Source organism: Streptomyces aureoversilis (assembly GCF_042657885.1).
Classification (GTDB): domain Bacteria; phylum Actinomycetota; class Actinomycetes; order Streptomycetales; family Streptomycetaceae; genus Streptomyces; species Streptomyces aureoversilis.
The window spans coordinates 509,009-560,396 of sequence record NZ_JBHSKJ010000002.1 but is presented as its reverse complement, the minus strand read 5'-3'; the positions used below and the strand labels follow the sequence as shown (position 1 = coordinate 560,396).

The 51,388-nt window shown below is 72.9% G+C and carries 51 protein-coding genes (1 of these 51 only partly in view); 34 read left to right on the top strand and 17 right to left on the bottom strand.

Annotated elements, in window-relative coordinates; translation table 11 throughout:
* Positions 1-353 (bottom strand): cbb3-type cytochrome c oxidase subunit I (locus ACFPP6_RS05385; protein WP_382037682.1); only part of this gene is annotated, 353 nt, incomplete at its 3' end.
* The gene (gene ctaC / locus ACFPP6_RS05380) at positions 350-1,321 is read right to left on the bottom strand and encodes an aa3-type cytochrome oxidase subunit II (protein ID WP_382037681.1); all 972 of its coding nucleotides are present in this window, start codon (positions 1,319-1,321) and stop codon (positions 350-352) included. The genes ACFPP6_RS05385 and ctaC, both read right to left, overlap by 4 nt.
* Before the next feature lie 278 nt (positions 1,322-1,599).
* Between ctaC and ACFPP6_RS05375 the strand changes: the two genes are divergently transcribed.
* Entirely contained in the window at positions 1,600-2,982 is a 1,383-nt protein-coding gene (locus tag ACFPP6_RS05375; RefSeq protein ID WP_382037679.1) for a cysteine desulfurase/sulfurtransferase TusA family protein, read from the top strand.
* 45 nt (positions 2,983-3,027) lie between these two features.
* Here the strand turns inward: ACFPP6_RS05375 and ACFPP6_RS05370 are convergent, their stop codons facing one another.
* Positions 3,028-4,002: a carbohydrate kinase family protein gene (locus tag ACFPP6_RS05370; RefSeq protein WP_382037678.1), complete on the bottom strand. Its 975-nt coding sequence runs from the start codon at positions 4,000-4,002 to the stop codon at positions 3,028-3,030.
* 175 nt (positions 4,003-4,177) lie between these two features.
* Between ACFPP6_RS05370 and ACFPP6_RS05365 the strand changes: the two genes are divergently transcribed.
* Both ACFPP6_RS05365 and ACFPP6_RS05360 read left to right on the top strand, forming a co-directional pair.
* A complete protein-coding gene (locus tag ACFPP6_RS05365; protein WP_382037677.1) occupies positions 4,178-4,393 on the top strand; it encodes a hypothetical protein in 216 nt (71 codons plus the stop codon).
* A gap of 138 nt (positions 4,394-4,531) precedes the next feature.
* Positions 4,532-6,052 carry a hypothetical protein gene (locus ACFPP6_RS05360; protein WP_382037676.1) on the top strand — a complete coding sequence of 507 codons (1,521 nt, stop codon included), beginning with the start codon at positions 4,532-4,534 and terminating at the stop codon, positions 6,050-6,052.
* An 80-nt stretch (positions 6,053-6,132) separates the two neighbouring features.
* Here ACFPP6_RS05360 and ACFPP6_RS05355 read toward each other — a convergent pair whose 3' ends face one another.
* Positions 6,133-6,489, bottom strand: a complete 357-nt coding sequence (locus tag ACFPP6_RS05355; protein ID WP_058044766.1) for a HesB/IscA family protein — start codon at positions 6,487-6,489, stop codon at positions 6,133-6,135.
* 246 nt (positions 6,490-6,735) lie between these two features.
* Here ACFPP6_RS05355 and nadA point away from each other — a divergent pair, with 246 nt between their 5' ends.
* Complete coding sequence (nadA, locus tag ACFPP6_RS05350) at positions 6,736-7,923, top strand: quinolinate synthase NadA (protein WP_382037675.1); 1,188 nt, start codon at positions 6,736-6,738, stop codon at positions 7,921-7,923.
* Positions 7,924-8,001: 78 nt separating this feature from the next.
* Here nadA and ACFPP6_RS05345 read toward each other — a convergent pair whose 3' ends face one another.
* Together ACFPP6_RS05345 and ACFPP6_RS05340 are read right to left on the bottom strand one after the other, a co-directional pair.
* A complete protein-coding gene (locus ACFPP6_RS05345) occupies positions 8,002-8,697 on the bottom strand; it encodes a response regulator transcription factor (protein WP_336010133.1) in 696 nt (231 codons plus the stop codon).
* Between the two features lie 21 nt (positions 8,698-8,718).
* Positions 8,719-9,936 carry a bifunctional adenosylcobinamide kinase/adenosylcobinamide-phosphate guanylyltransferase gene (locus tag ACFPP6_RS05340; protein WP_382037672.1) on the bottom strand — a complete coding sequence of 406 codons (1,218 nt, stop codon included), beginning with the start codon at positions 9,934-9,936 and terminating at the stop codon, positions 8,719-8,721.
* 138 nt (positions 9,937-10,074) lie between these two features.
* On the opposite strand from ACFPP6_RS05340, the gene ACFPP6_RS05335 reads away from it, so the two are divergent.
* Positions 10,075-10,284, top strand: a complete 210-nt coding sequence (locus ACFPP6_RS05335; protein ID WP_168095060.1) for a glycosyltransferase family 25 protein — start codon at positions 10,075-10,077, stop codon at positions 10,282-10,284.
* 45 nt (positions 10,285-10,329) lie between these two features.
* Here ACFPP6_RS05335 and ACFPP6_RS05330 read toward each other — a convergent pair whose 3' ends face one another.
* Both ACFPP6_RS05330 and ACFPP6_RS05325 read right to left on the bottom strand, forming a co-directional pair.
* Complete coding sequence (locus tag ACFPP6_RS05330; RefSeq protein ID WP_382037670.1) at positions 10,330-11,418, bottom strand: S1C family serine protease; 1,089 nt, start codon at positions 11,416-11,418, stop codon at positions 10,330-10,332.
* A gap of 268 nt (positions 11,419-11,686) precedes the next feature.
* Positions 11,687-12,340 carry a class I SAM-dependent methyltransferase gene (locus tag ACFPP6_RS05325; protein ID WP_382037733.1) on the bottom strand — a complete coding sequence of 218 codons (654 nt, stop codon included), beginning with the start codon at positions 12,338-12,340 and terminating at the stop codon, positions 11,687-11,689.
* Here ACFPP6_RS05325 and ACFPP6_RS05320 point away from each other — a divergent pair.
* Positions 12,275-12,421 (top strand): hypothetical protein, encoded by a 147-nt coding sequence (locus ACFPP6_RS05320; protein ID WP_382037737.1) that lies wholly within the window; start codon positions 12,275-12,277, stop codon positions 12,419-12,421. The two genes, ACFPP6_RS05325 and ACFPP6_RS05320, sit on opposite strands and share 66 nt — an antisense overlap.
* A gap of 59 nt (positions 12,422-12,480) precedes the next feature.
* Here the strand turns inward: ACFPP6_RS05320 and ACFPP6_RS05315 are convergent, their stop codons facing one another.
* Positions 12,481-13,083, bottom strand: a complete 603-nt coding sequence (locus tag ACFPP6_RS05315) for a DUF3043 domain-containing protein (protein ID WP_382037668.1) — start codon at positions 13,081-13,083, stop codon at positions 12,481-12,483.
* 278 nt (positions 13,084-13,361) lie between these two features.
* On the opposite strand from ACFPP6_RS05315, the gene ACFPP6_RS05310 reads away from it, so the two are divergent.
* From ACFPP6_RS05310 to ACFPP6_RS05285, 6 genes are all read left to right on the top strand, one after another.
* Complete coding sequence (locus ACFPP6_RS05310) at positions 13,362-14,156, top strand: PspA/IM30 family protein (RefSeq protein ID WP_168095057.1); 795 nt, start codon at positions 13,362-13,364, stop codon at positions 14,154-14,156.
* A 45-nt stretch (positions 14,157-14,201) separates the two neighbouring features.
* Entirely contained in the window at positions 14,202-14,480 is a 279-nt protein-coding gene (gene pspAA, locus ACFPP6_RS05305) for a PspA-associated protein PspAA (RefSeq protein ID WP_382037666.1), read from the top strand.
* Between the two features lie 102 nt (positions 14,481-14,582).
* Complete coding sequence (locus ACFPP6_RS05300) at positions 14,583-15,809, top strand: sensor histidine kinase (RefSeq protein WP_382037664.1); 1,227 nt, start codon at positions 14,583-14,585, stop codon at positions 15,807-15,809.
* 247 nt (positions 15,810-16,056) lie between these two features.
* Complete coding sequence (locus ACFPP6_RS05295; RefSeq protein ID WP_382037662.1) at positions 16,057-17,115, top strand: nicotinate-nucleotide--dimethylbenzimidazole phosphoribosyltransferase; 1,059 nt, start codon at positions 16,057-16,059, stop codon at positions 17,113-17,115.
* 66 nt (positions 17,116-17,181) lie between these two features.
* Positions 17,182-18,948 carry a phosphatidylglycerol lysyltransferase domain-containing protein gene (locus ACFPP6_RS05290; protein WP_382037660.1) on the top strand — a complete coding sequence of 589 codons (1,767 nt, stop codon included), beginning with the start codon at positions 17,182-17,184 and terminating at the stop codon, positions 18,946-18,948.
* Positions 18,945-19,667 carry a hypothetical protein gene (locus ACFPP6_RS05285; RefSeq protein WP_382037658.1) on the top strand — a complete coding sequence of 241 codons (723 nt, stop codon included), beginning with the start codon at positions 18,945-18,947 and terminating at the stop codon, positions 19,665-19,667. Before ACFPP6_RS05290 ends, ACFPP6_RS05285 begins: the two co-directional genes overlap by 4 nt.
* Here the strand turns inward: ACFPP6_RS05285 and ACFPP6_RS05280 are convergent.
* Positions 19,634-20,371: a hypothetical protein gene (locus tag ACFPP6_RS05280; protein WP_336011440.1), complete on the bottom strand. Its 738-nt coding sequence runs from the start codon at positions 20,369-20,371 to the stop codon at positions 19,634-19,636. The genes ACFPP6_RS05285 and ACFPP6_RS05280 overlap by 34 nt on opposite strands.
* A 75-nt stretch (positions 20,372-20,446) precedes the next feature.
* Here ACFPP6_RS05280 and ACFPP6_RS05275 point away from each other — a divergent pair, with 75 nt between their 5' ends.
* The 6 genes from ACFPP6_RS05275 to ACFPP6_RS05250 all read left to right on the top strand — a co-directional run bounded on the left by ACFPP6_RS05275 (position 20,447) and on the right by ACFPP6_RS05250 (position 28,375).
* Positions 20,447-21,244, top strand: a complete 798-nt coding sequence (locus ACFPP6_RS05275) for an adenosylcobinamide-GDP ribazoletransferase (protein ID WP_382037656.1) — start codon at positions 20,447-20,449, stop codon at positions 21,242-21,244.
* A 141-nt stretch (positions 21,245-21,385) separates the two neighbouring features.
* On the top strand, positions 21,386-22,918 hold the full coding sequence (locus ACFPP6_RS05270; protein ID WP_382037654.1) for a leucyl aminopeptidase: 1,533 nt from the start codon (positions 21,386-21,388) through the stop codon (positions 22,916-22,918).
* Positions 22,919-23,222: 304 nt separating this feature from the next.
* Positions 23,223-24,611 carry a dihydrolipoyl dehydrogenase gene (gene lpdA / locus ACFPP6_RS05265; protein ID WP_382037652.1) on the top strand — a complete coding sequence of 463 codons (1,389 nt, stop codon included), beginning with the start codon at positions 23,223-23,225 and terminating at the stop codon, positions 24,609-24,611.
* Positions 24,612-24,660: 49 nt separating this feature from the next.
* A complete protein-coding gene (gene sucB / locus ACFPP6_RS05260; protein WP_382037650.1) occupies positions 24,661-26,424 on the top strand; it encodes a 2-oxoglutarate dehydrogenase, E2 component, dihydrolipoamide succinyltransferase in 1,764 nt (587 codons plus the stop codon).
* A 155-nt stretch (positions 26,425-26,579) separates the two neighbouring features.
* On the top strand, positions 26,580-27,203 hold the full coding sequence (locus ACFPP6_RS05255; protein ID WP_382037648.1) for a GntR family transcriptional regulator: 624 nt from the start codon (positions 26,580-26,582) through the stop codon (positions 27,201-27,203).
* 206 nt (positions 27,204-27,409) lie between these two features.
* Complete coding sequence (locus tag ACFPP6_RS05250; protein ID WP_382037647.1) at positions 27,410-28,375, top strand: helix-turn-helix transcriptional regulator; 966 nt, start codon at positions 27,410-27,412, stop codon at positions 28,373-28,375.
* Between the two features lie 90 nt (positions 28,376-28,465).
* On the opposite strand, the gene ACFPP6_RS05245 is transcribed toward ACFPP6_RS05250, so the two are convergent.
* Positions 28,466-29,443 (bottom strand): SDR family oxidoreductase, encoded by a 978-nt coding sequence (locus ACFPP6_RS05245; protein ID WP_382037645.1) that lies wholly within the window; start codon positions 29,441-29,443, stop codon positions 28,466-28,468.
* A 170-nt stretch (positions 29,444-29,613) separates the two neighbouring features.
* Here ACFPP6_RS05245 and ACFPP6_RS05240 point away from each other — a divergent pair, with 170 nt between their 5' ends.
* Complete coding sequence (locus ACFPP6_RS05240) at positions 29,614-30,132, top strand: DUF4240 domain-containing protein (RefSeq protein ID WP_382037643.1); 519 nt, start codon at positions 29,614-29,616, stop codon at positions 30,130-30,132.
* A 53-nt stretch (positions 30,133-30,185) separates the two neighbouring features.
* On the opposite strand, the gene ACFPP6_RS05235 is transcribed toward ACFPP6_RS05240, so the two are convergent.
* A complete protein-coding gene (locus ACFPP6_RS05235; RefSeq protein WP_382037641.1) occupies positions 30,186-30,680 on the bottom strand; it encodes a GNAT family N-acetyltransferase in 495 nt (164 codons plus the stop codon).
* A gap of 63 nt (positions 30,681-30,743) precedes the next feature.
* Here ACFPP6_RS05235 and ACFPP6_RS05230 point away from each other — a divergent pair, with 63 nt between their 5' ends.
* A complete protein-coding gene (locus tag ACFPP6_RS05230; RefSeq protein ID WP_382037639.1) occupies positions 30,744-31,652 on the top strand; it encodes a TIGR01777 family oxidoreductase in 909 nt (302 codons plus the stop codon).
* Positions 31,653-31,825: 173 nt separating this feature from the next.
* Positions 31,826-33,151, top strand: a complete 1,326-nt coding sequence (locus tag ACFPP6_RS05225) for an NAD(P)/FAD-dependent oxidoreductase (protein ID WP_382037637.1) — start codon at positions 31,826-31,828, stop codon at positions 33,149-33,151.
* A 274-nt stretch (positions 33,152-33,425) separates the two neighbouring features.
* On the opposite strand, the gene ACFPP6_RS05220 is transcribed toward ACFPP6_RS05225, so the two are convergent.
* Positions 33,426-34,865, bottom strand: a complete 1,440-nt coding sequence (locus ACFPP6_RS05220; RefSeq protein ID WP_382037636.1) for a regulator — start codon at positions 34,863-34,865, stop codon at positions 33,426-33,428.
* 341 nt (positions 34,866-35,206) lie between these two features.
* On the opposite strand from ACFPP6_RS05220, the gene lipB reads away from it, so the two are divergent.
* The 4 genes from lipB (at position 35,207) to ACFPP6_RS05200 (ending at position 38,348) form a co-directional block, all read left to right on the top strand.
* The gene (lipB, locus tag ACFPP6_RS05215; protein WP_382037635.1) at positions 35,207-36,004 is read left to right on the top strand and encodes a lipoyl(octanoyl) transferase LipB; all 798 of its coding nucleotides are present in this window, start codon (positions 35,207-35,209) and stop codon (positions 36,002-36,004) included.
* A gap of 154 nt (positions 36,005-36,158) precedes the next feature.
* Complete coding sequence (lipA, locus tag ACFPP6_RS05210; RefSeq protein ID WP_382037633.1) at positions 36,159-37,124, top strand: lipoyl synthase; 966 nt, start codon at positions 36,159-36,161, stop codon at positions 37,122-37,124.
* A gap of 269 nt (positions 37,125-37,393) precedes the next feature.
* Positions 37,394-37,654 (top strand): SCO2195 family GlnR-regulated protein, encoded by a 261-nt coding sequence (locus ACFPP6_RS05205; RefSeq protein WP_058044740.1) that lies wholly within the window; start codon positions 37,394-37,396, stop codon positions 37,652-37,654.
* Between the two features lie 10 nt (positions 37,655-37,664).
* Entirely contained in the window at positions 37,665-38,348 is a 684-nt protein-coding gene (locus ACFPP6_RS05200; protein WP_382037631.1) for a DUF4191 domain-containing protein, read from the top strand.
* Between the two features lie 83 nt (positions 38,349-38,431).
* On the opposite strand, the gene ACFPP6_RS05195 is transcribed toward ACFPP6_RS05200, so the two are convergent.
* The gene (locus tag ACFPP6_RS05195; RefSeq protein ID WP_382037629.1) at positions 38,432-38,899 is read right to left on the bottom strand and encodes an RDD family protein; all 468 of its coding nucleotides are present in this window, start codon (positions 38,897-38,899) and stop codon (positions 38,432-38,434) included.
* Between the two features lie 398 nt (positions 38,900-39,297).
* On the opposite strand from ACFPP6_RS05195, the gene glnA reads away from it, so the two are divergent.
* Positions 39,298-40,707, top strand: coding sequence for a type I glutamate--ammonia ligase (glnA, locus tag ACFPP6_RS05190; protein ID WP_382037627.1), 1,410 nt, complete (start codon positions 39,298-39,300; stop codon positions 40,705-40,707).
* A gap of 129 nt (positions 40,708-40,836) precedes the next feature.
* Here the strand turns inward: glnA and ACFPP6_RS05185 are convergent, their stop codons facing one another.
* Together ACFPP6_RS05185 and ACFPP6_RS05180 are read right to left on the bottom strand one after the other, a co-directional pair.
* Positions 40,837-41,592: an SDR family oxidoreductase gene (locus ACFPP6_RS05185; protein WP_382037625.1), complete on the bottom strand. Its 756-nt coding sequence runs from the start codon at positions 41,590-41,592 to the stop codon at positions 40,837-40,839.
* A 136-nt stretch (positions 41,593-41,728) separates the two neighbouring features.
* Positions 41,729-42,028, bottom strand: coding sequence for a hypothetical protein (locus tag ACFPP6_RS05180; RefSeq protein WP_382037624.1), 300 nt, complete (start codon positions 42,026-42,028; stop codon positions 41,729-41,731).
* Positions 42,029-42,147: 119 nt separating this feature from the next.
* Between ACFPP6_RS05180 and ACFPP6_RS05175 the strand changes: the two genes are divergently transcribed.
* Positions 42,148-42,522 carry an arsenate reductase family protein gene (locus ACFPP6_RS05175; protein ID WP_382037622.1) on the top strand — a complete coding sequence of 125 codons (375 nt, stop codon included), beginning with the start codon at positions 42,148-42,150 and terminating at the stop codon, positions 42,520-42,522.
* A 107-nt stretch (positions 42,523-42,629) separates the two neighbouring features.
* Positions 42,630-44,498, top strand: coding sequence for a glycoside hydrolase family 15 protein (locus ACFPP6_RS05170; RefSeq protein ID WP_382037731.1), 1,869 nt, complete (start codon positions 42,630-42,632; stop codon positions 44,496-44,498).
* A gap of 17 nt (positions 44,499-44,515) precedes the next feature.
* Here ACFPP6_RS05170 and ACFPP6_RS05165 read toward each other — a convergent pair whose 3' ends face one another.
* Positions 44,516-45,142: an HAD family hydrolase gene (locus ACFPP6_RS05165; RefSeq protein ID WP_382037620.1), complete on the bottom strand. Its 627-nt coding sequence runs from the start codon at positions 45,140-45,142 to the stop codon at positions 44,516-44,518.
* Between the two features lie 246 nt (positions 45,143-45,388).
* On the opposite strand from ACFPP6_RS05165, the gene sph reads away from it, so the two are divergent.
* From sph to ACFPP6_RS05135, 6 genes are all read left to right on the top strand, one after another.
* A complete protein-coding gene (gene sph, locus ACFPP6_RS05160) occupies positions 45,389-46,381 on the top strand; it encodes a sphingomyelin phosphodiesterase (protein WP_382037619.1) in 993 nt (330 codons plus the stop codon).
* A gap of 33 nt (positions 46,382-46,414) precedes the next feature.
* Positions 46,415-47,458, top strand: coding sequence for a S66 family peptidase (locus ACFPP6_RS05155; RefSeq protein WP_382037617.1), 1,044 nt, complete (start codon positions 46,415-46,417; stop codon positions 47,456-47,458).
* A gap of 441 nt (positions 47,459-47,899) precedes the next feature.
* Entirely contained in the window at positions 47,900-48,499 is a 600-nt protein-coding gene (locus ACFPP6_RS05150; protein WP_382037615.1) for a winged helix-turn-helix domain-containing protein, read from the top strand.
* A gap of 194 nt (positions 48,500-48,693) precedes the next feature.
* Positions 48,694-49,992: a sensor histidine kinase gene (locus ACFPP6_RS05145; protein WP_382037613.1), complete on the top strand. Its 1,299-nt coding sequence runs from the start codon at positions 48,694-48,696 to the stop codon at positions 49,990-49,992.
* Positions 49,993-50,127: 135 nt separating this feature from the next.
* A complete protein-coding gene (locus ACFPP6_RS05140) occupies positions 50,128-50,820 on the top strand; it encodes a response regulator transcription factor (protein WP_382037611.1) in 693 nt (230 codons plus the stop codon).
* Positions 50,821-50,913: 93 nt separating this feature from the next.
* Positions 50,914-51,388, top strand: the beginning of a protein-coding gene (locus tag ACFPP6_RS05135) for an alpha-N-acetylglucosaminidase (RefSeq protein ID WP_382037610.1). Its footprint extends 2,666 nt past the window's final position; the window shows 475 of its 3,141 coding nt (coding positions 1-475); the start codon lies at positions 50,914-50,916; its stop codon lies beyond the right edge, outside the window.

The window sequence follows — 51,388 nt, the reverse complement described above, 5'->3', positions numbered from 1 at the left end:
ACGTCGGGCGCGCCGATCTGCAGCGGCATGATCCAGTTCGCGAAACCGGCGAACAGCGGCGTCGCGAACATCAGCAGCATGATCGTGCCGTGCATCGTGAACGCCTGGTTGAACTGCTCGTTCGACATGATCTGCGTGCCGGGACGGGCGAGTTCGGCGCGCATCAGCAGCGCCATCAGACCGCCGATGCAGAAGAACGCGAACGACGTGACCAGGTAGAGCGTGCCGATCGTCTTGTGGTCGGTGGTGGTGAGCCACTTGACCGCGTTGATACCGGGCTGCTTCTGGCGGACTGGCGGTGCTGCCGTGGCTGTCGCGGCGGCGGCACCCTGGGGTTCGTTGAGGATGCTCACTTGTTCTTGGTCTCCGCGTTCTTCGCGTGATCCGTCTGCGCGATGCCCGCCGGCTGGTAGCCGGTCTGGCCCTTCGCGGCCAGCTCCTTCAGGTGCTGCTTGTAACGCTCAGGAGAGACGACCTTGACGTTGAACAGCATCCGGGAGTGGTCCTGGCCGCAGAGCTCGGCGCACTTGCCCAGGAAGGTGCCCTCCTTGTTCGGGGTCACCGTGAAGCTGTTGGTGTGGCCCGGGATGACGTCCTGCTTCATCAGGAACGGCACCACCCAGAAGGAGTGGATGACGTCCCGCGAGGTGAGCACGAACTGAACCGTCTCGCCCTTGGGCAGCCACAGCGTGGGGCCCGGGTTGTTGGTCTGCTCGTTGCGCGTGCCGGGGATGCCGATGTCGTAGACACCCTCCGCGCCCTTCGGTGCCTTCGTCAGGAACCGGTCCGGGATCGCGTCGAGCTCCTTGTTCTCACGGAGCGGCTTCGCCGGGGTCGCGGCGTTGCCGTCGACGTCCTCCATGTAGTTGAAGGCCCAGCTCCACTGGAAGCCCACCACGTTGATGACGTGCTGCGGCTTCTCAGGGTTGGTAAGAAGCTTGTTCTCGTCGCGAGCGGTGAAGTAGAAGAGCACCGACACGATGATGATCGGGACCGCGGTGTAGAGCGCCTCGATCGGCATGTTGTACCGGGTCTGCTGGGGCACCTCCACCTTCGTCCGGCTGCGCCGGTGGAAGATGACGCTCCAGATGATCAGGCCCCACACCAGGACACCGACCACGAGGGCGGCGGCCCAGGAGCCCTGCCACAGGGAGAGGATCCGCGGCGCCTCTTCCGTGACCGGAGTGGGCATTCCGAGGCGGGGGAAGTCCTTATATGTGCAACCGGAGGCGGTCGCCAGGACAGCGCCCGCGGCCAGCGCCTGCAGCAGCTTCCGCCGCACCGGGCGCCGCGACGAGCGGTCGGAGCCGTTGGGACTCACGTAGCGCCTTCCCGAGAGTCTCGCCCGTGCGGCCGGCTGCGGCCGTCTCGCTGGTCGGTCGCCGGCCCGCTGCGGGCAGGGGTTTGGATGTTTATGCGGACCAAACCCTACTGGACGCTATTTGGGGCCGCGCGGGGAGGGTGCCCAACGCGCCGCGTCACTCCCCGAAGGGATGGAATCCACGGGTCCGGCCGCCGTCTGGGGGACCGTCAGACGGCTGCTTCGCAGGTCGGGCGGTACGCACCGGCAGCGCGCCGGCGGCAGGTTAGTTTCTGGGTGTGCCCTACTTCGACGCCGCCTCCGCCGCACCCCTGCACCCCGTCGCCCGCCAGGCGCTGCTGGCCTCCCTCGACGAGGGCTGGGCCGACCCCGCCCGTCTCTACCGCGAGGGCCGCCGGGCCCGGCTGCTGCTGGACGCCGCCCGCGAGGCCGCCGCGGAAGCCGTCGGCTGCCGCCCGGACGAGCTCGTCTTCACCCCTTCGGGTACCCGCGCCCTGCACGACGGCATTGCCGGCGCCCTCGCCGGGCGCCGCCGCACCGGCCGCCACCTCGTGGTCTCCGCCGTCGAGCACTCGGCCGTGCTGCACTCCGCCGCGGCCCTGGAGGCGGCCGGGGGCAGCTTCACGGAGGTCGCCGTCGACCGCGCGGGCCGCGTGGCCCCCGGAGCGTACGCCGCCGCGCTGCGCCCCGACACCGCGCTGGCCGCCCTGCAGTCCGCCAACCACGAGGTGGGCACCGAGCAGCCGGTGGCCGAAGCGGCCGAGGAGTGCCGGGCGGCGGGCGTGCCGCTGCTGGTGGACGCCGCGCAGTCGCTCGCGTGGGGGCCGGTGGAGGGCGGCTGGTCGCTGCTGACGGCCAGTGCGCACAAGTGGGGCGGTCCGGCGGGCGTGGGCCTGCTGGCCGTGCGCAAGGGGGTGCGGTTCGCGCCCCAGGGGCCCGCGGACGAGCGGGAGTCGGGCCGGGCGCCCGGCTTCCCCGACCTGCCCGCGATCGTGGCGGCGGCCGCGTCGCTGCGGGCGGTGCGGCAGGAGGCGGCGACCGAGGGCGCCCGGCTGCGGGCGCTGGTCGAGCGGATCCGGGAGCGGGTGCCGGCGCTCGTGCCGGACGTGGAGGTGGTGGGCGACCCCGCGCGGCGGCTGCCGCATCTGGTCACCTTCTCGTGTCTGTATGTCGACGGCGAGACGCTGCTGCACGCCCTGGACCGGGCGGGCTTCTCGGTCTCCTCCGGCTCCTCCTGCACCTCCAGCACGCTGGCCCCGAGCCATGTGCTGCAGGCGATGGGCGTGCTGTCGGAGGGGAACGTCCGGGTGTCGCTGCCGGCGGGCACCGCGGAGGAGGACGTCGAGCGCTTCCTCGACGTCCTGCCGGGCGTGGTGGCGTCCGTGCGGCATCAGCTGGGCGCGCCGGCCGCGCCGGAGCCGGTCTCGCGGACGACGTCGGATCTGGTGATCGACTCGCTGGGCAAGCGCTGCCCGATCCCGGTGATCGAGCTGGCCAAGTCCATCGGCGGCGTGCCGGTGGGCGGGCTGGTGACCGTCCTGTCCGACGACGAGGCCGCACGGCTGGACATCCCCGCCTGGTGCGACATGCGGGAGCAGGAGTACGTGGGCGAGCGCCCGGCGGAGCGGGGCACGGCGTACGTGGTGCGGCGCCGCACGTAGGGCGCGTGAAGCCCCTGCCCCCGGGGGGGCAGGGGCTTTGCGGAACTAGGCCAGGTGCGCCTTGACCTCGGCGGCGGCCTCGTCGCCGTAGGCCTTGGTGAAGCGCTCCATGAAGTGGCCGCGGCGCAGCTCGTACTCCTGGGTGCCCAGGGTCTCGATGACGAGGGTGGCGAGCATGCAGCCCAGCTGGGCGGCGCGCTCCAGGGAGAGCTCCCAGGTCAGGCCCGCGAGGAAGCCGGCGCGGAAGGCGTCGCCGACGCCCGTCGGGTCGACCTTGGCCTCTTCCTGGGCGCAGCCGACCTCGACGACGGGCTCGCCCGCGCGCTCGATGCGCACGCCCTGGGCGCCGAGGGTGGTGACGCGGGTGCCGACCTTGGCCAGGATCTCGTCCGCCGACCAGCCGGTCTTGGACTCGATGAGGGCCTTCTCGTACTCGTTGGTGAAGAGGTACGTGGCGCCCTCGACGAGGACGCGGATGTCGTCGCCGTCCATGCGGGCCAGCTGCTGGGAGGGGTCGGCGGCGAAGGGGATGCCCCGCGAGCGGCACTCCTCGGTGTGGCGGATCATCGCCTCGGGGTCGTCGGCGCCGATCAGGACCAGGTCGAGGCCGCCGACGCGGTCGGCGACGGGCTGCAGCTCGATCTGGCGGGCCTCGCTCATCGCGCCGGTGTAGAAGGACGCGATCTGGTTGTGGTCGGTGTCCGTGGTGCAGACGAAGCGCGCGGTGTGCAGGACCTCGGAGATGCGCACCGATCCGGTGTCCACGCCGTGCCGCTCCAGCCAGGCGCGGTACTCGGCGAAGTCGGCGCCGGCGGCGCCGACCAGGATCGGCTGGAGGCCGAGCAGGCCCATGCCGAAGCAGATGTTGGGGGCGACACCGCCGCGGCGGACGTCGAGGTCGTCGACGAGGAAGGAGAGCGAGACGGTGTGCAGCTGGTCCGCCACGAGCTGATCGGCGAAACGGCCGGGGAACGTCATCAGGTGGTCGGTGGCGATGGAGCCGGTGACAGCGATACGCACGGCGGTTCTGCTCCTGCGGGGCGAGGTGGGCGGGCGGAGTGGTGGAAACGAGACGAGCCACACCACGCTACCGGGTCCGGATATCGCACCTGGGTACGGTTTCGGCCACCGTCCGGACAAAATTACCAAATAGTAGCCCTTTCATCGTGCGTCGGGGGCTGCATACGGTGCCGTTATGCCGAACCCTGTGAAGGACGTCACTCTCTCCGACTCCGAGCCCGAATCCCTGGCGGAACTGCGCGGGCTGTGCGCGCGGATGTCCCCGCACTGGACGGGCGGCGCCGGCAAACGGCAGGCCGCCGCGGTCGTGCCGCCCTCGTGGATCAGGGGCGTCTCGGTGCCGGCGGGGACGCCACGGCTGATCGACGGAATGTCGGAGTACGGCGACTGATGCCCGGATACGGCGACTGACAGACCCGGTGTAGACGAATCCCGGTGGAACCACTCGCTCCTGCGCTCCGTCCAAGCGGCGTCCCCCTCGCGGGGGATGCGGCGCTACAGACATTGGGCGGAGTGAAGGAGCGATGTGGTGAGCACCGAGGGCGGCAGCCCCGAAGGCAAGCAGCAGCGGAAGCGGTCCCGGCTCGCGGTCGCGTCGGTCGCGGCGGCGGTGCTGCTGGCCGGTGGCGGCGGGGCGTACTGGGCGGCCACGGCCTCGGAGGGCGACGGCGGCAAGGACAAGGGCTCGGCGGGCGGTGAGAGCTCGCCACCACCCCTCGCGCTGGACGCGCCGTCCACGGGCGGCGGTCCCGCCGGCTCCCCGCACCAGGGCATCGCCGTGGGCGAGCCGGACCCGAACGGCGTGCGCTACCGCGCCGAGGGGAAGCTGCCCGACGGGCCGCGGACGGCCCCGGTGCGGCTGCCGAAGGGCGAGGTGAGCCGCGAGGACGCGGCCCGGCTCGCCGAGGCCCTCCACGTGCCGGGCGCGCCCACCGCGGACGGGGACGTGTGGCGCGTGGGCGGCCCGCCCGGGGCGGACGAGCCGGTTCTGCGGGTGGCCCGCAAGGGGCCGGGCAACTGGTCGTTCGCGCGCTTCGGCGACGCGGGCAAGAGCTGTGTGCACCCGGCCCCGGGGCCGGCCACGGATCCCGCGGCGGACCTCTCCCCCGGCGCCGCCGACCGCTGCCCGCAGCAGGAGGGCAAGGCCTCGGACGGGCAGCCGCCGGTGCCGGAGGACAAGGCGAAGGGCGCCGCGGCGCCCGTGCTGAAGGCGCTCGGCCAGGACGACTCCAAGGTGGACGCCTCGGTGCTCTCCGGCGCCGTGCGGACGGTCAATGCCGATCCCGTGCCGGACGGCCTGCCCTCCTTCGGCTGGCGGACGACCCTCGACGTCGGCTCGGACGCGCAGATCGTGCGCGGCAGCGGCCGGCTGCAGGTCCCGCCGAAGGGCGCGACGTACCCGGTGGTGACGGCGGCCGAGGCGCTGAAGGAGCTGAACAAGGGCGGCGGCACCGGCAGCGGCGGGATCGGCGGCTGCGCCTCGCCCGTCCCGCACGACGGCTCGGACGTGCCGGGCGGCTTCGCACCGCCCTGCCCGCCGAAGCAGCCGCCGCGCGAGCCGGCGACGGTGACCGGGGCGGCGTTCGGCCTGTCGGCGCAGTCGGTGGCCGGGCGGCCGGCGCTGGTGCCGTCGTGGCTGTTCCAGGTGCGCCTGCCGGGCGCGGAGAAGGGGCAGGCGGTCACCGTCGCCCAGCCCGCGGTGGACCCGAAGTTCGTGGCGAAGCCCTCGCCGGCGCCGGACCGCTCCGAGCGCCCCGGCAAGGACGCGCCGGAGTCGTCCCCCGTGCACGTGACGTCGTACAGCGTGGAGGACAAGAAGCTCGTCCTGCACTTCTGGGGCGGGGTGTGCCGGAGCTACGCGGTCTCGGCCGAGCAGTCCTCCGCCGCGGTGACGGTCAAGGTCACCGGCACGGAGAAGCAGCCGGGCCGGCAGTGCGTGCTGATGGCGAAGAAGTTCGACGAGACGGTGACGCTGGACGAGCCCCTGGGCGACCGGAAGGTCGTGGACGCCTCGACCGGGAAGCCGGTGGCGCAGCAGCAGGAGAAGTGAGCGGTTCGCCCGCAGGAAACCGCGAAGGCGGTGGCCCCGGACGGGGCCACCGCCTTCGCGGTGAAGAGGGTGGTGACTGCTTAGCTGAAGGAGTCACCGCAGGCGCAGGAACCCGTGGCGTTCGGGTTGTCGATCGTGAAGCCCTGCTTCTCGATGGTGTCGACGAAGTCGATGGAGGCGCCGCCCAGGTACGGGGCGCTCATGCGGTCGGTGACGACCTTGACACCGTCGAAGTCCTTGACGACGTCACCGTCGAGCGAGCGCTCGTCGAAGAAGAGCTGGTACCGCAGACCGGAGCAGCCGCCGGGCTGGACGGCGACGCGCAGCGCGAGGTCGTCACGGCCTTCCTGCTCCAGCAGGGCCTTGACCTTGGCGGCGGCGGCATCGGACAGGAGGATGCCGTCGCTCACAGTGGTCTTCTCGTCCTGAACGGACATCTGCTTCACTCCCGGGTTTGGTGCGGACTGCTTGCCCTCGGCTGCAACCGCCGGTCTCCCGGATTCATTCCGGGCCTGCTGCGGTGTATTCCGCCTTTCATGCTCGCACACCGTTCGCCGGATCGGGAATGTGTCACATCGACGCGATCACCATCGTCAAAGTGACGCGAAGCGGTTATGATAGATAGCGTCATATTGACGACAAGGCCCTTTCCGGCCGTCCGCAGAACAGAAAGGGTGCGTGACGTGACCACCGCCCAGCCCTTGGACTTCCAGGCCCCCTCCCCTTCGCCCCTCGCGCTCCTGCTGCTCGGCCGCGAGGCCGACCCGAAGAGCGAGCGCGGTGTGGAGTGCCCCGGCGACCTGCCGGCGCCCTCCGACCCGGACCTGGTGGAGCGTGCCCGAGCGGCCAAGGCGAAGCTCGGGGACAAGGTCTTCGTGCTCGGCCACCACTACCAGCGCGACGAGGTCATCGAGTTCGCGGACGTCACCGGTGACTCCTTCAAGCTCGCCCGCGACGCCGCCGCCCGGCCGGACGCGGAGTACATCGTCTTCTGCGGCGTGCACTTCATGGCCGAGTCCGCGGACATCCTCACCACCGAGGACCAGCAGGTCGTCCTGCCGGACCTCGCCGCCGGCTGCTCCATGGCCGACATGGCCACCGCCGAGCAGGTCGCCGAGTGCTGGGACGTGCTGACCGAGGCAGGCGTCGCCGAGGTGACCGTCCCGGTCTCGTACATGAACTCCTCCGCCGACATCAAGGCCTTCACCGGCAAGCACGGCGGCACGATCTGCACCTCGTCCAACGCCGAGCGCGCCCTGACCTGGGCGTTCGAGCAGGGCGAGAAGGTCCTCTTCCTCCCCGACCAGCACCTCGGCCGCAACACGGCCGTCCGCGACCTCGGGATGTCCCTGGAGGACTGCGTCGTCTACAACCCGCACAAGCCGGGCGGCGGCCTGACCGCCGAGGAGCTGCGCGGCGCGAAGATGATCCTGTGGCGCGGGCACTGCTCCGTGCACGGCCGCTTCTCGCTCGACTCGGTCAACGACGTGCGCGAGCGCATCCCGGGCGTCAATGTCCTGGTGCACCCCGAGTGCAAGCACGAGGTCGTGGCCGCGGCGGACTACGTCGGGTCGACGGAGTACATCATCAAGACCCTGGAGGCCGCTCCGGCCGGCTCCAAGTGGGCCATCGGCACGGAGCTGAACCTGGTCCGGCGTCTGGCGAATCGATTCGCCGGCGAGGGCAAGGAGATCGTCTTCCTCGACAAGACGGTCTGCTTCTGCTCGACGATGAACCGGATCGACCTGCCGCACCTGGTGTGGGCGCTGGAGTCCCTCGCGGACGGCAAGGTCGTCAACCGCATCGAGGTCGACCCCGAGGTCGCGGCGTTCTCGAAGCTCGCGCTGGAGCGGATGCTGGCGCTGCCGTAGCCGCCACGGCGCTTCCCGGGGCCCCGCCTTTCGAGGCTCTGCTTCCCGGGGCTCCGCCGTGAGCCCCGGGAGGCGCGGCTAGTCCGTCCTCGGCCGGACCAGGCCCGACTCGTAGGCGATGACCACGAGCTGGGCCCGGTCCCGCGCCCCCAGCTTCGCCATCGCACGGTTGACGTGCGTCTTGACGGTCAGCGGGCTGACCTCCAGCCGCTCGCCGATCTCGTCGTTGGACAGCCCGCCCGCCACCTGGACGAGCACCTCCCGCTCACGGCCGGTGAGCGCGTCGAGCCGCACGGCCCGGCCCGCCGGGCGCTCGGGCTCCCCCGGCTGCGCGAGGAACCTCGCGATCAGCCCCTTCGTCGCCGCGGGCGACAGCAGCGCCTCCCCCGCCCGCGCTATCCGGATCGCCGACAGCAGCTCCTCCGGCTCGGCGCCCTTGCCGAGGAACCCGGAGGCGCCCGCCCGGAGCGACTGCACCACGTACTCGTCGACCTCGAAGGTCGTCAGCATCACCACGCGGACGTCCGCGAGGGCCGGGTCGGAGCAGATCGCGCGGGTGGCGGCGAGGCCGTCCGTGCCCGGCATGCGGATGTCCATCAGGACCACGTCCGGGGCCTGGCTGCGGGCCAGCTCCAGGGCCTCGGCGCCGTCGGCGGCCTCCCCCACGACGGTCATGTCGGGCTCGGAGTTCACCAGGACGCGGAAGGCGCTCCGCAGCAGGGCCTGGTCGTCGGCGAGCAGGACGCGGATGGCGGGGCGGTCGGGTGCAGGCATGGGCCTCAGGGTACGGAGCGCTCAGCGCAGCGCGAGGGCCTGTCCCGCCACCACCAGCAGGACGTGCTCGCACTCCGCGGCCACCGCCGCGTTCAGCCGGCCCAGCTCGTCGCGGAAGCGCCGTCCCGACGCCGTCGCCGGGACGACGCCCGAGCCCACCTCGTTGCTCACCGCCACGACCGTGCGCCGCGTGGCCCGCACGGCCGCCACCAGCTCCGCGACCCGCGCCGCCAGCGCGTCCGCTCCCCCGTCGGCCCACGACCCGTCGTCCCACGCCCCGACCGAGTCCATCGCGTCCGTCAGCCACAGCGACAGGCAGTCCAGCAGCAGCGGCGGGCCCTCCCCGGCCAGCAGGGGCACAAGGTCGCAGGTCTCGGCCGTGCGCCACGAGCCGGGCCGGCGCTCGCGGTGCAGGGCCACCCGCGCCGACCAGTCGGCGTCACCGGGACGGGTGCCGCCCGTGGCCACGTAGAGCACATCGGGGAACGACTCCAGCCGCCGCTCGGCCTCCACGGACTTGCCCGAGCGGGCGCCGCCCAGCACCAGCGTGCGCCGCGGCAGGTCCGGCACCGCGTGGTAGTCGCCGACGGCCAGCGTCGTGCCGTCGGGCACCGTGCGGGCGCCGGCCGCCGCCAGCTGCCGGTGCAGCTCGCGCCCGGGCGGCACGTCGTGGTCGAGGTGCACGGCGAGCACGTCCGTCGTGGCCGTGACGGCGCCCGCGGAGCGCAGCCGGGCGAGCGCGTCCGGCCGGCCGAGGACGTCGAGCAGCACCATGTCGTACGGGCCGCCCGGCCGGTCGGGGCCGGGGCCCGGCCCGTTCAGGCCGGCGGGGGCCGCGCCCGGCGGGAGGTAGAGCAGGCACTCGCCGTCCGCGGCGGTCACCTCGTACCCCGTGCCCGGGGCGTCCAGGGCCACCGCCCGGATCCGGTGGCCGCTGATCACGGCCAGCTCGCGGCCGTCCGGCACCCGCACCGGCGCGGGCAGGCCCGCCGGGAACTCGACGGCCGGCCCGTCGTGCGGGTGCGAGAGCAGGACCTGCCGGACCCCGGCGATCGACCGCCCCGCGCGGGCCGCGGCGAAGGCCGGCCCGGGGGTGAGGTCCAGCAGCAGCGCCCCGTCGACGAGGACCGCGGTCGCGGCCCGCGCCTCGTCGCCCACGGCGGTGGCGCAGGAGGCGCAGGGGCAGTCGGGGCGCGGCAGCCCTTCGGGGGCTCCGGTGCCGAGCAGTGTCAGTTCCACGCACTGATCGTCTCGCGTCCGCGCGCGGCGGGCGCGCGGGGCTCACCCTTTCTCGTCGCCGACGGGCCGTTAGGCTGCGCAGCGCAGCACGTATGCAGGACCTATCCAGCACGTTCCGGTGGGACTCAGGAGGCGGACATGGCGTGGTTGTGGCGGTTCGAGAAGGCCGACGGGACGGAGACCTCCCCGGCGGTCGAGCCGGAGGAGTTCACGACGCAGGGGGACGCCGAGTCCTGGATCGGCGAGGTCTGGAAGGAACTCCTGGACGGCGGCGCGGAGCAGGTGACGCTGTTCGAGGACGACGCGGAGATCTACGTGATGAGCCTGCGCGCGGCGGCCGAGAGCTGATCTGCGCCCCGCCGCCTGCCGCCCCGCGCGGGGCGGCAGGCGGTCTCAGAGCTCACCGAGGGTCACGGTGGTGGTGTGCTCGGCGCCGTCCCGGTCGTAGGTCACCTCGGTGCGATCGCCCGGCTTGAGGCCCGCGAGCACCTCGGACAGGGACTGCATCGTGGAGATGCCGTTGCCGCCCACCGCGGTGATCACGTCCCCGGCGCGCAGGCCCGCCCGGTCGGCGGGACCGCCCTGGTTGACGGCGACGACCGCGACGCCGGCCGGGGTGAAGTCCGGGCCGACGATCGTGCGCCCGGTGATGCCGAGCGCGGCCCGGCCGGATTCGGTGACCCTGCCGCTCTTGACGATCTGGCCCGCGACGGTGCGGACGGTGGCCGCGGGGATCGCGAAGCCGATGCCGGGCGCCGGGCCCCGGCCGAGCTCCGGGTCGGTGGCGGCGAGGGTGGGGATGCCGATCACCTGTCCCGCGAGGTTGACGAGGGCCCCGCCGCTGTTGCCCGGGTTGATGGCCGCGGAGGTCTGCACCATGTTGGCGATGGTGGCGCCGGTGCCGCCGCCGCTGCGGCCGGAGCTCACGGTGCGGCCCACGGCCGAGACGATGCCCTGCGTGACGCTGCTGGACAGGCCCAGCGGATTGCCCATCGCCAGCACGATCTGGCCGACCTCCACCTTCGAGGAGTCCCCGAAGGTGGCGGGCTTGAGGCTCTTGGGGACCTCGTCGAGCCGGACCACCGCAAGGTCCTGCTCGGGATAGCTGGAGACCAGCCGGGCGCCCACGGGGCCCCCGCCGGTCGCCAGGGTGACCTTGAAGGACTGCGCGGAGCCGACGACGTGGGCGTTGGTGACGATGTTGCCCTTGTCGTCGTAGACGACGCCCGAGCCGAGGCTGTCGCCCGCGGTGATCTGCACGACGGACGGCAGGACGTCCTTGACCACCTTCTCGTAGGCGGCCTGGAGGTCCCCGGCGGGCCCCCGGATGGTGGGCGCCCCGGACACGGAGGGCGCCTTCTCCGGCCCCTCCCTCTCCGGGGGACGGGGCGACGTGGCGGAGCAGCCGGCGGTCAGCGCGGCCGCGCAGACGAGGGCGGTCAGCAGGAACGTGGCACGGGCATGGGCGCGTGAGCCATCCATGCTCGGAGTATTGCCCCTGCGGGCGGGCCTGTCCCGGCCGGGCCTACGAACGGGTGGTACGGCCGGGTGGAGCGGCGCGGTGTCCCCCGGGGCCCGGGTGGGCCCGGCACCGCCGGACGCCCCGGTGGGGGTGGCCCGCCCCCGCGGCGGGATGCGCGCAGCGCACGGGCCGAGGGCCTCGGCCCTCGAAGCCGCCGCAGCGGTGATCAGCCCCCACCGCGGTGTCCGGCGGTGCCCGGCCCACGGTCGTCGGGGCGGGCCGTCCGGGTCATCCCCGTACGCCGCACAGGTGCAGCAGCGCCGCCACCGCACGGTACGGATCCGTGCGGCCCGCGCGGTCCTCCGCGAGGAGGAGTCGTTCCAGCTCCGGGCCCGCGGGCGGCTCGCGGCCGTCGAGCGCCTGGTCGGTGAAGACCCGCACGCCGTACCAGGTGTGCAGCGGCGCCCCGATCCCGGCGAGCGTCGCGGTCAGGGTCTCCCGGCGGTCGGCGCGGACTTCCAGGCCGATGCGGTTGGTGTAGGCGGGCGAGTCGAAGGCGGCGAGGGTGGTGTCCCAGTCGCCGGCGAGACCCGGGCGCATGGCCAGGGCGTCGGCGTTGCGCACCAGGAGGGAGAGCAGGCCGCCGGGGGCGAGCACCCGGGCCAGGCCGGCGAGCATCGGGTCCGGCTCGGGCACGTACATCAGGACGCCGTGGCAGAGCACGATGTCGAAGGAGCCCGGGGTGAAGTGGGCGCCGGTCTCGCGGCCGTCGCCCTCGACGAGCCGCACCCGCTCCCGGATGCCCTCCGGCTCGGCGGCCAGCGCCTCGCGCACGGCGCCGAGCATCACGGGGTCGGACTCCAGGCCGGTGACCTCGTGGCCGGCGCGGGCCAGCCGGAGGGCCTGGGTGCCCTGGCCGGGGCCGACGTCGAGGATGCGCAGCCGCCGGCCGACGGGATAGCGGGCGCTTATCTGCTCGTCGAGCTGGCGGGCGACGAGCTCCTGCCGGACGGTGTTCCGTAAGCCTCCGAGGCCCCGGAGCCACCCTTCCGCACCGGCACCGAAGCCGGGCGCGAAGGCGCTCAGGGCTTCTCCCCGCGCTTGACCTTCGGCTTGGGCAGGCGCAGCCGGCGCATCTGGAGCGTACGCATGATGGCGTAGGCCACCGCACCGCGCGTGTTCTCGTCGGGGAAGCGCTGCTTGAGGGCGCGCTTGAGGGAGATGCCGGTGACCGCCGAGTTGATGACGATCAGGCCGATCACGATCATCCACGCGAGGAGCACGTACGTCTGGAACGCGCCCTTGTTGATCATGCTGAGGATCAGGATGAGGACGGCGAGCGGCAGGAAGAACTCCGCCACGGAGTACCGCGAGTCCACGAAGTCGCGCGCGAAGCGGCGGACGGGGCCCTTGTCGCGGACGGGCAGGTAGCGCTCGTCCCCGTTGGCGAGGGCCTCGCGCTGCTTGGCCAGGTCGGCCCGGCGGGTCTCGCGGGCGCGCTTGGCGGCTTCCTTGCGGTTGGCGGGCGTGTGCGCCACGGCGCGGCGCTGGGAGTTCGCCTCGCTGCGCTTGGGGGTCGGGCGGCCCTTGGGGGCCTGCGGGTCACGGGGCTGCTGGGGCTGGTCCGCGGTCACCTTGGCGGCGGCGGCCTGCTCATCCTTGGAAGTGGAACGGCTTCGGAACACGAAACCCAAGGGTACGGGGTAAGGGGAGCGGGCACCCGCCCGTCCGGGGGAACGATCCGGCAACGGCAGCCGTTGCCCTGGATGTTCCCCCGCTCCTCCCCGGACTTCTCCCCGGGTGGACGTCTACTCCCTGCGCCGGAGGACGGCGGCCGCCTGATCGTCCTGGAGGAGGAGCGCATCGGGGCCCGAACAGTGCGGTAATGGAAGCAGGGCCCGTACTGTGGGGTCTGCAAGGTGTGCTGGAGCCGAAGTCCGTCAGAAGGGGGCGCGCGAGGCCCATGAGCGGTGTCATGAAGCGTATGGGGATGATTTTCCGCGCGAAGGCCAACAAGGCCCTGGACCGGGCCGAGGATCCGCGCGAGACCCTCGACTACTCGTACCAGAAGCAGCTCGAACTGCTCCAGAAGGTGCGCCGCGGCGTCGCGGACGTCGCCACCTCCCGCAAGCGCCTGGAGCTGCAGCTCAACCAGCTCCAGGGCCAGTCCTCCAAGCTCGAGGACCAGGGCCGCAAGGCCCTCGCCCTGGGCCGCGAGGACTTGGCCCGCGAGGCCCTCTCCCGCCGCGCGGCGCTGCAGCAGCAGGTCAGCGACCTGGAGACGCAGCACCAGACGCTGCAGGGCGAGGAGGAGAAGCTCACCCTCGCCGCGCAGCGCCTGCAGGCCAAGGTCGACGCCTTCCGTACGAAGAAGGAGACCATCAAGGCCACCTACACCGCGGCCCAGGCCCAGACCCGCATCGGCGAGGCCTTCTCCGGCATCTCGGAGGAGATGGGCGACGTCGGCATGGCCATCCAGCGCGCCGAGGACAAGACGGCCCAGCTGCAGGCCCGCGCCGGCGCCATCGACGAGCTGCTCGCCTCCGGCGCACTCGACGACCCCACGGGCATGGCCAAGGACGACATCACCGCCGAGCTCGACCGTCTCTCGGGCGGCTCGGACGTGGAGCTGGAGCTGCAGCGGATGAAGGCCGAGCTGGCCGGCGGCAGCGCCCCGAAGCAGGCCATCGAGGGCGGCAACGGCGGCCAGGCCGCCTCCCGCGCCGAGCAGGAGCGGCCGCGCTTCGACAAGCAGTAGTCCGCAGGTCCCAGGCACCCGCACCCGACCGAGGGAGAGACCGTCATGATCGTACGGATCATGGGGGAAGGGCAGTGGAAGCTCGACGACGCCCACTTCGTCGAACTCAACAAGCTCGACGACGAACTCCTGGAGGAGATGGAGAGCGGTGATCAGGAGGGCTTCCGCCGCACGCTGGACGCCCTGCTGGAAGCCGTGCGCCGGCTGGGCAGGCCCCTGCCCGACGACGCCCTGGAGCCCTCCGAGCTGATCCTGCCCGCTCCCGACGCGAGCCTCGACGAGGTCCGCGAGATGCTGAGCGACGACGGCCTCATCCCCGGCTGACCGCCCGGGCCCGCTCCGCCCGGTACCGGTACTCCAGCACCCGCCGCGCCCCTGTCCCCGTCCGGGACGGGGGCGCCGCCACGAGACGGGACCCCTCTCGCGATGAGCTCCCTCGCCGTTCCCGGCATGGCCCGCCCGCACCGCTGGCTGCGGGCGCACCCGGTCGCCGCCGACTCGCTGCTGTCCCTGGCCGTCTTCGTGATCGTCCTGATCGGGTCGTTCGCGGGGCGGGGCCGGGCCACGGAGGCGCCGGGGACCGGCTTCCTGGTGCTGAGCGCGCTGGCCTGCGCCGCGCTGGCGGTGCGCCGGACCGCCCCGCGCACGGTCCTCGGCGTGACGTCCGCCCTGACCCTGGCCGAGATCGCCACCGACCGCGCCGGCCCCCCGCGCACCCAGATCGCGATGGCCGTGGTCGTGGCCCTCTACACCGTCGCCGCGCGCACCGAGCGCCCGGCGGCCTGGCGCTTCGCCCTGGCCACCGTCGCGGGCCTGACCGCGGCCGTCATGGTCCTCGGCGCGCCGCCCTGGTACTCCCCCGAGAACCTCGGGCTCTTCGCCTGGACGGCCCTGGCCGGGGCCGTGGGCGACGCCGTCCGCAGCCGCCGGGCCTACGTCGCGGCGATCGAGGAGCGGGCGGTACGGGCCGAGCGCACCCGTGAGGAGGAGGCGCGGCGGCGGGTGGCCGAGGAGCGGCTGCGGATCGCCCGCGAGCTGCACGACGTCGTCGCCCATCACATAGCGCTCGTCAACGTCCAGGCCGGGGTCGCCTCGCACATCATGGACAGCCGCCCCGACCAGGCCAAACAGGCCCTCGCACACGTACGGGAGGCCAGCCGCTCGGCGCTGTCGGAGCTGCGCGCCACGGTCGGGCTGCTGCGGCAGTACGGCGATCCGGAGGCGCCCACCGAGCCGGCGCCCGGCCTCGGCGTGCTCGACCAGCTCGTCGACGGGTTCGCCCGGGCGGGGCTGGACGTGACGGTCACCGGCGGGCCCGAGGCGGTCGCGGCGGTCGGGACGCTGCCGGCCGCGGTCGACCTGACGGCGTACCGCGTCGTCCAGGAAGCCCTGACGAACGTCCACAAGCACGCGGGCCCCGGGGCCCGGGCCGAGATCACGCTGACCCGCGGCCCGGACGCCCTGTCCGTGACCGTCCAGGACGACGGCACGGGGTGCCCTCCCGGCGGGGCCGGGCCCACGGGCGGGCACGGCCTGGTGGGCATGCGGGAACGGGTGGCGGCACTGGGCGGCGAATGCGTGGCCGCCTCCGGCGAGGGGGGCACGACGGGCTTCTGCGTCCGGGCGACACTGCCCTTACGGGGCCGCCCGTAGCCACGTCCTGGCGCCGGCCCTCCCGCCACGGCGGCGCGCAGGCCGTGGCCCTGACCGGCGGTGCCGGACGACCCTTCTTGCGGCCGGTCCGGCACCGCCGGTCGCCTCCGGCGGGGGCTGAGCAGCGCTGCGGCGGATCCAAGGAGCGGGCCCTTGACCCGCTCGTCCCGCCGGCGTGCCGTGTCGAACCGGCAGCAACCCGTACGAGCCAGGTCTAGCCGCCCTCCGGGCGGGTAGGGTTCGGCGGATGAGCGGTCTGAATCTTGATGACTTCGCCACGCTGATCGAGCGCCCCGATCCGGGCGTGCGGCGGGACGCGGAGGAGCGGCGGGAGCGGCTCGGGCTGCGGCCCGGGGCGCTGGGGCGGCTGGACGAGCTGGCCGAGTGGCTCGCCGCCGCGCAGGGGGCGGTACCGGTCAAGCCGGTGGAGCAGGTCACGGCGCTGGTGTTCGCGGGCGACCACGGGGTCGCGAAGCTGGGCGTCTCCGCGGGCCCCGAGGGCGGCGCGGCGGTCCTGGTGAAGGCGGCGCTGGCCGGCGAGAGCGCGGGCGCGGTGCTGGCCCGGCGGGCCGGGGCGCGGCTGCGCGTGGTCGACATGGCGGTCGACTGCGATCCGGCCGAGCTGCCGGAAGAGGTGACCCGGCACCGCGTCAGGCGCGGATCCGGCCGGATCGACATCGAGGACGCGCTGACGCCCGAGGAGGCGGAGGCGGCGTTCCGTGCCGGCATGGCGATCGCCGACGAGGAGGCGGACTCGGGCACCGACCTGGTGGTTCTGGGCGATCTGAGCGTCGGCGGCACCACGGCGGCCGGCACCCTGATCGGCGCGCTGTGCGGCACGGACGCCTCCGTGGTGACGGGCCGCGGCGGCTTCGGCATCGACGACCTGGCCTGGATGCGCAAGTGCGCGGCGATCCGGGACGGTCTGCGCCGGGCCCGCCCGGTCCTGGGCGACCAGCTGGAGCTGCTGGCGGCGACGGGCGGCGCCGATCTGGCCGCTGCCACGGGTTTCCTGCTGCAGAGCGCGGTGCGCCGCACCCCGGTGATCCTCGACGGAGTCGTCTCCGCGGCGTGCGCGCTGGTCGCTCAGCGGGTCGCGTTCCGGGCGCCGGACTGGTGGCTGGCGGGCCAGGCCGGAGGCGATCCGGCGCAGGCGAAGGCCCTTGACCGGATGGCGCTCAACCCTCTGCTCGATCACGGCGTCACTGTGGGCGAGGGGACAGGGGCGCTGCTCGCTCTGCCACTGGTGCAGGCGGCCGCGGCCCTGGCGGCGGACCTTCCCGAGCGACTTCCGGATCGCGACTGACCTCCAGGCAGCCGGTGTGAAGAGCGCGGAGCCCGCCGCAGACAGTGCCCCGAATGCTGATCTTTCATGGGAGAAGTCCGCTTGACTCCGGATGAGGGCGCACCTGTGGGCCTCAGGTCACGGCGCGCCGCCGCTTTCGCCGTGTGGTACCTGCGCTTGGTCACCTTCGTCAATCTGCTGAGCGCGGTATGGGTGTCGTTCGGCGCGGACATCCGGCGGCACAACGACGCCGAGTTCTTCACTCCGTACCTGCTGACGGCGGGCTTCGCGTCGGCGCTGTGGTCGTTCGTCATGGCGGTCACGCTGCGCCGGCGCAAGCGCGCGTCGTGGATCCTGAACCTGGTGCTGGCCGGGCTGTTCCTGGTGTTCATGGCGACGCTCATGTTCTCCCGGGAGTTCAACCGGCACGCGCTGAACTGGTTCTCGCTGGTGGCCACGGGCCTCTTCGTGGGGGCCCTGCTGGCCGGCCGCAAGGAGTTCTACGCCAAGGGCGACCGCTCCAACCCGAAGCTGGCGGCGATCGTCGCCGCCGTCGGTCTGCTGGTCACCTCGCTGACGGCGGCGCTGCTGGTGCGGGCCGCGAACGACGCCCCGGACGAGTACCGGGCGACGTTCCTCGACCGCTGGCACTACGGCTTCATGCGGCTGATCTCGCTGCAGGTCGACGAGAGCGCCTACCCGGGGCTGTCCGTCCCCGGGTGGGTGGACGTCACCATCAACGTGATGAGCTCGGTGCTGCTGCTGGTCGTGGTGTACGCGGCCTTCCGGGCCCGCCGCGCCACCGACCCGCTCACCGCCGAGGACGAGGAGAAGCTGCGTGCCCTGCTCGACCGGCACGGCGACCGCGACTCCCTCGGCTACTTCGCGCTGCGCCGCGAGAAGAGCGTCATCTGGTCCCCCAGCGGCAAGGCCGCGGTCACCTACCGCGTCGTGGGCGGGGTCTCGCTGGCCTCCGGCGACCCCATCGGCGACCCGGAGGCCTGGCCCGGGGCCATCGAGCCCTGGCTGGCGGAGGCGCGCGAGCACGGCTGGATCCCGGCAGTCATGGGCGCCGGCGAGGAGGGCGGCACGATCTACGCGCGCCACGGCATGGACGCCCTGGAACTCGGGGACGAGGCCATCGTGGACACCGCGGAGTTCACCCTCGACGGGCGCGCCATGCGCACCGTGCGGCAGGCGTACAACCGGGTCAAGCGCGCCGGCTACACGGTGCGGATCCGGCGCCACGAGGACATCCCCGAGGAGGAGATGGCGCGGCTGCTGCTGCGCGCCGACGACTGGCGCGACGGGGCGACCGAGCGCGGCTTCTCGATGGCGCTGGGCCGGCTCGGCGACGCGCTCGACGGCCGCTGCGTGATGCTGGAGTGCCACGACGGCAGCGGTGAGCTGCGCGCCCTGCTGAGCTTCGTGCCGTGGGGCCCCAAGGGGCTGTCGCTGGATCTGATGCGGCGCGACCGCGACTCCGAGAACGGCCTGATGGAGTTCATGGTCATCGAGCTGCTGCAGCAGGCCAAGGGGCTGGGCATCAGCCAGGTGTCGCTGAACTTCGCGATGTTCCGGTCGGTCTTCGAGCGCGGCTCCAGGCTGGGCGCCGGGCCGGTGCTGCGGGCGTGGCGCTCGCTGCTCAGCTTCTTCTCCCGCTGGTGGCAGATCGAGTCCCTCTATCGAGCAAATGCGAAATACCGCCCCATCTGGGAGCCTCGTTTCATGCTGTTCGAGAAGAGCAGCGATCTGCTGCGGATCGGCATCGCGAGCGCACGCGCCGAGGGCTTCCTGGAGGCCCCCGGCCTGCCCAAGTGGCTCAACCGCAAGCACCTGGAGAGCCGACGATGAACCGCGCGGCGCTGCGACGCGCCGCGCTGACCGAGTGGGGCCCGCTGTTCGGGACCGTCCGGCGGGCGCTCGTACGCAAGAAGCTCCGGGCGATCCCGATGACCCTCGCGGCGGTCCTCCTCACCGCCGTCTTCCAGATCGTCCAGAACCAGTCCTGGGGTTTCGATCCGGTGCAGCGGATCGGCTCGGTGCAGGCGCAGCTGCCGTGGTGGCTCGCGCTGCTGCGGACGCCGCTGTCGCTCTTCGTCCCGGCCCTGGACCTGCCGGTGTGGGGCGCGCTGGCGCAGGTCCTGCTGGTCTTCGGCATCGCCGAGATCTGCCTGGGCAAGTGGCGCACGCTGGCCATCTCCTACGTGGCCACGCTCGCCGGGACGATGTACGCGCGGCTGGCCGTCCACATCGGTCCCGACTCGGTGTTCGGGCTGCCGCCCGGGGCCGCCGAGGTCGTCGACACCGGTCCGTCGGCGGCCGTCGTAGGGCTCGCGATCTTCGTCTCCTGGCGCTACCGGGCCTGGTTCACCTGTGCCGCGGTCGTACTCGCGATGGCGGTGGAGGTGGTGATCAAGCCGAACCTGGCGGGGAAGGAGCACATCGCGGCCGTCGTCGCGGTGCTCGCGCTGTGCGCGGCCGACGAGGTGCGGCGCAGGCGCCGCGAGGCCCGCGCGCAGGAGGACGTGCGGCGCGCTCAGCGGTCCGGGGCGCCCGCCAGCAGGTCGTGAATCCTGTTGCGGACCGCCTCCCAGCGCGCGTCGTGCCGGTAGGCCCGTACCCGGGCCCGGCGGCGGGCCCGCGGCCGGTTGCGGTAGAAACGCCGCGCCCACGGTGAGCCGGGGCGGGCCAGGCGCACCGCGCCGAAGAGGGCGACGAACGGGACCACCGCGCCGATCAGGGCGATCCGCGGCTTGCCCTTGGCCAGGGCGAACAGCGCGATCAGGAAGTTGATCAGGACGTTGACGACCACGAGGCCGCGGTCGTGGAGCTCCTCCGGGGTCAGCTCGTTCACCCCGAAGGGCAGGAAGCCGGCCAGCACCAGGCCCACGAGGGCTGCCGTCAGCACGACGAGCTCGACGCTCTTGCGGCCCTGCTCGGTCCAGTAGACGTCGTCCAGGTGCAGGACCAGCGCGAACTCGTCGAGGACGAGGCCCGCCCCCGTACCGAACAGGACGGCCGCGGCCATCGCCCCGAAGCCGTGCCGGCCCGAGGCGACGGCGCCGAAGCCGCCGATCACCGTCAGCACCACGCCGGGCACCACGTGGTGGACGTGCATCCCGCCGGGGCTGATGTTGCGGAAGGGGCCCTTGCCCGCGCGGATCAGGCGGGTGATGACGCGGGTCACCAGGAAGGTCAGGACGAAGGCCGCCAGGGCGAGCAGCAGGGGCAGCTTCCCCGGCTCCACGATGTTGCGGCTCAACCACTGGCCCATGACGTACGCACCCGCTCCCGATCGGCCCTCCACCGGCAACCTACTGCCCTCGGCGGGCCGGATAGTGTGCCCGCGATGACCGACACGACACCCGCGCGCGCCACCCCCGGCGACGCCCTGCGCTTCGCCTTCGGCACGCTCACCGTGCTGCCCGTCCGCCTCACCCGCTGGGACCGCCCCGCCGCGCGCGGCGGCATGCTCGCGGCGCCGCTGGCGGGGCTCGCGGTGGGCGCGGGGGCCGCGGCGGCGGGGGCGGCGCTCCTGGCCCTGGGGTCCGGGCCGCTCCTGGCGGCGGTGGCCGCGGTCGCGGTGCCGGCGGTCCTCACCCGCGGGCTGCACCTGGACGGCCTGGCGGACGTCGCGGACGGGCTGGGCAGCGGGAAGCCGGCGGACGACGCGCTGCGCATCATGAAGCAGTCGGACATCGGGCCGTTCGGGGTCGTGACGCTCCTGCTCGTCCTGCTGGCTCAGGTGGCGGCGCTGTCCGGGGCGTACGCGGCGTCCCCGCTGCGGGGGGCGCTCGCGGCGCTGACGGCGGCCGTGACGGCCCGCTGCGCCCTGACCCTCGCGTGCCGCCCGTCCGTACCGGCGGCCCGCCCGGAGGGCCTGGGGGCGGCCGTGGCGGGCGCGGTGCCGCTTCGCGGCGCGCTGGTGGCCGGGGTGGCGGTGGCGGCCGCCTGCGCGGCGTGGGGCGCCTTCCTGGGCCCGTACGGCCCCCTCCGCACGGCCGGGGCGGCCGCGGCGGGCCTCCTCGCCGCGGACCTCCTCCTCCGCAGGTGCGCGTCCCGCTTCGGCGGCGTCACGGGCGACGTCTTCGGCGCGCTCGCCGAGACGGCCGCGACGACGGCACTGGTGACCCTCTCCCTGGGCTGACGGGCCCGGCGCCAGCCGAACCACGCACCCCTGAACGACCCTTGGATGCCCCCCACAGGGATATGGCGCATACGATGCCCGGGGTGCGGCCGACCCACCCGCTCGGCCGAGAAACTCAACGGAAGTAGGGACCTCACCACCGTGTCTGCTCTGACTCTCAGCACTTCCAGTGCGGCGACGCTGCGCGCGGACGCCGTCGTCATCGGCGTGGCGAAGGGCCCGAAGGGCCCCGTCGTCGCGACCGGCGCCGAAGCCGTTGACAAGGCCTTCGACGGCAAGCTGGCCGCCGTCCTGGAGGCCCTCGGCGCCACCGGCGGCGAGGGGGAGACGACCAAGCTCCCCGCCCCGTCCGGGCTGAAGGCCCCGGTCGTGCTGGCGGTCGGCCTGGGCGACGCCCCGGCGAAGGACGAGGGCTTCGCCCACGAGGCCCTGCGCCGCGCCGCGGGCTCCGCGGCCCGTGCGCTGGCCGGTTCCAAGAAGGCCGCGTTCGCGCTGCCCGTCGAGGACGCCGACGCTGCCGGCGCGGTCGCGGAGGGCGCCCTGCTCGGCGCGTACTCCTACCGCCCGGCCGGCAACGCCGCCGCCGCGAAGAAGGACGGCAAGGACAGCAAGGGCGCCCCGCTCGCCGAGATCGCCCTGCTGGGCGGCAAGCCGCGCGACAAGGCGTTCAAGGCCGCGGCCGAGCGCGCCGCGACCGTGGCCGAAGAGGTCAACCGCGCCCGCGACCTCGTCAACATGCCGCCGAACGAGCTCGACCCGAAGGCCTTCGCCGCCGCGGCCCAGACCGCCGGCAAGGAGTTCGGCCTCAAGGTCGAGGTGCTGGACGAGAAGGCCCTGCTCAAGGGCGGCTTCGGCGGCATCATGGGCGTCGGGCGCGGCTCGGACGCCCCGCCGCGCCTGGTGCGGATCGGCTACACCCACCCGAAGGCGGAGAAGACCCTGGCCCTCGTCGGCAAGGGCATCACCTACGACTCGGGCGGCATCTCCCTGAAGCCGGCCGGCCACAACGAGACCATGAAGTGCGACATGGCCGGCGCGGCCGCCGTGTTCGCCGCGGTCGTGTCCGCCGCCCGCCTGGGCCTGAAGGTCAACGTGACGGGCTGGCTGGCCCTCGCGGAGAACATGCCCTCCGGCTCCGCCACCCGCCCGGGTGACGTCCTGAAGATGTACGGCGGCAAGACCGTCGAGGTCCTCAACACGGACGCCGAGGGCCGCCTGGTCCTGGGCGACGCCTTGGCCCGCGCCTCGGAGGAGAACCCGGACGCGATCGTGGACGTCGCCACCCTGACGGGTGCCATGGTCCTCGCGCTGGGCAACCGCACGTTCGGCGTCATGGGCAACGACGACGCGTTCCGCACCTCGCTCTACGAGATCGCCGAGGAGGTCGGCGAGCAGGCGTGGCCGATGCCGCTCCCGGCCGAGCTGCGCAAGGCCATGGACTCCCCGGTCGCCGACTTCGCCAACATGGGCGAGCGGATGGGCAGCGGCCTGCTCGCGGGCATCTTCCTGAAGGAGTTCGTGGGCGAGGGCATCGCCTGGGCCCACCTGGACATCGCGGGCCCGGCGTACCACGAGAGCGCCCCGTACGGCTACACCCCGAAGGGCGGCACCGGCTCCGCGGTCCGCACGCTGGTCCGCCTGGCGGAGCGCACCGCCGCCGGCGACCTCGGCTAGGCGTCACCCACGGTCCGCACGGCCGTACGGGTCGCACGGTCCCGCGGCTTTTGCCCGGGGCCGTGCGGATCCGTTCGCTTGTAACGAAATACCTCGGCCGTACGCACGAGTAACCCCCGAAGGTGACGCAACCGTCGCCTCCGGGACCGGCCCGGCGTCCCGCCGTCCGTCAACAAATGCGAAGATGTTGTCTCGGCAGGACAGGGCCCCCCTAATCACAGGGCCGAAGAAACGCGGCCGAACGACAGCCGCCGCCCGGTCATCGGTGACCGGCTCCGGCGTACCCATGCATGGAGGACGTGACGTGGCGAACGACGCCAGCACCGTTTTCGACCTAGTGATCCTCGGAGGCGGTAGCGGCGGTTACGCCGCTGCCCTGCGCGGAGCGCAGCTGGGTCTGGACGTCGCCCTGATCGAGAAGAACAAGCTTGGCGGGACCTGCCTGCACAACGGCTGCATCCCCACCAAGGCGCTGCTGCACGCCGGTGAGGTCGCGGACCAGGCTCGCGAGAGCGAGCAGTTCGGTGTCAAGGCCACCTTCGAGGGCATCGACATCGCGGGCGTCCACAAGTACAAGGACGACGTGATCGCCGGCCTGTACAAGGGCCTGCAGGGCCTGGTCGCCTCCCGCAAGGTGACCTACATCGAGGGCGAGGGCCGCCTGTCGTCCCCGACCTCCATCGACGTGAACGGCCAGCGCGTCCAGGGCCGCCACGTCCTCCTCGCGACCGGCTCCGTGCCGAAGTCGCTGCCGGGCCTGGAGATCGACGGCAACCGCATCATCTCCTCGGACCACGCGCTCACCCTGGACCGCGTGCCGAAGTCCGCGATCATCCTGGGCGGCGGCGTCATCGGCGTCGAGTTCGCCTCCGCGTGGAAGTCCTTCGGCACCGACGTCACCGTCGTCGAGGGCCTGAAGCACCTCGTCCCGGTCGAGGACGAGAACAGCTCCAAGCTGCTGGAGCGCGCGTTCCGCAAGCGCGGCATCAAGTTCAACCTCGGCACCTTCTTCCAGAAGGCGGAGTACACCGCCGACGGCGTCAAGGTCACCCTTGCGGACGGCAAGGAGTTCGAGGCCGAGGTGCTGCTGGTCGCCATCGGCCGCGGCCCGGTCTCCCAGGGCCTGGGCTACGAGGAGCAGGGCGTCGCGATGGACCGCGGCTACGTCCTGGTCGACGAGTACATGCGCACCAACGTGCCGACCATCTCGGCCGTCGGTGACCTCGTCCCGACCCTCCAGCTCGCGCACGTCGGCTTCGCAGAGGGCATCCTGGTTGCGGAGCGGCTGGCCGGTCTCAACCCCGTGCCGGTCGACTACGACGGCGTGCCGCGCGTCACGTACTGCCACCCCGAGGTCGCTTCCGTCGGCATCACCGAGGCGAAGGCCAAGGAGCTGTACGGCGCCGACAAGGTCGTCGCTCTGAAGTACAACCTCGCGGGCAACGGCAAGAGCAAGATCCTGAAGACCGCGGGCGAGATCAAGCTCGTCCAGGTCAAGGATGGTGCCGTCGTCGGTGTCCACATGGTCGGCGACCGCATGGGTGAGCAGGTCGGCGAAGCCCAGCTGATCTACAACTGGGAGGCGCTGCCGGCCGAGGTCGCGCAGCTCATCCACGCGCACCCGACGCAGAACGAGGCTCTGGGCGAGGCTCACCTGGCCCTGGCCGGCAAGCCGCTGCACTCGCACGACTAAGTCCCGAGCGCACCACCATCCGCACTACTCGTAAGGAGCAACCGCAACCATGGCGGTTTCCGTAACCCTGCCGGCGCTCGGCGAGAGCGTGTCCGAGGGCACCGTCACCCGTTGGCTCAAGGCCGAGGGTGAGCGCGTGGAGGCCGACGAGCCGCTGCTCGAGGTCTCCACCGACAAGGTCGACACCGAGATCCCGGCCCCCGCGTCCGGCATCCTCGCCTCCATCAAGGTGGGCGAGGACGAGACGGTCGAGGTCGGCGCCGAGCTCGCGATCATCGACGACGGCAGCGGCGCCCCCGCCGCCGCCGAGGCTCCGGCCCCGGCCGCCGAGGCCCCCGCCGCCCCGGCTCCGGCCGAGGCCGCCCCCGTGGCCGAGGCGCCCGCCGCCCCGGCCGCCGCCGAGGCTCCGGCCGGCGCCGCCCAGGGCACCGACGTGGTCCTGCCCGCGCTGGGCGAGTCCGTCACCGAGGGCACCGTCACCCGCTGGCTGAAGCAGGTCGGCGAGACGGTCGAGGCCGACGAGCCGCTGCTCGAGGTCTCCACCGACAAGGTCGACACCGAGATCCCGGCCCCGGTCTCCGGCGTGCTGCTGGAGATCGCCGTCGGTGAGGACGAGGTCGCCGAGGTCGGCGCCAAGCTGGCCGTGATCGGTGCCGCGGGTGCGGCTCCGGCCGCCGCTGCTCCGGCCGCCCCGGCTGCCCCCGCCGCCGCCCCGGCTGCTCCGGCCGCCCCGGCTCCGGCTGCTGCTCCGGCCGCCCCGGCGACCCCGGCTCCGGCCGCGGCCCCCGCCGCTCCGGCTGCTCCGGCCGCCCCGGCCCCGGCTCCCGCGCCGGTCGCTCCGGCCGCCCCCGCGGCGCCGGCCCCGGCCGCCGCTGCCGCCGTCACCGACGGTGCCTACGTCACGCCGCTGGTGCGCAAGCTCGCCGCCGAGAACGCCGTGGACCTCACCCGGGTCCAGGGCACCGGCGTCGGCGGCCGCATCCGCAAGCAGGACGTCATCGCCGCCGCGGAGGCCGCCAAGGCCGCCCCGGCCCCGGCCGCCGCCCCGGCCGCCGCCGCGCCGAAGGCTCCGGCCCTGCAGGCCTCGCCGCTGCGCGGTCAGACGGTCAAGATGCCGCGCATGCGCAAGGTCATCGCCGACAACATGATGAAGGCGCTGCACGGCCAGGCCCAGCTGAGCTCCGTGATCGAGGTGGACATCACCAAGATCATGCGGATGCGCGCCAAGGCCAAGGACTCCTTCGCCCAGCGCGAGGGCGTCAAGCTGTCGCCGATGCCGTTCTTCGTCAAGGCCGCCGTCCAGGCGCTGAAGGCCTACCCGGTCATCAACGCCCGGATCAACGAGGACGAGGGCACCATCACCTACTTCGACTCCGAGAACGTCGGCATCGCCGTCGACTCGGAGAAGGGCCTGATGACCCCGGTCATCAAGGGTGCGGGTGACCTCAACATCGCGGGCATCGCCAAGAAGACGGCGGAGCTGGCCGGCAAGGTCCGCACCGGCAAGATCAGCCCGGACGAGATGTCGGGCGCGACCTTCACGATCAGCAACACCGGCTCGCGCGGTGCGCTGTTCGACACGGTCATCGTGCCGCCGAACCAGGTCGCGATCCTGGGCATCGGTGCGACCGTCAAGCGCCCGGTGGTCATCAACCACCCGGAGCTGGGCGAGACCATCGCCGTCCGCGACATGACCTACGTGACGCTCTCCTACGACCACCGTCTGGTGGACGGCGCCGACGCCGCCCGCTACCTGACGGCGATCAAGGAGCTCCTGGAGGCCGCCGAGTTCGAGGCCGAGATCGGTCTGTAGTCCTCGCGGCACGGCAGGATGTCATCAGGGGCGCGGCCCCGGCTCGTTTCGTACGAGCCGGGGCCGCGCCCTTGTGCACCGCCGGGATAATTGACATCACCGCCGCACCCGCACCGCCGCACCACCCCGCACCACCCCGCTGAGGAGCCTCTCCCATGGCCACACCCGTCGTGCACTCGCTGCGTGAGCAGATCCGCGAGCACATCCTCGAAGGGATCGTCGGCGGGCGCTGGCAGCCGGGCGAGCGGATCGTCGAGCGCCGGATCGCCGCCGAGCTGGCGGTGAGCCAGACGCCGGTGCGCGAGGCGCTGCGCGAGCTGGAGTCGCTGCGGCTGATCGAGTCCTCGCCCAACAAGGGCGTCCGGGTGCGCGAGCTGACCGCCACGGACCTCAAGGAGAGCTATCCGGTCCGGGCCGGCCTGGAGCAGGTGGCCGCGGAGCTGGCCGCGCCCGCGCTGGCCGAGGACGTCTCGGCGCTGGAGCCGGAGGTGGCCGCGCTCTACGAGGCGGACCGGCTGGGCGACGGCGAGGCGCAGGTGCGGCACACGGTCGCCTTCCACCGGGAGATCGTGAAGGCCGCGGGCAACGCCGTCCTGCTGCACACCTGGGAGTCGCTGGGCATCGAGGTGTGGACGACGCTGTCGATCCGCTGGCTCAGCCCGGAGCCGCGCGCCCACGCGGAGGACCACGCCGGGATCGTGGCCGCGTTCCGGCGGCGCGACCCGGCGATCGGGGAGCTGCTGAAGACGCACGTGCTGAGCTGCGCGCCGCGGATCTGAGCCCCCCTGCCGTCCCCGTCGGGTGGTCTCTGTTGGGTCTCAAGGATTGATCGATCATCGATCAGGGGCGTACAGTCTCGTTCGAGCCGTCCCGCGCGCCCTGTCCTGTGTCGCGGAACGGCTCAGAAGTGACGACAGGAGCCCGTGCGTCTTCCTGCCCTGGCTGCGCACCGGCTCCTGTCGCCACTCCCCTTACCCTTTGAGCCATGCGCGCCGCACGGCTGATCAAATTGGTGCTGCTGCTCCAGTCCCGCCCTTCGATGACGGGCACCGAGCTGGCCCGGCAGCTGGAAGTCTCCGAGCGCACCGTCGCCCGGGACGTCCTCGCGCTGTCCGAAGCGGGCGTTCCCGTCTACGCCGACCGCGGCCGCACGGGCGGCTACCGCCTCGTCGGCGGCTACCGCACACGCCTGACCGGCCTCGGCCGCACCGAGGCGGAGGCGCTGTTCCTCTCCGGGGTCCCCTCCGCGCTGCGCGAGATGGGCCTGGCCGACGCGGCCTCGGCCGCCCGCCTCAAGGTCTCCGCCGCCCTCCTGCCCGAGCTCCGCGACGCCTCCGCGTCCGCGGCCCAGCGCTTCCACCTCGACGCGCCCGGCTGGTGGCGCGAGGGCGACCCGCCGCCCCTGCTGCCCGCCGTGGCGGACGCCGTCTGGGACGACCGCCCCGTCACCGCCCGCTACCGGCGGCGGGACACCGAGGTCGAGCGCGAGCTGGAGCCGTACGGACTGATCCTCAAAGGGGGCATCTGGTACGTCGCGGCCCGCGCCGACGGGCAGTTCCGCGTCTACCGGGTGGACCGCTTCACGGCCGTGGCCACCGGGCCGGACCGCTTCGTACGGGACGGGACGTTCGACCTGCCGGCCTTCTGGGAGGAGCGCGCGGCGGAGTTCGCCCGCTCGATCCTGAGCGACCGCGTCGGCCTGCGCCTCACCCCGGACGGCGCCCGGCGCCTGCCGCACGTGACGGACAGCGCGGCCGCCGCCGAGGCCCTGGCGGCCGCCCCGGCCCCCGACGGCCTCGGGCGCGTCACGGTCGGCCTGGCCGTGGAGTCCCTGGAGGTGGCCTACGAGCAGTTGCTCGGCCTGGGCCCGGAGGCGGAGGTCCTGGACCCGCCGGAGCTGCGCGAGCGCTTCGCGGAGGCGGCAAGAAGGGTGGCCGAGCTCTACGGCTGAGGCGGCGACCACTCAGCCCGTCCGGCGTTCGAGGACACCGCGCGTTCAGTGCGGCGGGGGCAGGGGCCCGCCCCGGACCCCGCTCCACCGTCAGCGGTAGTCCGCCTCCCGGGGCTCCTCCCCCGCCTCCAAGGCAGTGATGTACCCCCACGCATCCGGCTGCGTCCCGTCGGTGTCGGTGAACCCGTAGACGCGGGCCAGCTGCCCGCTGGACAGCGACTGCCCGTTCCACCGCGCCACCTCGGGGTCGCCGGCCAGCGCGGCCACGGCGCGCCCGACGTAGGCCGGGCTCTCCGAGATGCAGAAGTGCGGGTCCTCCCGCAGGGCGTCGCGCCAGGTCTCCTCGGTCACCTTCTTGTACGTGTCCAGCATCGCCTCCGACCGCAGGTACCCCGGCGTGAGGCAGACCGCGGTGCACCCGAGGTCCCGGAGCTCCTCGGCGAGCCCCATCGCCATGCGGATCGGCGCGTACTTGGCGAGGTCGAAGGCGAGGTGACCGCGGTAGTTCGCGTTGTACCCGGCCGTCCCGTCGGTCACCTCGACCACCAGCCCGCCGGGCCGCCGCGTCAGCAGCGGCAGCGCGAAGCGGCTGGTGATCAGGTGGGAGTCGATGCCGAGCCGCAGGATGCGCAGGTCCGCGTCCAGGTCGTGCTCCCACATCTTCCTGCTGAAGGCGTCGGGGAAGCCGACGAGGTGGTCGCCTCCCCACAGGCCGTTGACGAGCACGTCGAGCCGCCCGTGGTCGCGGTCGACGCGCTGCACGAGCGCCTCGACCTGTGCCGGCTCCAGATGGTCGGTGGGAACGGCGATCCCCGTCCCCCCGGCCTCGGTCACCAGTTCGGCCGTGCCCTCGACGGTCTCGGACCGCCCGACCTCGCTGCGGTGCCCGCGCGTGGTCCGGCCGGTCACGTAGACGACCGCACCGGCCCTGCCGAGCTCGACGGCCATCGCGCGGCTCGCGCCGCGGGTGGCCCCGGCCACGAGCGCGACCTTGCCCGCGAGCGGCCGGCCGTCCTGCGTCTGCGTCTGCGTCTGCGTCTGCGTCTGTGCCTGTGCCTGCGTACCCATGTCCTCGGGTCTCCTCTCCTCGGTACGGTCGTGACCCTGTCACCGAAACAAGACACCCTCTGTCCTGTTTCACGCGTCACACCGCGCCCGGTGGCACGCCCCGGTAACGAGACGGCCGCATCCGCCCCGCTCCGCGTGCGGGGGCCGGTGCTTGGCCCGATGCTGGTGGCGTGGACGAGACGGAGTTCTGGGAACTGATCGACACCACGCGCGAGGCCGCCGAGGGCGACGCCGAGGACCAGGCGGACCTGCTGGTCGAGCGGCTGATGCAGCTCGACCCCGAGCGCGTGGTGGACTTCGCCCGGCACTTCGAGTCCCGCTACAACCGCGCCTACCTGTGGGACCTGTGGGGCGCGGCGGCGGTCATGCTGAACGGCGCGAGCGACGACGTCTTCGACTACTTCCGGTGCTGGCTGATCGGCCAGGGCCGGGAGGTGTTCGAAGGGGCGATGCACGACCCGGACCGGCTCGCCGAGCTCCTGGAGGACTTCGACGAGGAGGTCGACGGGGACGGCGAGGACCTGGGGTACGCGGCCGACGAGGCGTACGAGCAGCTCACCGGGGCCGAGACCCCGGACCTGGGGCTGCCCGACCAGCCGGCGGAGCCGCTCGGCACGCCCATCGACCCGGAGGACGAGGCGGCGCTCGCCGAGCGGTTCCCCGCGCTGTGGGAGCGCTTCAGGGAGTAGGGGCGTGACTCAAGGGAGCAGGAGCGTGACTCAGGGAACGAGGGAGCGCCGGCTCAGGGGGTGAGGGAGCGCCCCATCAGCACGTCGTCCACGTAGGCGCCCTCCAGCAGGAACTCCCCCGGCAGCACGCCCTCCTCGACGAAGCCCTCCGAGGCGTACAGGCTCCGGGCGGGCGCGTTGTGCCCGAGCACCCGCAGCGTGAGCCGGACCGCTCCCTGCCGCAGCGCCTCCTCCGCCGCCGCGCGCAGCAGTGCCCGGGCGACGCCCTGCCCGCGGAAGTCGTCGTCCACCGCGAGCCCCTGGATCTGGCGCACGTGGGCGTTGCAGGCGAGCGGCGTGGGCACCACGAGCCGTATGTAGCCCGCGAGCCGGTCGCCGGCCTCGGCCACCAGGATGTGCTCCGGCCGGTTCCGCTCGGTGAAGAACGGTTCGTACGGCGGCTCGGGCCGCGGCTGCACCGCGTGCAGGGGGGACCACGTGCGCCGGTCCAGCTCGGCGAGGGCTGCGCCGTCGGCCTCGGCGGCCGTACGGATGATCGGATTCACCATGGGGCCACTGTGCCAGGCGCGCCCCACGATCCCTCTGCCATTTTTTCGGGACCCGCGGGCAGGATGAGGCGTATGCGGATCGCGATCACCGGTTCCACCGGGCTCATCGGCACGGCGCTCGTGCGCTCCCTGCGGGCGGACGGGCACGAGGTGGTACGCCTCGTGCGGCGCGAAGCCCGCGCGCGGGGCGAGGTCTCCTGGGACCCCCTGCGGCAGACCGTCGACACCTCCGGCCTCGCCGGCTGTACGGGCGTGGTGCACCTGGCGGGCGCGGGCGTCGGCGACCACCGCTGGACGGACTCCTACAAGAAGGAGATCCGGGACAGCCGCGTCCTCGGCACCGCCGCGATCGCCGAGGCCCTCGCCTCCCTCGACACCCCGCCGCGCGTGCTCGTCAGCGGCAGCGCGATCGGGATCTACGGCGACACCGGCGACCGGCTCGCCGACGAGGGCACCCCGCCCGGGCACGGCTTCCTCGCCGGCGTCTGCCAGGAGTGGGAGGACGCGGCCGGGGCCGCGGCCGAGGCGGGCGTACGGACCGTCTTCGCGCGCACCGGGCTGGTCGTGGCCCGCGAGGGCGGCGCGTGGGCGAAGCTCTTCCCCCTCTTCCGGGCGGGCCTCGGGGGCCGTCTCGGCAACGGGCGGCAGTACTGGAGCTTCATCGCCCTGCAGGACCACGTCGCCGCGCTCCGCCACCTCCTGGAGGCCGACGACGTGGCCGGGCCCGTCAACCTCACCGCCCCCCATCCGGTCACCAACCGTCAGGTGACCGAGGTGATGGGGCGCGTGCTGCACCGCCCGGCGCTGTTCCCCGCGCCCGCCCCGCTGCTCCGGCTGGCCCTCGGCGAAATGGCCACGGACGTGCTGGGCAGTCAGCGGGTCGTGCCCCGGCGGCTGCTGGACTCCGGGTTCTCCTTCACCTACCCGGACATCGAGAGCGCCGTACGAGCGGCGCTGGCGGACACACGCTGACCCCGGACCGCGCACGCGGCCGGTGGCCGTGCTACCCGCCGTGCGACCGTGCCCTGTCCGTGCGCGACTGTTATTGACCGAATTTCTCTCTACGGTCAAGTCAAATCGCGCATCGCCACTGCCCGTTGAGGGCATCAGGGCACCGAGCGAGCGGACCGAACCCGGGAGGGCACGTGCTCAGCAGCGCACGCGACACCGCTATCGACGCCGACGTCGTCATCGTGGGAGCCGGCCTCGCCGGGCTCTCGGCGGCGCACCGGCTCACGGCCGCAGGGGTTACGGTCGCCGTCCTGGAGGCCGCCCCCCACGTCGGCGGGCGGATGGCCACCGACCGTGCCGACGGCTTCCGGCTGGACCGCACGGCCCAGTTGCTCAACACCTCCTTCCCGGAGCTCCTCCGCACCCCCGGCCTCGACGCGCTCGTCCTGAAGCCGTTCACGCCGGGGGTCCTCGTCCATGCCGACGGGCGCAACCAGCGCACGGCCGAACCCCGCACGGCCAAGCGCGCGTTCACCACGGCACGGGCCCTCGCGACGGCGGCGCGCGCGCCCCGGGCCGGCGGCCTCGACCAGGCCCGGCTGGGCACCGCGCTGGGCCGCCTCGCCGCCCTGCCCGCCCACCGCGTCCTCGCCCGGCCCGACCGGCCCACCGCCGAGACGCTCGCCGGCCGCGGCCTGCCCGCCCGCACCGTCGAGACGTTCCTGCGGCCCCTGCTGGCGTCCCTGCTGTGCGATCCGGACCTGAGCACGTCCAGCCGCTGCGCCGACCTCGTCCTGCGGGGCTACGCGCGTGGCCGCCTCTGTCTGCCGGCCGGCGGGGCCGACACCGTACCGGCGCTGCTGGCGGACCTGCTGCCGCCCGGCACGGTGCGCACCGGCGTCCACGCCAAGGCCGCCTGCACCACCTCCGTGACCACCGCCGAGCACGGCGTCCTGCGGTGCCGCTCGGTCGTCGTGGCCACCGGCGCCCGCGCCGCCGCCGGACTCATCCCCGGCCTGCGGCTGCCCGGCTTCCACCCGGTGACCGTGCTCCACCACACCGCGGACGAGCCGCCGCTGCGCGAGGCCTCGCTCATCATCGCCGCGGGCCGCCGCGGGCCTGTCGCCCACACCATGGTGACCAGCGAGGTGGACCCCTCGCGGGCGCCCGCCGGGCGGCCCCTGATCACCTCGACGGTGCTGGGCGCGGCCGCGGGCCTGCCCCTCGCCGAGCTCGACCGCGCCGCGCGCGCCCAGCTTGCCCGCGTCTACGGCGCCCCGGCCGCCGGCTGGCAGCTCCTCGCGGCCCACCACGACCCGGAAGCGGTTCCGGCCATGCCGGCCCCCCACGACGTGCGCCGGCCGGTGCGGCTGCTGTCGGGCCTGTACGTCTGCGGCGACCACCGCGACACCAGCACGGTCCAGGGAGCCCTGTTCTCGGGCCGAAGGGCCGCCCTGGCAGTCCTACGGGACCTGGGCATCCGGGCCCCGCAGGACACGGAGGAGCTGCAGGCGGCGTAGCCGGGCCGAGCCTGTCCGGCACCGCCGGTCACCTCCGGTGGGGGCTGAGCACCGTGGCGGCGGGATCTTCTTGCCTGCGGCAAAAGACTGCCCGCCGAAGGCAAGGGCCCCCGGAGCCCAAGAGGCCCGGCCTCTTGAACCCGCCGCAACGGCGCCCAGCCCCCACCGGGGATCCCGGCGGTGCCGAGCGCCCCCCGGCCGGCGCGCCGTAACAGCCCCGCCGCAGGCGAACCGGCGGTGGCGGGCCCGCCCCGGCGAGGGGACCCCGCACGGGCTACAGCGCCGCCACCTTCTCCCGGTACGCCCGGACCGCCGCCGCGTCCCGGTACGGCTCCAGCCTCCGTTCGAAGTCGCGGATGTACTCCAGCGCCCGCACCGACCGCATCTCGGCCGCCGCCTGCGCCGCCTCCGCGCCCAGCTGGCACGCCTGCTCCAGCTCGCCCAGGCCCAGCCGCGCCGTGGCCAGCACCACGCGGCAGAAGAGCCTGCTGCGGGCGTACGCCTGGCTGCGCAGCTGCAGGGAGCGCTCCGCGTGCTGCGCGGCGGCCCGGTACTGCTGGAGGTCGCGGTGGCAGTGCCCGAACTCGTCCGCCAGCTGGGCCTCGTCGAAGAACCGGGCCCAGTACGGCACGTCGTCCCCCGGCCGGGAGGACTCCAGCGCCCGCTCCGCCCGCGCCAGCGACGCCGAGCAGGCCCGTACCTCGCCGAGGACGCCGTGCCCGCGCGCCTCCACCGCGTGCAGCAGCGACTGCACGACGGACGGGGCGCTGGACCCGATGCCCTGCTGGGCGACCCTGGCCAGCTGCACCGCCTCCCGGCCGTGGCCGAGGTAGACGGCCTGCCGGCTCATGGTGACGAGCACGTAGCTGCCGTAGGCGCGGTCCCCCGCGGCCTGGGCGAGCCGCAGCGCCTGGACGAAGTACCGCTGCGCCAGGCCGTGCGCGGCGATGTCGTACGACGTCCATCCGGCGAGCCGGGTGAGGTCGGCGACGGCGGCGAAGAGCCGCCGCCCCGTCGCCTCCCCGTACGTGCCGCGCAGCATCGGCTCGGCCTCGTGCTCCAGGTAGCGCACGAGGGCCTGGCGGGCGTGCCCGCCGCCGTAGGCGTGGTCGAGCGTGCGGAAGAGCTCGCCGACCGAGCGCAGCGCGGCGATGTCGCCCATCGAGACCCGGCCGCCGGGGCCGCGCTCGACGTGCCGCTGGCGGGGCGGGTGGCCGCGCCCCTGGGCGGGCACGCGGCCTCCTTCGGAGGCGGGGGCGCCGCGGGCCACGCGCTCGTCGGCCCGGCCGATCAGCCAGTCCCGGCTGGGCACCACCAGCCCGGCCGGGGTGAAGGCGATCTTCCGGAGCTCGGTGTGGCTGCCGGAGTCCTTGCGCCAGAGGCCGCTGACGATGTCAATGGCCTCCTCCGGCGACGCAGCGAATTCGAGCCCCGCGTACACCGGGGCGCAGGCGTCCAGGCCCAGGTCCTGCGCGGACAGCCGCCGCCCGAGCCGCCGGGTGAACACCTCGGCGATCAGCGCCGGGGTGGTGCCCCGGGGCTGCTGGCCGCGCAGCCAGCGGGTGACGGACGTCTTGTCGTAACGCAGGTCGAGGCCGTGCTCAAGCCCTAACTGATCGACTCGCCGAGCCAGCCCTGCGTTGGAGAAGCCCGCCTCCGCGATCAACGCGGCGAGCTGACGGTTGGGGATGCGCTGCGGGGGTCGTTCCGTCATCAGCCTGCCGGTCTCCCTGATCTCGTTCTGGAACGGCGCGAACTTAGCGGTCCTCAACGCCCTGATCGCTACCTTCGCCCCGCATTCATCCGATCGTGTGAGGACAGATCAAATACACCCGGAGGGCGGTCCGGACCCCACTCGCCCTCCGCCCGCGGTGCGCCGCCCGCCTGCGGCGATGCCCGCGGGCCGCCGTACAGTGGCAAGGGCGCGTCGAGAGCGTGGGAATTCACGCGAGATGCACCCATACGCGCCATACGCGCCACCTGCGCGCCCTCACCGGGGGCGTACGGGGGCACGGCACAGTCGGAGCAGAGTCGAAGAGGAGCTGAGGAGCCGCCGTGAATGAGCTGCGCTTCGTCCACCTGGGCTTCGGGGCGGACGCCGTCGAGTATCAGGAGGCTTGGCAGGAGCAGCGCCGGGTCCACGCCGCCCGGTTCGCGGACGAGGTCCCGGACACCTGCCTGCTGCTGGAGCACCCGGCGGTCTACACCGCGGGACGGCGCACGGAGGACAGCGAGCGCCCCCTGGACGGCACGCCCGTCGTCGACGTCGACCGCGGCGGGAAGATCACCTGGCACGGCCCGGGCCAGCTCGTCGGCTATCCCATCCTCAAGCTGCCGCGCCCGGTGGACGTGATCGCCCACGTCCGCCGGCTGGAGGAGGCGCTCATCCGCGCCTGCGCCGAGCTGGGCCTGGAGACCACCCGCGTCGAGGGCCGCAGCGGCGTCTGGGTGCTGGGCGACCCCGTCGAGGAGCGCCCCGCGATCGGCGGCCTGTCCCTGGACTTCGACCCCCGGCTGACCGACGAGGAGTTCGACCCCCGGCTGAACGGCCCGGAGTACGCCCCCTCGAACGCCGGCCAGCGCCGCGAGGACCGCAAGCTGGCCGCGATCGGCATCCGGATCGCCAAGGGCGTCACGATGCACGGCTTCGCGCTGAACTGTGATCCTGACAACACCTGGTTCGACCGGATCGTGCCCTGCGGCATCCGGGACGCCGGCGTGACCTCGCTGTCGAACGAGCTGGGCCGGCGGGTGTCCGTGGCCGAGGTCCTGCCCGTGGTGGAGAAGCACCTGCGGGAGATCCTGGAGACGGCGCAGCCGCTGCCGCGGGTCGTGGAGACCGCGGCGGGCTAGCCCGTCCGGCGCCGACCGGCCGAGGCCGGTGGGGCCGGTGGGAGGGAATGTGGCCCGGGTTCCATGAGTTGCCTTGGGCATACGAGTAAGAGCGTAGGAAATATCGGGCGTACCCTGGTGTCCGCCGAAGAATCGAAGCCATAGGGAGCCGGACGTGTCGGCAGTCGCACCCGACGGACGCAAGATGCTGCGCTTGGAGGTCCGCAACGCCCAGACCCCCATCGAGCGCAAGCCCGAGTGGATCAAGACCCGGGCGAAGATGGGCCCCGAGTACACCTCGCTGCAGGGCCTGGTGAAGCGCGAGGGTCTGCACACCGTCTGCCAGGAGGCGGGCTGCCCCAACATCTACGAGTGCTGGGAGGACCGCGAGGCGACGTTCCTCATCGGCGGCGACCAGTGCACCCGGCGCTGCGACTTCTGCCAGATCGACACCGGCAAGCCCCAGGCCCTGGACCGTGACGAGCCGCGCCGCGTCGGCGAGTCGGTCGTCGCGATGGACCTGAACTACGCCACGATCACCGGCGTCGCCCGCGACGACCTGGCGGACGGCGGCGCCTGGCTCTACGCCGAGACCGTGCGCCAGATCCACCTGCAGACCGCGGAGCGCGAGAGCGGCCGGACGAAGGTCGAGCTGCTCGCGCCTGACTTCAACGCGGTCCCCGAGCTGCTGGAGGAGGTCTTCGCCGCGCGCCCCGAGGTCTTCGCGCACAACGTCGAGACCGTCCCCCGGATCTTCCGCCGCATCCGCCCCGGCTTCCGCTACGAGCGCTCGCTGGAGGTCATCACCAAGGCCCGCGAGGCCGGCCTGGTGACCAAGTCCAACCTGATCCTGGGCATGGGCGAGGAGCGGGCCGAGGTCACCGAGGCGCTGCGCGACCTGCACGAGGCGGGTTGCGAACTCATCACGATCACCCAGTACCTGCGGCCGTCGCCGCGGCACCACCCGGTGGAGCGCTGGGTGAAGCCGCAGGAGTTCGTCGAGCTGCAGCAGGAGGCCGAGGAGATCGGCTACGCCGGCGTCATGTCCGGCCCCCTGGTCCGTTCGTCGTACCGGGCCGGCCGCCTCTACCAGCAGGCGATGGAGCGGCGCGCGGCGGCGCCCTCCGCCCAGGCGGTCTGACCGGCTCCGACCTGCACGGACGCCTCCCCGGCACGGCATTGGACGCGGCCCGCATCACCCCCCGCAGAGCGGTGGGGACGATGCGGGCCGCGTCAACGTTTCATAGGTGTTTGACCAAGAGGTCATGCGTTGGTAACACCGTTCGGTGACGATAGGGGCACGCACAGCAGTTCCCATGCACGGCGTTTCCCAGCACACTTCTCCGTCGGTACGCACCGCCAGCCCCCCGCTGCCCAATGATTCACTTCCGCTCCCGAGGGGACCACGACATGCAGGCCGCGCCCGCCCAGGCAGCGATGGCGACAGCCACCCGCGCCGCTTCCACCCTCCCCGCGACGCTCTCCGTCCGGCCTCCGTCCGTCACCGGGGCCCTGCGGGCCCTGGAAGGGCTGCTGATGCGCGGCGGCCAGCGCACCGCCCGGCGCAACGCCTGGACCGCGGTGCTGGAGGACCGCCGCCGCGCCAAGGACAGGCGCGAGGCGCAGCACGTGCTGGAGGCCGTGGCGGCCCCCGGTCCGCAGGCGACGTAAACTTCGCCTTATGGCGAGGAAGGCAACACCTGAGAAGCAGGGGCGACTGCAGCAGATCGCCCTGTCGTACAAGCTGACGCGAGAGGCTGACCCGAAGGTCGGTCTCGTCGTCGCTGCCGTGGGCATCGTGACCCTCGGTGTCCTGCTCGCCGTGGGCTTCGCGATCGGCCACCCGGTCTACCTGGGCCTTCTGGGCGTCCTGCTGGCGTTCCTCGCGATGGCGATCGTCTTCGGCCAGCGCGCCCAGCGCGCCTACAACCAGAAGCTCGAGGGCGTGCGGGGGGCCGCCGCGTCCATCCTGGAACAGCAGATGGGCCGGCAGTGGACGACCACGACCGCCGTCGCGTTCAACCGTGACGAGGACATGGTCCACCGGGCCGTCGGCAAGGCCGGCATCGTCCTCATCGGCGAGGGCAACCCCGGCCGGGTCAAGGGCCTGCTGGCGGCCGAGAAGCGCAAGATGGCGCGCATCGTGACGGACGTCCCCGTGCACGACTTCATCATCGGCAACGGCGAGGGCCAGCTGCCCCTGAAGAAGCTGCGCACGACGCTGGCCAAGCTGCCGCGCGTGGTGCCCGGCGCCAAGGTCACGGCGACCACCGACCGCCTGCGGGCCATGGGCGACCCCATGAAGAACATGCCGATCCCGAAGGGCCCGCTGCCCAAGGGCGCGCGGGCGCCGAAGGGCCGCTGAGGCGCGGAGGCAGGAAATCGAAGCGGGCGGGGCGGATCCTTTCGGATCCGCCCCGCCCGCTTTTGTGATGCGTGTGCGTGCGGTCAGATCCGCACCTGTACGGCGCGGGAGAGGCGGTCGTGCAGGCCGCGGGTGTCGCGGTCCCAGATGACGGCCGGGATGACCACGGCGAGGAGTACGCTGCGGAACAGGACGCGGGGCAGCGAGAGGCGTCCGCCGCCCTCGCTGATGACGCGCAGCCCGAGGAGGCGCTTGCCGGGGGTGCAGCCGATCGTACCGACAGTGACGACACTGAGTACGAAGAAGATCAGCAGGGCCCAGTTGCCCGCCTGCTGGGGCTTGCCGTCCGCGAGGAGGGCGTAGGCGATGAGCATGCACAGCGCCCAGTCGATGAAAACGGCGCCGAAGCGCCGTCCGAGCGGGGCGATGGAGCCGGGCCCGTCCGCCGGGAGCCCGAGGCGCTCGCCCCGGTGCCCGAAGTCGACGCCCATCTCCTCGGCGGCCGCGCGCGGGCCGGAGAGCCATGAGCCGATTGCTTGCCTGTTGTCCACCCGTCCACGGTACTGCGCCCGCATTCGTTCCCTTCGGCCCGGGGTCGCACGTCCGTGCCCCGCGCCGCGTCCGCGACCGTATGCCGCCTCCGCTTCCGTGGTCACCTCTGCGATCGCTTCCGTGATCACTTACGTGATCGTTTCCGTATCCGCCGTATCCGTTTCCGTATCCGTATCCGTATCCGCCCCACGACCGTGTTTCAGAGCACGTACCGGCCGCATCCCGGTTAACCTCGGCGAAACAAATGGGTCATGCCCGGGAAATCCCGTCTCTCTAGGGTCGGCCCCAGCGCGCACCACTGCATGGGAACTGCACCTGCGGAGCCTGCACGAATCCGCACAGGGACCGCGCCACCGAAACAACCCCGGCCGTTCACGGGCGGGCTAGGAGGAGTTGGATGTTCCAGAACGGCGACGACGCCAAGAAGTTCATCGCGGACGAGGACGTCAAGTTCGTCGACGTCCGGTTCTGCGACCTGCCCGGCGTGATGCAGCACTTCACGATCCCGGCTGCGGCGTTCGACCCGGCCGAGGAGCTGGCCTTCGACGGCTCCTCGATCCGTGGTTTCCAGGCCATCCACGAGTCCGACATGGCGCTGCGCGCGGACCTGTCGACGGCTCGCGTCGACCCCTTCCGCCGGGACAAGACGCTCAACATCAACTTCTTTATCCACGACCCGATCACCGGCGAGCAGTACAGCCGTGACCCGCGCAACATCGCGAAGAAGGCCGAGGCCTACCTCGCCTCCACGGGCATCGCGGACACCGCGTACTTCGGCCCGGAGGCGGAGTTCTACGTCTTCGACAGCGTGCGCTTCAACACCGCCGCGAACGAGTCCTTCTACCACATCGACTCCGAGGCCGGCGCCTGGAACACCGGTGCGGTCGAGGACAACCGCGGTTACAAGGTCCGCTACAAGGGCGGTTACTTCCCGGCCCCGCCGGTCGACCACTTCGCCGACCTGCGCGCCGAGATCTCCCTGGAGCTGGACAAGGCCGGCCTGCAGGTCGAGCGCCAGCACCACGAGGTCGGCACGGCCGGCCAGGCGGAGATCAACTACAAGTTCAACACCCTGCTCGCCGCCGCCGACGACCTGATGCTCTTCAAGTACATCGTGAAGAACGTCGCCTGGCGCAACGGCAAGACCGCGACCTTCATGCCCAAGCCGATCTTCGGTGACAACGGCTCCGGCATGCACGTCCACCAGTCCCTGTGGAGCAACGGCGACCCGCTCTTCTACGACGAGCAGGGCTACGCGGGCCTCTCGGACACCGCCCGCTACTACATCGGCGGCATCCTCAAGCACGCCCCGTCGCTGCTGGCCTTCACCAACCCGACGGTGAACTCCTACCACCGCCTGGTCCCCGGCTTCGAGGCCCCGGTCAACCTGGTCTACTCCCAGCGCAACCGCTCCGCCGCCATGCGCATCCCGATCACGGGCTCCAACCCGAAGGCCAAGCGCGTCGAGTTCCGCGCCCCGGACCCGTCCTCGAACCCGTACCTCGCGTTCTCGGCCCTCCTCCTGGCCGGCCTCGACGGCGTCAAGAACAAGATCGAGCCCGCCGAGCCGATCGACAAGGACCTCTACGAGCTCGCCCCCGACGAGCACGCGAACGTCCCCCAGGTCCCGACCTCCCTCCCGGCCGTCCTCGACGCCCTGGAGCAGGACAACGAGTACCTCCAGGCCGGCGGCGTCTTCACCTCCGACCTGATCGAGACCTGGATCGACTACAAGCGCACCAACGAAATCGCCCCGATCCAGCTCCGCCCGCACCCGCACGAGTTCGAGATGTACTTCGACATCTAAGAACCCCGCAGGTCCCGCGATTTCCCGCCGGCCGTGCCCTCCCCTCGGGGAAGGCACGGCCGGCGGTCTTTCCGGGGTGTGCGGCCGCGCCGGGGGCGGTCGCCATTTCGGGCGCCGGGGCCCGCAGGGTCAGCGGGTGGTGTAGCCGCCGTTGATGAAGAGGGTCTGGCCGTTGAGCCACCAGCCGTCGGTGAGCAGGAACTTCACGTAGGGGGCGATGTCCTCGATCTTGGTGAGGTCGCCGTTCATGGACGAGGACTTGTGGTACGCGACGGAATCGTCGGTTTCGGCCGGGTAGAAGAACGGGGTGTCCATGGGGCCGGGGGCGATGTTGTTCACCGAGATGTTCCGGCCGAACAGTTCCTTGGAGAGGGCCCGGGTGAAGTGTTCGACGGGGGCCTTGCTGCCGGCGTAGACGGAGTAGAGGCCGGTGTAGGCGGCGAGCAGGGAGGTCACGATCGTGACGATGGCCCCGTCGCGCTCGATGCGCTTGGCGGCCTCGCGCATCATGAAGTACGCCGCCTTGGTGTTGACGGCGAACATCTTGTCGAACTCTTCCTCCGAGGTCTCGGTCATGGGCTTCTTGATGACCATGCCGGCCGTGTTGACCATGCAGTCGACCTTGCCGAACGTCCGCACCGCGGCGTCGAAGAGCTCCTCGACCTCGGCGACCTTCGTGAGGTCGCCCTGGTGGGCGAAGGCGTCGCCGCCGGCCTTCTTCACGTCCGCGACGGTCTGCTCCGCCTTGTCGCGGGAGGAATCGCTGTTGTAGTGGACGACGACCTTGGCGCCGTCCGGGGCGATCTCCCGGGCGACGAGGCCGCCGAGGTTCCTCGACGCGCCGCCGATGACGACGACCTTGTCCTTGAGCGTACGAGCAGGCATGGGCCTCTCCCAGTGACGACATGACGACCCTCTTGCCACGTTATGGGCAGGTTCAAGGGTTCGCATGCGGGCGGCCGGGAGAGGCCCGTGCCTTCCGTTCAGTGACCGTCAGCAGTGGGCTGCCAGGAGTTGGCTGCTAGTAGTTGGCGGCGTCGTGGATGAGGGAGCGCACGGCCCGGCACGTCGTGTCGGAGGGCGCGTGGACCCCGATGCGGACGGCGGTCGCCCGTATCCTGCGGTTGCTCGCCTGCTCCGGGCGGTACACCCCGCTGTGCAGCAGGGCGATGGCCAGGCGCATCGCCTTCAGCTGGCGGTTGTGCGCCTCGTACCAGCCGCGGGGGCGGCCCGCGGGCATCGGCTCCTTCGGCAGGGTGGCGAGGGCCGGAAGCTCCGGAGCCTCCGGAAGGTCGGGAAGAGTGGGTGCGGCAACGGCCATCGGCGTTCCTCCTGAGGGGTTCGTAACCTCTCTCGTCTGTCTTCGATTTTACTGCCCCCCACTGACAATCGCCCCAGCTCAGAAGGGATTTGAGCAGGGCAGGCGGTACGGTGTGGGGCATGGAGATCTGGATCAATCCCGCCTGTTCGAAGTGCCGCAGCGCCATCGGGCTGCTCGACGCCGAGGGCGCCGGCTACACCGTCCGCCGCTACCTCGAGGACGTCCCCGGGGAGGACGAGCTCCGCGCGCTGCTCGACCGCCTCGGCCTGGAGCCGTGGGACATCACGCGGACCCAGGAGGCCGCGGCGAAGGAGCTCGGCCTCAAGGACTGGCCGCGCGACGAGGGCGCACGCGAGCGGTGGATCGGCGCCCTCGCCGGGCACCCGAAGCTCATCCAGCGGCCGATCATCACGGCCGACGACGGGACGGCGGTGGTGGCCCGTACGGAGGAGGCCGTGCGGGAAGCGCTGTCCCGGTCGCAGGCCTCCGGCTGAGGCCGGGACCGCGGCCGGGGGCCGGGGCTCCACCGGGCGCCGTGCCGTCGCCGGCGGTATAACGGGTGGTGAGGCATGCCCCCACCCAGGAGGCGCCCGTGAAGCACATACCCGGGACCCGCCCCGGCTACCTGCCCATCGAGGACCACGGGATCATCGGCGACCTGCACACCGTCGCGCTCGTCGGCGTCGACGGCACGATCGACTGGTGCTGCCTGCCGCGCTTCGACGCGCCCTCCGTCTTCGGCTCCCTGCTCGACGCCGAGCGCGGCGGATCGTTCTCCGTCGCGGTCCGCGGCGCGGAACGCACCAAGCAGATGTACATGCCGGACTCGAACGTGCTGCTGACGCGCTTCCTCGGCCAGGAGTCCGTGGCCGAGCTGTACGACTTCATGGTCCCCGACCACCCCTCCTGCCCCTCCTCGGGCGTCCGCCAGATCGTCCGCCAGGTGAGGGTGCTGCGCGGCCGGGCCACGATCGACGTGTACTGCCGGCCCGCCTTCGACTACGGCCGGGCCCCGCACGAGACCGGCACCGTGGGCAACGCCGGAGTGATCTTCACCGGACCCGCCGGCTTCCTCGTGCTGCGCTCCTCCGTGCCCCTGACGCCCGACGGCGCGGCCGCCCGCGCGACGGTGACCCTGGAGCCCGGGCAGTCGCTGGAGCTCGCCGCGCAGTGGGACGGGGACGGGGCCGTACGGGAGGGCGTCCTGCGCCCGCTCGACGGTGCGGAGGCCGCCCGGCTGCTGGACAAGACGCTGCAGTACTGGGACGGCTGGCTGCGCCAGTCGCAGTACCGGGGCCGCTACCGCGAGGCGGTCGAGCGCTCGGCGCTGGCCCTGAAGCTGCTCGTCCACCAGCCGACCGGCGCCCTGGTCGCCGCGCCGACCACGTCCCTGCCCGAGGCGCCGGGCGGCGGCCGCAACTGGGACTACCGCTACACCTGGATCCGGGACGCCGCCTTCACCCTCTACGCGCTGATGCGGCTGGGCTTCACCGAGGAGGCCGCCGCCTTCATCGACTGGCTCCACCGGCGCTGCGTGCAGGCCCCGCCGGGCACCGGGCTGCAGGTGCTGTACGGCATCGACGGCCGCGCCGACCTGCCCGAGACCGTCCTGGACCACCTGTGCGGCTACCGCGGCGCGCGCCCGGTCCGCATCGGCAACGCCGCGGCCCGCCAGACCCAGCTCGACATCCACGGCGAGCTCATGGACTCCGTCTACCTGTACAACAAGCACGCCGAGCCCATCTCCTACGAGCTGTGGGAGGCGCTGGGCCGCCAGCTCGACTGGCTGCAGAAGAACTGGGAGGAGCCCGACGACGGGATCTGGGAGACCCGCGGCGGCCGGCGGCGCTTCACGTACTCCGCGCTGATGACCTGGGTCGCCTTCGAGCGGGCCATGCGCATCGCGCGGCACCGCGGCATGCCCGCCCCCGTCGAGCAGTGGCGGGACACCGCCGCGGCGGCCTACCGGTTCGTCCAGGACCGCTGCTGGTCGCCGGAGGACGGCGCCTACTGCCAGTACCCGGACTGCGGGACGCTCGACGCCTCGCTGCTGGTGATGCCGCTGGTGAAGTTCTCCGGGCCCAAGGACCCGCGGTTCCTGTCCACGGTGCGGCGGATCGAGGAGGAGCTGGTCAGCGACAGCCTCGTGCACCGCTACCGGACCGACGGCCGTGACGGCGGCGACGGGCTGGACGGCAGCGAGGGGACGTTCAACCTCTGCTCGTTCTGGTACGTGGAGGCGCTGGCCCGCTCCGGCCGGATCGGCGAGGCCCGCTACGTCTTCGAGAAGATGATCACGCACTCCAACCACCTCGGCCTCTACGCCGAGGAGATCGGGCCGGCGGGCGAGGCGCTCGGGAACTTCCCGCAGGCGTTCACCCACCTCGCCCTGATCAGCGCCGCGACGAACCTGGACCGAGCCCTCGCGGCACACCACGGCCCGGCGGCCCGGCACTGGCAGGCGGGCTGACGCCGGGCGCCGGCGCGTCACCTCAGCGGGAGCCCGAAGATCTCCTCCAGGCGCTTGACCGTCTCCGCCGGATCGCCGTCCAGGACGGTGGTCATGCCGAGGTCCTGGGCGGGCGGCAGGTTGCGGGCGGAGTCGTCGACGAAGACGCAGGTCTCGGCGGCCAGTTGCAGCTGCTTCAGGACCACCGGGTAGATCCCGGGGTCGGGCTTGCGGATCCCGTGCTGCCCGGACAGCACCACGGCGTCGTACAGGGTGTCGAAGCCGTAGCCCCGGTAGGGGTCGTAGGGGCCGGAGCCCAGGCTGTTGGAGAGGATGCCCACCTTCACGCCCGCGCGGCGGGCCGACTGGGCGGCCGCGAGCATCAGGGGCTCCGGCTTGAGGTCGGCCAGGACGCGGCCGATCAGGCCGGTGGGATCGACTCCGAGCAGGGCGGCGGTGCGCTCGTTCCACTCGGCCTGGCCGATCTCGCCGCGCTCCAGCCGGGCGTAGACCTCGCTCCCCTCCGGATCCGCCGAGATGACCTGGAGGAAGGCGTCGGGCGCGAGGCCTTCGCGCAGGCAGAAGGCCCGGGTGCACTCGGCGACCGGAGTGGTCAGGACCCCGCCGAAATCGAGAACGAGGCCCTGGCGCAGGGGCTGGGGCATGGGAACTCCTCACGGTGGGCCGGACAACCGCACCTCTTCCGAACTCATCTCTTCCAACGGATTCAACGACTCATGCGCGCGCACGACACGTGGCCCGGCACGAAGTCGTCGGCCCGCGTAAGGGAATTGATCACCTGAAGGGTGTCCGGAAGTAACCCGGGCTGATTTGATGTGGACGGCTCGTTCCCCAGCTCGCACTGGGGCACCTCGCGACCACGGTGCCCCCACCCCCCTCAGGGAGTTGCAGTGCCGATCCTCAAGCCCGCCCGCGCGGCCTCCGCGCTCGCGACCGCACTCGCCGCCGTCGCCCTCACCGCGGCCCTGCCGCAAACGGCCGCCCGGGCAAACGGTGCCGCCGCCGTACCGGAATTGAAGGTTCTGACGTACAACGTCTTTCTCATGAGCAAGAACCTCTATCCCAACTGGGGACAGGACCACCGCGCCAAGGAGATACCCGCGGCCGGTTTCTTCCAGGGCAATGACGTCGTCGTCCTGCAGGAGGCCTTCGACAACGGCGCCTCCGACGCGCTGAAGGCGAATGCGGCGGGCCGCTATCCGTACCAGACTCCGGTCGTCGGGCGCGGCAAGGACGGCTGGGACGCCACCGGCGGGAACTACTCGTCCACCACTCCGGAGGACGGCGGGGTGACCGTGCTCAGCAAGTGGCCGATCATCCGCAAGGAGCAGGTCATCTACCAGGACGCGTGCGGTGCGGACTGGTGGTCCAACAAGGGCTTCGCCTACGTGGTGCTGAACGTCAACGGCACGAAGGTGCACGTGGTCGGTACGCACGCGCAGTCGACCGACAGCGGATGCAAGGCGGGCGAGGCGGCCGCGGACCGGGCCAAGCAGTTCCGGCAGATCGACGCCTTCCTCGACGCGAAGAACATTCCCGCGGGCGAGCAGGTGATGGTGGCCGGCGACCTGAATGTGGACGCGCACGGGAGCGAATACACGGCCATGCTCGCGAACGCCGATCTCGCCCCGGCGGCGGAGCGCACCGGGCACCCGTACTCCTTCGACACGAAGGAGAACTCCATCGCCGCCTATCGCTACCCCACGGACGGGCGCGAGGACCTGGACCACGTCCTGCACCGCAATGGCCATGCCCGTCCGGGGAACTGGAAGAACACGGTGGTCAAGGAGGCCTCGGCGCCGTGGACCGTCTCCAGCTGGGGCAAGGAGTACACCTACACCGACCTCAGTGACCACTATCCGGTAATCGCCGGAAACTCCTGAACGGGACGGCCCGGCGCGGCCTAGGGTGACCGCATGGACGCACCCGAGTACCCGCCCAAACCCCGGCCCGGCGACCGCGTTGCGGTGATCTCACCGTCCTCGGGGCTGCCGGGCCTCTTCCCCGTCCCGTTCGAACTCGGGCTGCGGCGGCTGGAGTCGGAATTCGGGCTGCGCCCGGTGGAATATCCGACGACCCGGAAAATGGGGTCGGCCCCCGCCGAGCGGGCCGCCGATCTGCACGCGGCCTTCGCCGACCCGGGCATCACGGCGGTGTTCGCCAGTATCGGCGGCGACGACCAGATCACGGTGCTGCCGCTGCTGGACCGGGAGCTCGTGCGGGCGCACCCCAAGCCGTTCTTCGGGTACAGCGACAACACCGCGCTGCTGGCCTGGCTGAGTGCCACGGGGATCGTCGGGTACCACGGCTGCAGCGTGATGGCGGAGCTCGGCCGGCCCGGTTCGCTGCACCCGCGGACGGCGGCCTCGCTGCGGGCCGCGCTCTTCACCCCCGGGCCGTACGAGCTCACGGCGCCCGGCGCCTCGAACGACGTCGACCGCCCCTGGGACGACCCGAAGACCTTCGCGAGCGAGCCGGTGCTCGCGCCCTGCGACGAGTGGTCGTGGCGGAACGCGGGCCGCGCGGTGGAGGGCGTCGCGTGGGGCGGCAACATCGAGGTGCTGTCGTGGCTGCTGATGGCCGACCGGGAGATCGGGGCTCCCGAGGCGTACGAGGGCCGCGTGCTGTTCCTGGAGACCTCGGAGGAGCTGCCCTCCGCCGGGGATGTTTTTCGCATTCTTCGCAATATGGGCGAACGGGGACTGCTGCGGCAGTTCTCCGCGCTGCTGATGGGGCGGGCGAAGGCGTGGTCCTTCGACCGGCCCCTGAACCGCGAGGCCGGTGCCGCGTACCGGCGGGAGCAGCGGGAGGCGGTGGAGCGGGCGCTGGACACGTACGCGCCCGGGATGACGGCGGTGTTCGACGTGGACCTGGGGCACACCGATCCGCAGCTGGTGATCCCGTACGGGGGCGTGGTGCGGGTGGACGGGCCGGCGCGGCGGATCACGGTCACGTACTGACGGCCGTCCGGCCGCACCGCCCCGGCCCGGTCGCCGGGGCCGCGGCGCCCCGCACCGCGCCCCGCACCGCGCCCCGCACCGCTCCGCCATCCGGAGCCGATTGCTCCGTATTCGCCGGGGCGTTCACGGTGGTCCGCATCACGCCAGGATTGCGTATCCGCGGCCCCTCCGAGTCTGCTGTCCCGTCGCAGGTCATGCTTCAATAGGGGCATGGCCAGCTTCCAGAACACCGCGACGGGTCGCAGCGACCTCGAGCCCTTCTGGCCTTCCCGTCAGCACGACGACTTCGACCGAGTGTGTTGCCGCGCGACTTCCGCGCAGGCCCTCTCCTCCCGCTGACCCCCACGTCGAAGTCAGCCGCCGGTCCCCGGTTCCGGCCAACGGCCCCGCGCACACGCACGTCCCCTCGACGGTCTCTCGCGCGAAAGAGCTGAGCTCTCCATGACGAACCTCCGTACCCTGACCGTGCCCGCCCCGTCCGTCTCGGCCACCGCCACGGCCCCGTCCACCGCCGTGCACCCCGCCCACCCGTCCCATACCGCGCACCGCCACCGGCTCCGGGCCGTCGCCCCGGACGAGGTGCCGCCGGTCGCCGAGCTGCTGCACTCCGGTGCGGCCACCTGGATGCCGGCGCCGCAGCACACCCTGCCCACCCTGCCGGGCCAGCCGCCGATGATCGGCTACCTGGTGCTGGTGCCGGCCGAGCAGCAGCAGGCCCCCGAGGCCGCGCCCGCCGCCACCCACGGGGACGCCCTGGTGAGCATCGACCCGGAGCAGCGCACGGCCAGCGTGGCCGGGCGCCCGCTCGACCTCACGTACCTGGAGTTCGAGCTGCTGGCCCACCTCGTCGCGCACCCCCACCGGGTGCACACGCGCGACCAGTTGGTGACCACGGTGTGGGGTTACGGGCACGTGGGCGACGGCCGGACCGTGGACGTGCACGTGGCCCGCCTGCGCCGCAAGATGGGTGCCGAGCACCGCGCCTCGATCGTCACCGTCCGCCGCGTCGGCTACAAGTACGCGCCGCCGGTCGGCTACTGATCTTCCCCCCCCTCCCCCGGAACCGGGAGACCGAAGGCCGGATCCGAGGCCGGGTCCGAAACCGAGGCCCGGGGGGTGGGGCTAGCCACACCCCCCGCCGGGGCGGTGCCCCCAGTGACGATCATGCGGCGGCCGCCCAGACTGGTTCCCGGGCCCGGGAAACGGGCCCGGGAGCGCACGCGGGGGTACACCGGATGAAGATCAGCAACGCACTGCCGGCCGCTGCCCGCGGCCTGTGGCTGGCGGTCTTCGGCATGGCGGTGTCGATCGTGCTGTTCACGCTCACCGTGGTGTCGCTGGTCTTCACGGTGCTGGGGATCGGCCTGTTCACCACCCCCGTGGCGCTGGCGGGCGTACGGGCCCACGCGGCGCTGCGGCGCCGGCAGGCACGGGCGTGGGCGGACGTGGAGATCCCCGATCCGTACCGGCCGCTGCCCGCCCGGCGCCCCGGCCTCGCAGGCCGGGTGGAGCACTGCACGGCCCTGCTCAAGGACCCCGCCACCTGGCGCGACCTGCAGTGGCTGCTCGTGGACGCGACGGCGGGCGCCTTCCTGGCCCTCCTGCCGGCCACCCTCCTCCTCTACCTCCCCTGGGGCGTCGTGCTGGCGCTCGGCGTCTGGAAGCCGATCGTCCGGGCGGACGGCACCCAGTGGTACGCCTTCCTCCCGGTCACCGACCAGTTCACCGCCGACCTGGCGGCCGGCCTCGGCTGCGTCCTGGCCGTCCTGGCCCTCTTCGTCGGGCACCCGCTGCTGCGCCTGCACTTCCTGCTGGCCGGGCAGCTGCTCGCGCCGGGGGCGGCCACCCTCCGCGAGCGCGAGCTGGCGCGCCGCGTCGACCGGCTCACCGAGACCCGGCACGACGCCGTGGACGGCTCCGCCGCCGAGCTGCGGCGCATCGAGCGCGACCTGCACGACGGGGCGCAGGCCCGCCTGGTCGCGATGGGGATGAGCCTCGGCACCGTCGAGGCGCTGATCGAGACGGACCCGGCCCGCGCCAAGCAGCTCGTGGCCGCGACCCGCGCCGACTCGGCCGAGGCCCTCACCGAGCTGCGCGACCTGGTGCGCGGCATCCACCCGCCGGTGCTCGCGGAGCGCGGCCTGGGCGACGCCCTGCGGGCCCTCGCGCTGCGGATGCGGATGCCCGTCGAGGTGGACGTCGAGCTGGCGGGCCGGGCCGCGGAGCCCGTCGAGACGGCGGCGTACTTCGCGGTGAGCGAGGTGCTCACCAATGCCGCCAAGCACGCGGGTGCCCGGCAGGTGTGGGTCGACGTGCACCACGCCGAGGGCATGCTGCGGATAGCGGTCACCGACGACGGCCGCGGCGGGGCCGTCGCACCGGGCGGCGGCCCGGGCGCCCCGGGCGCGGCCGCGGGCTCCGGGCTCGCGGGCGTCGAGCGCCGCCTCGGCACGCTGGACGGGGTCCTGGCCGTCAGCAGCCCGGCCGGCGGCCCCACGATGGTGACGATGGAGATCCCCTGCGCCCTGCGGTGACGAGCCGCCGCGGGATCTGCCCGCACCCGGTTCCCGGACGGCCCCTGCGGGACCGGCGACGGCGGGGGCGAACCGCCCCTGCCCGCCGGGCCGTCGAGGGGCGCCCGCTCCCCCGCCGATGACGATGGAGTGCCCGTGCGCGTTGTGCTCGCCGAAGACCTGTTCCTGCTGAGGGACGGCCTGGTCCGGCTGCTGGAGGCGTACGGCTTCGAGATCGCCGCGGCCGTGGAGAGCGGCCCCGAGCTCTCCCGGGCCCTCGCCGGGCTGCGGCCGGACGTGGCGGTGGTGGACGTACGGCTGCCGCCGTCGTTCACCGACGAGGGCCTGCAGTGCGCCCTCGCGGCGCGGCGGGAGGTGCCGGGCCTGCCGGTGCTGGTGCTGTCCCAGCACGTGGAGCAGCTGTACGCGCGGGAGCTGCTCGCCGACGGCAGCGGCGGCGTCGGCTACCTGCTCAAGGACCGGGTCTTCGAGGCCGGCCAGTTCGTGGACGCGGTCCGCAGGGTCGCGGCGGGCGGCACCGCCATGGATCCGCAGGTCATCTCGCAGCTGCTGTCCCGGCGGGAGCAGGAACGCCCGATGGGCGGGCTGACGCCGCGCGAGCGCGAGGTGATCGAGCTGATGGCGCAGGGCCGGTCCAACGCGGCGATCGCCGTGCAGCTGCGGGTCACCGAGCGGGCGGTGGCGAAGCACACGTCGAACATCTTCGGCAAGCTCGGCCTGCCGCCGTCCGACGACGACAACCGCCGCGTCCTCGCGGTGCTGGCGTACCTCGACCGGGGTGATCCCGGCTGGGGCCGACCGGCCCACCGGCACCCCGGGCGGGGCTGAACTCCGAGCGCGTCCCGTTGCTCCCGCAGGGGACGGCGGTTAACGTGCGCCGCGCACGCGTCCGTTGTCGCATTCGGCACAGTGGGGAGCGCCATGACCGATCAGCCGGCCCTTCAGTCGACCGATCAGCCGAACCCGTCGAGACGCCTGCTGCTGGGGGCCGCCGGCGCGGTCGGGGCCGGAGCCGCCCTCGCCGCCCGCACACCCGCCCGGGCCGCCGCCCGCGCGCCCTTCGACACCGCCCCCGCGAAGGCGGCGCTCGTACGGCTGCTGGGCGGGCACGCGGAGCAGTTCCGGCTCGCCCCGCTCGCGGCCGCCGGGGACGGGGACCGGTTCGAGGTCACCGGCCGCACGGGGCGGATCGAGGTGGCCGGGACGAGCCCGGCGGTGCTGCTGACGGGCGTGCACTGGTACCTCAAGTACGTGTGCGGGGCGCACATCACCTGGAGCGCCCGCCACGTCGACCTGCCGCGCAGCCTGCCTGCCCCGGCCCGCCCGCTGAAACGATCCACCACCCTCCGGCACCGCTTCGCCCTCAACGACACCAACGACGGCTACACCTTCCCGT

Coding starts and splice junctions, on each gene's coding strand:
- ACFPP6_RS05365 (WP_382037677.1), top strand. CDS start 4,178: ATGCCGAACCCTGTGAAGGACGTCACTCTCTCCGACTCCGAGCCCGAA.
- ACFPP6_RS05355 (WP_058044766.1), bottom strand. CDS start 6,489: ATGTCCGTTCAGGACGAGAAGACCACTGTGAGCGACGGCATCCTCCTG.
- ACFPP6_RS05345 (WP_336010133.1), bottom strand. CDS start 8,697: ATGCCTGCACCCGACCGCCCCGCCATCCGCGTCCTGCTCGCCGACGAC.
- ACFPP6_RS05335 (WP_168095060.1), top strand. CDS start 10,075: ATGGCGTGGTTGTGGCGGTTCGAGAAGGCCGACGGGACGGAGACCTCC.
- ACFPP6_RS05330 (WP_382037670.1), bottom strand. CDS start 11,418: ATGGATGGCTCACGCGCCCATGCCCGTGCCACGTTCCTGCTGACCGCC.
- ACFPP6_RS05310 (WP_168095057.1), top strand. CDS start 13,362: ATGAGCGGTGTCATGAAGCGTATGGGGATGATTTTCCGCGCGAAGGCC.
- pspAA (WP_382037666.1), top strand. CDS start 14,202: ATGATCGTACGGATCATGGGGGAAGGGCAGTGGAAGCTCGACGACGCC.
- ACFPP6_RS05300 (WP_382037664.1), top strand. CDS start 14,583: ATGAGCTCCCTCGCCGTTCCCGGCATGGCCCGCCCGCACCGCTGGCTG.
- ACFPP6_RS05295 (WP_382037662.1), top strand. CDS start 16,057: ATGAGCGGTCTGAATCTTGATGACTTCGCCACGCTGATCGAGCGCCCC.
- ACFPP6_RS05290 (WP_382037660.1), top strand. CDS start 17,182: ATGGGAGAAGTCCGCTTGACTCCGGATGAGGGCGCACCTGTGGGCCTC.
- ACFPP6_RS05285 (WP_382037658.1), top strand. CDS start 18,945: ATGAACCGCGCGGCGCTGCGACGCGCCGCGCTGACCGAGTGGGGCCCG.
- ACFPP6_RS05280 (WP_336011440.1), bottom strand. CDS start 20,371: ATGGGCCAGTGGTTGAGCCGCAACATCGTGGAGCCGGGGAAGCTGCCC.
- ACFPP6_RS05275 (WP_382037656.1), top strand. CDS start 20,447: ATGACCGACACGACACCCGCGCGCGCCACCCCCGGCGACGCCCTGCGC.
- sucB (WP_382037650.1), top strand. CDS start 24,661: ATGGCGGTTTCCGTAACCCTGCCGGCGCTCGGCGAGAGCGTGTCCGAG.
- ACFPP6_RS05255 (WP_382037648.1), top strand. CDS start 26,580: ATGGCCACACCCGTCGTGCACTCGCTGCGTGAGCAGATCCGCGAGCAC.
- ACFPP6_RS05250 (WP_382037647.1), top strand. CDS start 27,410: ATGCGCGCCGCACGGCTGATCAAATTGGTGCTGCTGCTCCAGTCCCGC.
- ACFPP6_RS05245 (WP_382037645.1), bottom strand. CDS start 29,443: ATGGGTACGCAGGCACAGGCACAGACGCAGACGCAGACGCAGACGCAG.
- ACFPP6_RS05235 (WP_382037641.1), bottom strand. CDS start 30,680: ATGGTGAATCCGATCATCCGTACGGCCGCCGAGGCCGACGGCGCAGCC.
- ACFPP6_RS05230 (WP_382037639.1), top strand. CDS start 30,744: ATGAGGCGTATGCGGATCGCGATCACCGGTTCCACCGGGCTCATCGGC.
- ACFPP6_RS05220 (WP_382037636.1), bottom strand. CDS start 34,865: ATGACGGAACGACCCCCGCAGCGCATCCCCAACCGTCAGCTCGCCGCG.
- ACFPP6_RS05205 (WP_058044740.1), top strand. CDS start 37,394: ATGCAGGCCGCGCCCGCCCAGGCAGCGATGGCGACAGCCACCCGCGCC.
- ACFPP6_RS05200 (WP_382037631.1), top strand. CDS start 37,665: ATGGCGAGGAAGGCAACACCTGAGAAGCAGGGGCGACTGCAGCAGATC.
- glnA (WP_382037627.1), top strand. CDS start 39,298: ATGTTCCAGAACGGCGACGACGCCAAGAAGTTCATCGCGGACGAGGAC.
- ACFPP6_RS05185 (WP_382037625.1), bottom strand. CDS start 41,592: ATGCCTGCTCGTACGCTCAAGGACAAGGTCGTCGTCATCGGCGGCGCG.
- ACFPP6_RS05180 (WP_382037624.1), bottom strand. CDS start 42,028: ATGGCCGTTGCCGCACCCACTCTTCCCGACCTTCCGGAGGCTCCGGAG.
- ACFPP6_RS05175 (WP_382037622.1), top strand. CDS start 42,148: ATGGAGATCTGGATCAATCCCGCCTGTTCGAAGTGCCGCAGCGCCATC.
- ACFPP6_RS05165 (WP_382037620.1), bottom strand. CDS start 45,142: ATGCCCCAGCCCCTGCGCCAGGGCCTCGTTCTCGATTTCGGCGGGGTC.
- ACFPP6_RS05155 (WP_382037617.1), top strand. CDS start 46,415: ATGGACGCACCCGAGTACCCGCCCAAACCCCGGCCCGGCGACCGCGTT.
- ACFPP6_RS05150 (WP_382037615.1), top strand. CDS start 47,900: ATGACGAACCTCCGTACCCTGACCGTGCCCGCCCCGTCCGTCTCGGCC.
- ACFPP6_RS05145 (WP_382037613.1), top strand. CDS start 48,694: ATGAAGATCAGCAACGCACTGCCGGCCGCTGCCCGCGGCCTGTGGCTG.